General features: G+C 67.5%; 52 protein-coding genes, 1 tRNA gene and 1 riboswitch (2 of these 54 only partly in view). Of the genes, 34 read left to right on the top strand and 19 right to left on the bottom strand.

The window, feature by feature from the left end:
- The 3 genes in view from sp36 to NA12_RS22010 are tightly spaced (at most 9 nt apart) and all read left to right on the top strand, a layout consistent with a single transcriptional unit that may run on beyond the window.
- Window positions 1–117: the 3' portion of a Sp36 family protein gene (gene sp36, locus NA12_RS33760; protein WP_101464811.1), read on the top strand. It extends 45 nt beyond the left edge of the window; 117 of the gene's 162 nt are visible here — the last part of the coding sequence; the start codon falls outside the window, past its left edge; its stop codon occupies window positions 115–117.
- 2 nt (window positions 118–119) lie between these two features.
- Entirely contained in the window at window positions 120–593 is a 474-nt protein-coding gene (locus NA12_RS22015; protein ID WP_067454405.1) for a RidA family protein, read from the top strand.
- Window positions 594–602: 9 nt separating this feature from the next.
- Window positions 603–1,397, top strand: a complete 795-nt coding sequence (locus tag NA12_RS22010; protein ID WP_067454402.1) for an MBL fold metallo-hydrolase — start codon at window positions 603–605, stop codon at window positions 1,395–1,397.
- 167 nt (window positions 1,398–1,564) lie between these two features.
- Here NA12_RS22010 and NA12_RS22005 read toward each other — a convergent pair whose 3' ends face one another.
- A complete protein-coding gene (locus NA12_RS22005; protein WP_067454400.1) occupies window positions 1,565–2,239 on the bottom strand; it encodes a Crp/Fnr family transcriptional regulator in 675 nt (224 codons plus the stop codon).
- A gap of 134 nt (window positions 2,240–2,373) precedes the next feature.
- Window positions 2,374–2,616: a hypothetical protein gene (locus NA12_RS22000; RefSeq protein ID WP_056821920.1), complete on the bottom strand. Its 243-nt coding sequence runs from the start codon at window positions 2,614–2,616 to the stop codon at window positions 2,374–2,376.
- 245 nt (window positions 2,617–2,861) lie between these two features.
- Between NA12_RS22000 and nth the strand changes: the two genes are divergently transcribed.
- From nth to NA12_RS21980, 4 genes are read left to right on the top strand one after another with little or no spacing between them, the layout of a single operon-like run.
- Window positions 2,862–3,542 carry an endonuclease III gene (gene nth, locus NA12_RS21995; protein ID WP_084473009.1) on the top strand — a complete coding sequence of 227 codons (681 nt, stop codon included), beginning with the start codon at window positions 2,862–2,864 and terminating at the stop codon, window positions 3,540–3,542.
- Entirely contained in the window at window positions 3,539–4,189 is a 651-nt protein-coding gene (locus NA12_RS21990; protein WP_243654800.1) for a TlpA family protein disulfide reductase, read from the top strand. Before nth ends, NA12_RS21990 begins: the two co-directional genes overlap by 4 nt.
- Before the next feature lie 40 nt (window positions 4,190–4,229).
- A complete protein-coding gene (locus NA12_RS21985; RefSeq protein ID WP_243654801.1) occupies window positions 4,230–4,958 on the top strand; it encodes an NUDIX hydrolase in 729 nt (242 codons plus the stop codon).
- A complete protein-coding gene (locus NA12_RS21980; protein WP_067454398.1) occupies window positions 4,955–6,148 on the top strand; it encodes a MarP family serine protease in 1,194 nt (397 codons plus the stop codon). The genes NA12_RS21985 and NA12_RS21980 overlap by 4 nt, the downstream gene beginning before the upstream one ends.
- 26 nt (window positions 6,149–6,174) lie before the next feature.
- Here NA12_RS21980 and NA12_RS21975 read toward each other — a convergent pair whose 3' ends face one another.
- From NA12_RS21975 to acs, 4 genes are all read right to left on the bottom strand, one after another.
- Window positions 6,175–7,161, bottom strand: coding sequence for an alpha/beta fold hydrolase (locus NA12_RS21975; protein ID WP_067454395.1), 987 nt, complete (start codon window positions 7,159–7,161; stop codon window positions 6,175–6,177).
- Window positions 7,162–7,216: 55 nt separating this feature from the next.
- The gene (locus tag NA12_RS21970) at window positions 7,217–7,744 is read right to left on the bottom strand and encodes a phage holin family protein (protein ID WP_067454389.1); all 528 of its coding nucleotides are present in this window, start codon (window positions 7,742–7,744) and stop codon (window positions 7,217–7,219) included.
- Window positions 7,741–8,970, bottom strand: coding sequence for a Na+/H+ antiporter NhaA (gene nhaA, locus NA12_RS21965; RefSeq protein ID WP_067454386.1), 1,230 nt, complete (start codon window positions 8,968–8,970; stop codon window positions 7,741–7,743). The genes NA12_RS21970 and nhaA overlap by 4 nt, the downstream gene beginning before the upstream one ends.
- A gap of 146 nt (window positions 8,971–9,116) precedes the next feature.
- Window positions 9,117–11,075: an acetate--CoA ligase gene (gene acs / locus NA12_RS21960; protein ID WP_067454384.1), complete on the bottom strand. Its 1,959-nt coding sequence runs from the start codon at window positions 11,073–11,075 to the stop codon at window positions 9,117–9,119.
- Between the two features lie 144 nt (window positions 11,076–11,219).
- On the opposite strand from acs, the gene NA12_RS21955 reads away from it, so the two are divergent.
- The 6 genes from NA12_RS21955 (at window position 11,220) to NA12_RS21935 (ending at window position 18,413) form a co-directional block, all read left to right on the top strand.
- On the top strand, window positions 11,220–12,974 hold the full coding sequence (locus NA12_RS21955; RefSeq protein ID WP_084472990.1) for a peptide ABC transporter substrate-binding protein: 1,755 nt from the start codon (window positions 11,220–11,222) through the stop codon (window positions 12,972–12,974).
- A 63-nt stretch (window positions 12,975–13,037) separates the two neighbouring features.
- Window positions 13,038–13,964 carry an ABC transporter permease gene (locus tag NA12_RS21950; RefSeq protein ID WP_067454377.1) on the top strand — a complete coding sequence of 309 codons (927 nt, stop codon included), beginning with the start codon at window positions 13,038–13,040 and terminating at the stop codon, window positions 13,962–13,964.
- Window positions 13,957–14,886 (top strand): ABC transporter permease, encoded by a 930-nt coding sequence (locus NA12_RS21945; RefSeq protein WP_067454373.1) that lies wholly within the window; start codon window positions 13,957–13,959, stop codon window positions 14,884–14,886. The genes NA12_RS21950 and NA12_RS21945 overlap by 8 nt, the downstream gene beginning before the upstream one ends.
- Complete coding sequence (locus NA12_RS21940; RefSeq protein ID WP_067454370.1) at window positions 14,883–16,574, top strand: ABC transporter ATP-binding protein; 1,692 nt, start codon at window positions 14,883–14,885, stop codon at window positions 16,572–16,574. The genes NA12_RS21945 and NA12_RS21940 overlap by 4 nt, the downstream gene beginning before the upstream one ends.
- A 918-nt stretch (window positions 16,575–17,492) precedes the next feature.
- Window positions 17,493–17,657: a hypothetical protein gene (locus NA12_RS33755; RefSeq protein ID WP_157106405.1), complete on the top strand. Its 165-nt coding sequence runs from the start codon at window positions 17,493–17,495 to the stop codon at window positions 17,655–17,657.
- Between the two features lie 9 nt (window positions 17,658–17,666).
- Complete coding sequence (locus NA12_RS21935; RefSeq protein ID WP_067454363.1) at window positions 17,667–18,413, top strand: Fic family protein; 747 nt, start codon at window positions 17,667–17,669, stop codon at window positions 18,411–18,413.
- Between the two features lie 426 nt (window positions 18,414–18,839).
- On the opposite strand, the gene NA12_RS21930 is transcribed toward NA12_RS21935, so the two are convergent.
- On the bottom strand, window positions 18,840–19,700 hold the full coding sequence (locus NA12_RS21930; RefSeq protein WP_371856012.1) for an HAD-IB family hydrolase: 861 nt from the start codon (window positions 19,698–19,700) through the stop codon (window positions 18,840–18,842).
- A gap of 348 nt (window positions 19,701–20,048) precedes the next feature.
- Here NA12_RS21930 and ssd point away from each other — a divergent pair, with 348 nt between their 5' ends.
- The 7 genes from ssd to NA12_RS21895 all read left to right on the top strand — a co-directional run bounded on the left by ssd (window position 20,049) and on the right by NA12_RS21895 (window position 25,402).
- Complete coding sequence (gene ssd, locus NA12_RS21925; protein WP_084472989.1) at window positions 20,049–21,200, top strand: septum site-determining protein Ssd; 1,152 nt, start codon at window positions 20,049–20,051, stop codon at window positions 21,198–21,200.
- A gap of 70 nt (window positions 21,201–21,270) precedes the next feature.
- On the top strand, window positions 21,271–22,452 hold the full coding sequence (locus NA12_RS21920; protein ID WP_067454357.1) for a TadA family conjugal transfer-associated ATPase: 1,182 nt from the start codon (window positions 21,271–21,273) through the stop codon (window positions 22,450–22,452).
- A gap of 334 nt (window positions 22,453–22,786) precedes the next feature.
- Window positions 22,787–23,455 (top strand): type II secretion system F family protein, encoded by a 669-nt coding sequence (locus NA12_RS21915; protein WP_307188358.1) that lies wholly within the window; start codon window positions 22,787–22,789, stop codon window positions 23,453–23,455.
- Between the two features lie 260 nt (window positions 23,456–23,715).
- Window positions 23,716–24,336: a type II secretion system F family protein gene (locus tag NA12_RS21910; RefSeq protein WP_067454353.1), complete on the top strand. Its 621-nt coding sequence runs from the start codon at window positions 23,716–23,718 to the stop codon at window positions 24,334–24,336.
- Window positions 24,337–24,408: 72 nt separating this feature from the next.
- Window positions 24,409–24,618 carry a DUF4244 domain-containing protein gene (locus tag NA12_RS21905; RefSeq protein WP_067454348.1) on the top strand — a complete coding sequence of 70 codons (210 nt, stop codon included), beginning with the start codon at window positions 24,409–24,411 and terminating at the stop codon, window positions 24,616–24,618.
- Window positions 24,619–24,659: 41 nt separating this feature from the next.
- A complete protein-coding gene (locus NA12_RS21900) occupies window positions 24,660–24,974 on the top strand; it encodes a TadE family type IV pilus minor pilin (protein ID WP_067454345.1) in 315 nt (104 codons plus the stop codon).
- Window positions 24,971–25,402, top strand: a complete 432-nt coding sequence (locus NA12_RS21895; protein WP_371856011.1) for an Rv3654c family TadE-like protein — start codon at window positions 24,971–24,973, stop codon at window positions 25,400–25,402. Before NA12_RS21900 ends, NA12_RS21895 begins: the two co-directional genes overlap by 4 nt.
- A 297-nt stretch (window positions 25,403–25,699) precedes the next feature.
- On the opposite strand, the gene NA12_RS21890 is transcribed toward NA12_RS21895, so the two are convergent.
- Entirely contained in the window at window positions 25,700–28,051 is a 2,352-nt protein-coding gene (locus NA12_RS21890; protein WP_067454335.1) for a DEAD/DEAH box helicase, read from the bottom strand.
- Window positions 28,052–28,525: 474 nt separating this feature from the next.
- Here NA12_RS21890 and NA12_RS21885 point away from each other — a divergent pair, with 474 nt between their 5' ends.
- The 4 genes from NA12_RS21885 to NA12_RS21870 all read left to right on the top strand — a co-directional run bounded on the left by NA12_RS21885 (window position 28,526) and on the right by NA12_RS21870 (window position 33,306).
- Entirely contained in the window at window positions 28,526–28,732 is a 207-nt protein-coding gene (locus NA12_RS21885; RefSeq protein WP_019044597.1) for a cold-shock protein, read from the top strand.
- 237 nt (window positions 28,733–28,969) lie between these two features.
- The gene (gene topA, locus NA12_RS21880; RefSeq protein ID WP_067454332.1) at window positions 28,970–31,906 is read left to right on the top strand and encodes a type I DNA topoisomerase; all 2,937 of its coding nucleotides are present in this window, start codon (window positions 28,970–28,972) and stop codon (window positions 31,904–31,906) included.
- A 66-nt stretch (window positions 31,907–31,972) separates the two neighbouring features.
- Window positions 31,973–33,172, top strand: a complete 1,200-nt coding sequence (locus tag NA12_RS21875) for a DNA polymerase III subunit delta' (protein ID WP_067454329.1) — start codon at window positions 31,973–31,975, stop codon at window positions 33,170–33,172.
- Window positions 33,173–33,230: 58 nt separating this feature from the next.
- Window positions 33,231–33,306: transfer RNA gene (locus NA12_RS21870), tRNA-Thr, on the top strand.
- A 285-nt stretch (window positions 33,307–33,591) separates the two neighbouring features.
- Here the strand turns inward: NA12_RS21870 and NA12_RS33750 are convergent.
- Both NA12_RS33750 and NA12_RS21865 read right to left on the bottom strand, forming a co-directional pair.
- Entirely contained in the window at window positions 33,592–33,732 is a 141-nt protein-coding gene (locus tag NA12_RS33750) for a hypothetical protein (RefSeq protein WP_157106404.1), read from the bottom strand.
- 347 nt (window positions 33,733–34,079) lie between these two features.
- Window positions 34,080–35,168 carry an alpha/beta fold hydrolase gene (locus NA12_RS21865; RefSeq protein ID WP_067454327.1) on the bottom strand — a complete coding sequence of 363 codons (1,089 nt, stop codon included), beginning with the start codon at window positions 35,166–35,168 and terminating at the stop codon, window positions 34,080–34,082.
- A 214-nt stretch (window positions 35,169–35,382) separates the two neighbouring features.
- On the opposite strand from NA12_RS21865, the gene NA12_RS33745 reads away from it, so the two are divergent.
- Window positions 35,383–35,847, top strand: coding sequence for a DUF2752 domain-containing protein (locus NA12_RS33745; RefSeq protein WP_243654802.1), 465 nt, complete (start codon window positions 35,383–35,385; stop codon window positions 35,845–35,847).
- Between the two features lie 38 nt (window positions 35,848–35,885).
- Window positions 35,886–36,071, top strand: coding sequence for a hypothetical protein (locus NA12_RS21855; RefSeq protein ID WP_067454324.1), 186 nt, complete (start codon window positions 35,886–35,888; stop codon window positions 36,069–36,071).
- Here the strand turns inward: NA12_RS21855 and NA12_RS21850 are convergent.
- The 6 genes from NA12_RS21850 to NA12_RS21825 form a co-directional block, all read right to left on the bottom strand.
- Window positions 36,056–37,411: a M1 family metallopeptidase gene (locus tag NA12_RS21850; RefSeq protein ID WP_067454322.1), complete on the bottom strand. Its 1,356-nt coding sequence runs from the start codon at window positions 37,409–37,411 to the stop codon at window positions 36,056–36,058. The two genes, NA12_RS21855 and NA12_RS21850, sit on opposite strands and share 16 nt — an antisense overlap.
- A complete protein-coding gene (locus NA12_RS21845) occupies window positions 37,411–41,322 on the bottom strand; it encodes a Pls/PosA family non-ribosomal peptide synthetase (RefSeq protein WP_067454319.1) in 3,912 nt (1,303 codons plus the stop codon). Before NA12_RS21845 ends, NA12_RS21850 begins: the two co-directional genes overlap by 1 nt.
- A 156-nt stretch (window positions 41,323–41,478) precedes the next feature.
- Complete coding sequence (locus tag NA12_RS21840) at window positions 41,479–41,913, bottom strand: MarR family winged helix-turn-helix transcriptional regulator (protein WP_067454317.1); 435 nt, start codon at window positions 41,911–41,913, stop codon at window positions 41,479–41,481.
- A 109-nt stretch (window positions 41,914–42,022) separates the two neighbouring features.
- A complete protein-coding gene (locus tag NA12_RS21835) occupies window positions 42,023–43,288 on the bottom strand; it encodes a DUF6615 family protein (protein WP_067454314.1) in 1,266 nt (421 codons plus the stop codon).
- Window positions 43,281–45,476 (bottom strand): S8 family peptidase, encoded by a 2,196-nt coding sequence (locus NA12_RS21830; protein ID WP_067454311.1) that lies wholly within the window; start codon window positions 45,474–45,476, stop codon window positions 43,281–43,283. Before NA12_RS21830 ends, NA12_RS21835 begins: the two co-directional genes overlap by 8 nt.
- Window positions 45,477–45,499: 23 nt before the next feature.
- On the bottom strand, window positions 45,500–46,630 hold the full coding sequence (locus NA12_RS21825) for an AAA family ATPase (protein ID WP_067454309.1): 1,131 nt from the start codon (window positions 46,628–46,630) through the stop codon (window positions 45,500–45,502).
- Window positions 46,631–46,945: 315 nt separating this feature from the next.
- Window positions 46,946–47,060: riboswitch (SAM riboswitch) on the top strand.
- A gap of 41 nt (window positions 47,061–47,101) precedes the next feature.
- Here NA12_RS21825 and NA12_RS21820 point away from each other — a divergent pair.
- Both NA12_RS21820 and NA12_RS34970 read left to right on the top strand, forming a co-directional pair.
- Entirely contained in the window at window positions 47,102–48,418 is a 1,317-nt protein-coding gene (locus NA12_RS21820; RefSeq protein WP_067454305.1) for an aminotransferase class V-fold PLP-dependent enzyme, read from the top strand.
- 212 nt (window positions 48,419–48,630) lie between these two features.
- Window positions 48,631–49,182, top strand: a complete 552-nt coding sequence (locus NA12_RS34970) for an excalibur calcium-binding domain-containing protein (RefSeq protein WP_165914769.1) — start codon at window positions 48,631–48,633, stop codon at window positions 49,180–49,182.
- Window positions 49,183–49,247: 65 nt separating this feature from the next.
- Here NA12_RS34970 and NA12_RS21815 read toward each other — a convergent pair whose 3' ends face one another.
- Window positions 49,248–49,715, bottom strand: coding sequence for a flavin reductase family protein (locus tag NA12_RS21815; protein WP_243654846.1), 468 nt, complete (start codon window positions 49,713–49,715; stop codon window positions 49,248–49,250).
- A 177-nt stretch (window positions 49,716–49,892) separates the two neighbouring features.
- On the opposite strand from NA12_RS21815, the gene NA12_RS21810 reads away from it, so the two are divergent.
- Window positions 49,893–51,035 carry a Fic family protein gene (locus NA12_RS21810; protein WP_067454300.1) on the top strand — a complete coding sequence of 381 codons (1,143 nt, stop codon included), beginning with the start codon at window positions 49,893–49,895 and terminating at the stop codon, window positions 51,033–51,035.
- 2 nt (window positions 51,036–51,037) lie between these two features.
- Here the strand turns inward: NA12_RS21810 and NA12_RS21805 are convergent, their stop codons facing one another.
- Window positions 51,038–51,514, bottom strand: coding sequence for a YbaK/EbsC family protein (locus NA12_RS21805; protein WP_067454299.1), 477 nt, complete (start codon window positions 51,512–51,514; stop codon window positions 51,038–51,040).
- 242 nt (window positions 51,515–51,756) lie between these two features.
- Between NA12_RS21805 and NA12_RS21800 the strand changes: the two genes are divergently transcribed.
- The 4 genes from NA12_RS21800 (at window position 51,757) to NA12_RS21785 (ending at window position 55,253) form a co-directional block, all read left to right on the top strand.
- Window positions 51,757–52,578 carry a crotonase/enoyl-CoA hydratase family protein gene (locus NA12_RS21800; RefSeq protein WP_067454298.1) on the top strand — a complete coding sequence of 274 codons (822 nt, stop codon included), beginning with the start codon at window positions 51,757–51,759 and terminating at the stop codon, window positions 52,576–52,578.
- Window positions 52,579–52,665: 87 nt separating this feature from the next.
- Window positions 52,666–53,157 (top strand): MarR family winged helix-turn-helix transcriptional regulator, encoded by a 492-nt coding sequence (locus NA12_RS21795; RefSeq protein WP_067454295.1) that lies wholly within the window; start codon window positions 52,666–52,668, stop codon window positions 53,155–53,157.
- The gene (locus tag NA12_RS21790; protein ID WP_067454294.1) at window positions 53,154–54,917 is read left to right on the top strand and encodes an MDR family MFS transporter; all 1,764 of its coding nucleotides are present in this window, start codon (window positions 53,154–53,156) and stop codon (window positions 54,915–54,917) included. Before NA12_RS21795 ends, NA12_RS21790 begins: the two co-directional genes overlap by 4 nt.
- A gap of 108 nt (window positions 54,918–55,025) precedes the next feature.
- Window positions 55,026–55,253 (top strand): hypothetical protein, encoded by a 228-nt coding sequence (locus tag NA12_RS21785; RefSeq protein ID WP_067454293.1) that lies wholly within the window; start codon window positions 55,026–55,028, stop codon window positions 55,251–55,253.
- Window positions 55,254–55,318: 65 nt separating this feature from the next.
- Here the strand turns inward: NA12_RS21785 and NA12_RS21780 are convergent, their stop codons facing one another.
- Window positions 55,319–55,807 (bottom strand): inorganic diphosphatase, encoded by a 489-nt coding sequence (locus tag NA12_RS21780; RefSeq protein WP_062991391.1) that lies wholly within the window; start codon window positions 55,805–55,807, stop codon window positions 55,319–55,321.
- Between the two features lie 254 nt (window positions 55,808–56,061).
- Between NA12_RS21780 and dacB the strand changes: the two genes are divergently transcribed.
- A protein-coding gene (gene dacB, locus NA12_RS21775; protein ID WP_084473004.1) for a D-alanyl-D-alanine carboxypeptidase/D-alanyl-D-alanine endopeptidase crosses the window boundary here: on the top strand, window positions 56,062–57,314 show its 5' portion. Its footprint extends 112 nt past the window's final position; the window shows 1,253 of its 1,365 coding nt (coding positions 1–1,253); the start codon lies at window positions 56,062–56,064; its stop codon lies beyond the right edge, outside the window.

The raw sequence follows: 57,314 nt of genomic DNA, 5'->3' as shown, positions 1-57,314 counted from the left end.
ACGCACGCGACGAAGCAGATCCTCGACCAGTGGGGGTCCGACGGCTGGGAGCTGGTCTCGGTGCTGCCCGGACCGACCGGCGAACAGCACGTCGCCTACCTGAAGCGGCAGAAGTAGTCGTGGCCACCGCGTGGAAGGACGCGCTCGATCGGCTCGGCGTCACGCTGCCGCCGGTCGCCGCTCCTGTCGCGGCCTACATCCCCGCCGTGCGCACCGGTTCGCTGGTGTACACCTCCGGGCAGCTGCCCTTCGTCGACGGTGAACTGTCGGCGGTCGGCAAGGTCGGGGCCGAGGTGGATGTCGAGCAGGCCAAGGAAGCGGCTCGGCTGTGCGCGTTGAACGCGCTCGCGGCCGTGCACGATCTGGTCGGGCTCGACCAGGTGGCGCGGATCGTGAAGGTCGTCGGATTCGTCGCCTCGGCGCCCGGATTCAGCGACCAGCCGATCGTGATCAACGGCGCGTCGGAGTTCCTCGGTGAGGTGTTCGGCGAGGCGGGGGTGCACGCGCGCTCGGCTGTCGGGGTCTCGGAACTGCCCAAGAACACGCCGGTCGAGGTGGAATTGATCGTCGAACTGGACCAAGAAGTCGGATAGGTAGCCGTCATGGCACTGCAACATCCCGCGTACCGCCAGGTCAGGCCGGTCACCGCGACGGCATCGGTACTGCTGGCCGACAACCCCGGCCAGATGACGCTCGATGGCACCAACACCTGGCTGCTGCGCGGCCCGGACAGTGATTCCTATGTGATCGTCGACCCGGGACCCAAGGACAAGAAACACACCGCCGATATCGTCGCGGCGACCGGCGGCCGGATCGCCATGACCCTGATCACCCATCACCACCACGATCACACCGGCGGCATCGATCACCTGGTGAAAGCCACCGGGACGCCGGTGCGATCGGTGGATCCGGCGTACCTGCGTGGTGCGGTTCAGCCCCTGGTCGACGGTGAGGTGATCGAGGCAGCCGGCCTGCGGATCACGGTGCTCGCGACGCAGGGGCACACCACCGATTCGGTGAGCCTGCTGCTCGATGACGCGGTGCTCACCGGTGACACTGTCCTCGGGCGCGGCACCACCGTGCTCGAATCCGCGCCGGGCGCGCTGGCGAATTTCCTCACGTCGTTGGAAAAGCTACGTGAGCTGGGCGCGGGTAAGGCTTTGCTGCCCGCGCACGGGCCCGATCACCCCGATACGGCACCGGTGGCGCAGTACTACCTCGACCACCGGCGTGAGCGGCTCGAACAGGTGCGGGCCGCGCTGGTGGAACTGGGTTCCGACGCGGGCGCGCTCGCGGTGGTCCGCAAGGTATACGCCGACGTGGACAAACGGCTGTGGCCGGCGGCGCGCAGTTCCGTGCAGGCGCAGCTGGAGTATCTGCGGGCCGAACAGAGCTGAAAATCACTCGATCGCCGACGCGTTTGCCGCGTCGGCGATCGAGTGATTTCGGGCGACAACGGCCGATGCCCGCCACTACGAAACCGTGAGGGTGGTGGACGAGGCCCTCTCCTCGTGAGCCCACACCTCGACGGTCCCGTCATGGCGGAACGGCGGATGTCCCTATGTCAGCGAGCGCGACGTGCCAGCCGCTCGGAATCCGAGATCAGCACGCTCTTGCCCTCGAGGCGCAGCCACCCGCGATGAGCGAAGTCGGCGAGCGCCTTGTTGACGGTTTCCCGGGAAGCACCGACCAGCTGGGCGATCTCTTCCTGGGTCAGGTCGTGGGTCACGCGCAGCGCGCCCGCTTCCTGGGTGCCGAAGCGCTGTGCGAGCTGCAGCAGCGCCTTGGCGACGCGACCTGGCACGTCGGTGAAGATCAGGTCGGCGAGGTTGTTGTTGGTGCGGCGAAGGCGTCGTGCCAGCACGCGCAGCAGCTGCTCAGCGATCTCGGGGCGCTGATCGATCCACGCCTTGAGTGCGTCGCGATCCATCGTCACGGCGCGGACCTCGGTAACCGTGGTCGCGGTCGAGGTACGCGGGCCCGGGTCGAAGATCGACAGTTCACCGAACATGTCGGACGGACCCATGATGGTCAGCAGGTTTTCCCTGCCGTCCGGGGACCGTCGGCCGATCTTCACCTTGCCCGTCGTGATGATGTACAGCCGATCGCCGGGTTCGCCCTCGTTGAAGATGACGTGGCCGCGCGGAAAATCTACCGGCTGCAGCTGCTTGGCGAGCGCGGCCACCGCGGTGGGCTCGACGCCTTGGAAGATGCCTGCTCTGGCGAGGGCCTCGTCCACGAATGTGCTCCTTATGGGATATGGCTTGCGAACCTGGTCGAGCGAATCGACCAACCGCGCAGTCTACGCGGCATTCTGACACCGCAGTGACAGACACCACGTAAAGAGTAGATTGCGCGAAGGGAATCGATCGTTTAGCTCGCCCGCGCCACATCCAGTTCGGAGGTGCGGGAACGGCGCTTGCGCACGCGCGCCACGGCGGCGGGCAGGCCGAGTTTCGTCAGCTCTTTCACTTCGGCGTTGCTTGCGTTGTCCAGGTACTGCTGAACCTCTTCGTCGGGTTCGAGAAGCTTTCGGAGCCGATTCTCGACCCGCTCCATCCCCAGCGCGAACAGCATCAACAGCACTGGGAAGAGCACCACAGCGAGTCCTTGCATGACTGGCAGTAAACACGGTCCAGGTCTCAGATGGAACACAGCGGGCAATCTGGCCGGGCAATGTTGTCGTAGTGGTTCCGTATGGTGAAGCGGTGCCCGTTTCCCCTGCCCCCGCCGCCGCCGGCGATGCCGACCCGGCAGCGGATTCGGCGGCCGTACCCACCGGAATCTCGACCGCCCGCAAGCGCAAGAACCGTGCGATAGCTGCGGAAACGCGGATCGGACTGGTCCGGCGCGCCCGCCGGATGAACCGCACACTGGCCGCGGCTTTCCCCGACGCGCACTGCGAACTCGACTTCACCACTCCGCTGGAACTGGCCGTCGCGACGATCCTGTCCGCCCAGTGCACCGACGTCCGGGTGAACCTCACCACTCCCACGCTGTTCGCGAAGTACCGCAGTGCCAACGACTACGCGCAGGCCAACCGGGTGGAGCTGGAGGAATTCATCAGACCCACCGGCTTCTACCGGAACAAGACCAGTTCGCTGATCGGCCTCGGTCAGGCGCTGGTCGAAAAATACGATGGTGATTTACCTCACACTCTGGACGAATTGGTGAAATTGCCCGGGATCGGGCGCAAGACGGCCAACGTCATTCTCGGCAACGCGTTCGACGTGCCGGGCATCACCGTCGACACCCACTTCGGCCGGTTGGTGCGCCGATGGAAGTGGACCGACGAGGAGGATCCGGTCAAGGTCGAGCACGCGGTGGGCGCGCTGTTCGAGCGCAAGGACTGGACGATGCTCTCGCACCGGGTGATCTTCGAGGGCCGTCGGGTGTGTCATGCGCGCAAACCGGCCTGCGGTGCGTGCGTGCTCGCCGACGATTGCCCGTCGTTCGGGCTCGGTCCGACCGATCCGGCGGTGGCCGCGAAATTGGTGAAGGGCCCGGAGCGCGATCACCTGCTGAACATGGTCGGCCTGTGAGCGAAGGCTCGCTGCTGCGGCGGCCCGGGTTGCGCTGGGCGCTCGCTGCGGTGATCTTGGTCGTCGCGGCCACGGTTGCGCTGTGGCCGCGTGAGGGGTCCGAGACCAGCGGGATCGTTTCGCAGACATCGCGGCAGACCTCGGGCGTGTCGGCCGAGGAACGCGCGGCAGCGGGATCACAACCCTGTCCGTCGCCCGCGTCGGCATCGGCGACCGGGTCGGGACCGCTGGCCGGTCTCTCGGTGAGCTGCCTGGCCGATGGCAAGCCCATCGATCTCGCCGCGGCGCTCGCGGGCAAGCCCGCGCTGCTCAATCTGTGGGCCTATTGGTGCGGACCCTGCGCTACCGAACTACCGCACCTGCAGGAATTCGCGCAGCGGGCGGGCTCGGCACTCACGGTCATGACCGTGCACAGCGACCCCGACGAGGCGAAGGCACTGTCCCGGTTGACCGGTCTCGGCATCACTCTGCCCGGCGTCGAGGATCCGCAGGCAGCCGTGCGCAGCGCGGTCGGGGCACCCGCGGTGCTGCCGGTCTCGGTGCTCGTGCGAGCCGACGGCACCATCGCGAGCGTGGAGGTGCGTACGTTTGCCGACGTGGCCGACATCGCGGATACGGTATCCGCGAAACTCGGGGTCACGGTATGACAGAGGACGTAATGGTGGCGTGCGGATCGAAGGCGATGGCGTGAACGAAGTAGCGAGGCTCGACGATTCCGGCATTCCCTCGTGGTTGCGCACCGCGATCAGATCCGGCGGCCCCGATGCCGACGACACGCTCGCTACCTCCCGTGCCCTGCGCCGGGCCATGTCGATCACCGGCAGGCCGCGCCAGGCGGCGGTCCTCGTGCTGTTCGGTGGCGCGCTCGAGGCCGACGAGGCGGCGCCCGGTGGCCTGCCCGCCGACGCCGATGTCCTGCTCACCCAGCGCGCCTCGACCATGCGTCAGCACCGCGGCCAGATCGCGTTCCCCGGCGGAGCCGAGGATCCCGGCGACGACGGTTCGGTCGGCACCGCCCTGCGCGAAGCCGCCGAGGAGACGGGACTCGATCCAGCGGGTGTCCAGCCGTTCGCGCTGCTGCCGAAGCTGTTCGTTCCACCGTCGAAATTCGACGTGACCCCGGTGCTCGGCTACTGGCGGGCACCCAGCGCGGTCCGCGTCGTCGATCAGGGCGAAACCGAGCGTGTCGTGCGTGTGCCGCTCGCTGAATTGCTCGATCCGGCGCACAGATTCATGGTGCGTGGCAGTCTCGGCTACCAGAGTCCCGCGTTCCAGGTCGACGGCATGCTGGTGTGGGGACTTACCGGCGGTATCCTCGCCGGCATCATCAAATCCGCCGGGTGGGAACGAGACTGGGATCGGGGCGACGTGCGTGACCTGGAGACCTCGCTGGCTGCGGTCGGAATGACCCTGTGAGCGCCTCGGTCTGGCTCGACATCGTGGTGGTTCTGATCGCGCTGGTCGCGGCGTCCACCGGCTGGCGGCAGGGCGCGGTGGCGTCGGCGCTGGCGTTCTTCGGCGTCGCGCTGGGCGCGGTCGCGGGCATTCTGATCGCGCCACACATCCTCGAGCACCTCAGTGAGGGCCGCAGCCGGGTCCTCGGCGGCATTCTGCTGATCGTGCTGCTGGTGATCGTGGGTGAGGTCGCGGGCATGGTGCTCGGCCGGGCCGCGCGCACCAGCATCCGGCAGCCGTTCGCCCGCAGTGTGGACAGTGTCGTCGGCGCGATGTTGCAGGCAGTGACGGTGTTGGTCGCGGCCTGGCTGCTGGCTTTGCCGCTGGCCACCGCGTCCCAGCCCGCTGTCGCCGCCGCGATCAACGGGTCGAAGGTGCTCGCCGACGTCAACGCGGTCGCGCCCGACTGGTTGCGCAAGGTTCCCAACGAATTCTCCAAGCTGCTCGACACTTCGGGCTTGCCCGATGTGATCGGGCCGTTCGGCCGGGCGCCGATCGCCGCCGTCGAGCCGCCCGATCCGTCGGTGCTGGCAAGTCCGGTGGCGGCGTCGCTGCAGCAGAGCGTGCTGCGTATCCGCGGTACCGCGCCCAGTTGCCAGCGGGCGCTAGAGGGTTCGGGCTTCATCGTCGCGCCGGAACGTGTGATGACCAACGCCCACGTCGTCGCAGGCACCAACACCGTGGCGGTCGATACGGCACGCGGGCCCCTGGACGCCACCGTGGTCCTCTTCGACCCGTCCAAGGACATCGCGGTCCTCGCGGTCCCCGGTCTGACCGCGCCCGCGCTGCCCCAGGCGCCCGAGCCCGCGAAGTCGGGCGAGAGCGCGATCGTGCTCGGTTACCCCGGTGGGGGCCCGTACACGGCCAGTGCCGCCCGGGTGCGTGAGACCCTCGACCTCACCGGCCCCACCATCCACCGCGACGGCACCGTCGAACGCGAGGTGTACACCGTGCGCGGCCAGGTCCGCGCGGGCAACTCCGGCGGCCCGCTGGTCGACGCGGAGGGCCAGCTCCTCGGCGTGGTCTTCGGCGCCGCGGTCACCGACGACGACACCGGCTACGTCCTCACCCTGCATGAGGTCGCGTCCGAACTGGCCGCGTCCGCCCCGAGTCGCACTCCGGTGAACACGGGCGCCTGCGTACTGAGCTGACCGGCTTCGAGTACCCGCGCGGTGAGCTACGGAGAAACCAGGTCGTCGTGCGGCGACCCGTTGACACCGTTCTGCTCGCGCCAGTGCGCCGTCAGTACCTCGTTGACCTTGCTCGGGTTCTCCTGGTGCGCGTAATGCCCCGCGCGCGGGATCGACACCAGCGTCCGCTGGGGCGACAACGACCTCCCACGCTGGAACGTGGCGTCGAGCAGGTACGCGTCGTGCTCGCCACGCAGCATCAGCACCGGGATATCGATCGGGGTCCGCATCGTGGCCATGAACCGCTTACCGTCCGGCCGCCACTGACTGCGAAACGCCCAGCGCTGATACTCCAGCGCGCTGTGCGCGGCGCCGGGGATCCGGATGGCGTGCCGCAAGCGGGCCGCCGTCTCGACGAATTCCGCGCTGCGTGACCAGGATTCACCGACCCGATCGTGCAGCAACCGCTCCACCTCGGCGCCGCCGCGTCGGGTGAGCAGGTTCTCGGGGTAGCGCGGTAGCTGATACCGCAGGAAATCGGGCAGCCAGGTGGCCCGTTGCGCCGGATCACGCAGGACAGCGCTCTTGAGCGCTGCGGGATGCGGCGAGCTGACCAGCGCGATCGAGCGGACCAGCCGAGGATGCAGCACAGCGGTGGCCCAGCAGACCAGTCCGCCCTCGGCGTGGCCGACGAGTGTCGCCTCGGTGTGCCCGAGCGCCCTGATCAGGCCGGCGATGTCGCCGGCGAGGGTCCAGCCGTCGTAGCCACGTGGTGGTTTGTCGGTATCGCCGTAGCCGCGCAGGTCGACGGCGACGGTGCGATACCCGTGGCCGGCGAGCGCGGTCAGCTGATGCCGCCACGACCACCAGAAATCGGCGAAACCGTGCAGCAGCAGCACCAGGGGCGCCTCGGAGCGGTCCGGACCGTCGGCTTCGACGATATGGAAGCGGATACCGTTGGCGTGCACGTCCCGGTGGGTCCACGGTCCGTCGAAACGAACGCTGGAGGGATCCGGGAATGAGTTGGACGACACGCCGATCGAGCCTAGTGGGCGGGCCGGGCCGGTGCGACCGAGCCCACCCGGCGCGTCATCGGTTACTCGACTTGTCCAGCGAAGTGGCGCCTGTACCACGAGATCCGATGGCCGCGTGCGCGTCGGCCGCGTCGCGGTGGGCGAACGCCGCGGGCAGCACCTCAGCGGTCTGCTTGAGCGAGCCGATCGTCTTCTCCGGTGCGCGCACCTTGCGTACCTTGAGCCAGCCGAACAGGGCCAGCAGGACGGTGGTGAGCACCATCACCAGGAACACGATCAGGAACGCGGCCCAGCGCCACAGCCACATATCGAGCAGTTCGGCGACGAAGAAGAAAAAGAAGAACGAGCTGAACAGCAGCACCACCAGCGCGAGGATGAAGAAGACGCTGCCGGTGAGACCCTTCTTGATCTCACCGGTGACCTCTGCCTTGGCCAGCGCCACCTCGGCGCGCACCAGTGTCGACATCTGTTCGGTGGCATCGCGCACGAGGCTGCCGATGCTCGCCGATCCGGGCGGATTGGCGTCGGTCAACGGGATCGAAGTGACCGTCCGACCGTCATTTCCGCCTTGGGTGTAACTCACTTCGTCGACCCTTCTCCCTGTGGTAACTGGTCTGCATCGCGGCGCGCCTGGTGCACACGTCCTCGGCGCAACAGTAGCGCCGATCCGATCAGCGATGCTGCCATCGAGGTCACCAGAACGGCGGCCTTGGCAAGATCGACAGCATCGTCGCCGACGTCGGCGAGCGCGAGTTCCGCCACGAGAAGGCTAACGGTGAACCCGATCGCGCCGAGTACCGACAGGGCGAACATGTCGCGATACTCCAGTCCGGCTGGGCGTTTCGCCCAGCCGAGCTTGATAACGAGCCAGCTCACACCGAAGATCCCGGTCGTTTTGCCGAGCAGGAGACCGAGGATGATCGCCAGCGAGAGCCGGTCGGTGAACAGCGATCCGAACACCGCGCTGTCGAGCGGCACACCGGAGGCGAACAGTGCGAACAGCGGTACGCAGAATCCGGCCGAAATCGGTTGCACCACATGTTCGAGATGGGTCGCGGGCGCGATCGACTCGCCGGGATCCTTGCGCACCCTGGTGAGCAACCCGAGCGCGACACCGGCCAGCGTGGGGTGGATACCGGCCTCGTGGAGCGCGTACCAGCAGACCAACGCGACCGGAAGGTAGAACAGCGGCGTGTGCAGTCGCAGTTTCTGCGCCAGCGCCCACGCACCGCAGCACGCCAGGGCGGCGGCCAGCCACAGCAGCGACAGCGAGGCGGTGAACAGCACCGCGATGAGGATGATGGCGAGCAGGTCGTCGACCACGGCCAGACTCAGCAGGAACACCCGCGCGCTGGTCGGGATCCGCGAGCCGGTCATCGCGAGGATCGCGAGCGCGAAGGCGATATCGGTGGCGACGGGAATGGCCCAGCCCTTGTCCATGCCGGGCACGCCGTGGCCCACTACCGACGCGATCACGGCCGGGGTGATCACACCGCCCACCGCGGCGATGATCGGCAGCGCGGCCCGTTTCGGGTCGCGTAGCTCGCCGACGGCGAACTCGCGTTTGAGTTCGAGTCCGGCGACGAAGAAGAAGATCGCGAGCAACCCGTCCTTCGACCAGTCGGCGAGGGTGAGGTCGAGGTGCAGCGCGGGGATGTCGAGGTGGGCGTCGACCATGGTCTGATAGCTCGCGCCCCACGGCGAGTTCACCCAGATCAGGGCCACCGCGGCGGCCACAAGGAGCAGTGCGCCGCCGACCGTTTCGGTGCGCAGATAACGGGTGAGCTCGGAGCGGACGCGCGTGATCAAGGGCAAGCCTTCCGGCAGGGGTCGACTGGCTGCGGTCGCTCACCGACTGGGATTCACGACCGCACGCCGACCAGACTTCCCGGCACACCTCTACGAAATCCTAACGGAACCGGCCGGTGACATCGGATGCCACCGGCCGGTGCGCGTCAGTTGCTCCCGGTGCGGATGGCCTCGAAAACGCCCGGATCGACCAGCGTGGAAGTGTCGCCGAGTTCGCGGCCCTCGGCGACATCGCGCAGCAGCCTGCGCATGATCTTGCCGCTGCGTGTCTTGGGCAGCTCGGGCACGATATGGATCTCGCGTGGCCGCGCGATCGGGCTGATCTCCTTGGACACCTGTGCCTTCAACTCGGCGACGAGCTCGGGCCCCGCCGACGCCGCGGCCTCGCCGGTCAAGATCGTGAACGCGACGATCCCTTGCCCGGTGGTCGCGTCGGACGCGCCGACCACCGCGGCCTCGGCGACGGCCGGATGCCCGACCAGCGCGGACTCGACCTCGGCGGTGGAGATGCGGTGTCCGGAGACGTTCATGACGTCGTCGACGCGGCCGAGGACCCACAGGTCGCCGTCGGCGTCGAGCTTGGCGCCGTCGCCCGCGAAGTACCACCCCTGCTCGGCGTAGCGCTCCCAGTAGGTGGACCGGTAGCGATCCATATCGCCCCAGATGCCGCGCAGCATCGACGGCCACGGCTTGTCCAGCACGAGGTATCCGTTGGCCTCGGTCTCGCCCAGCTGCACCGGCTTGCCCTCTTCATCGACGACCGTCGCGGAGATGCCGGGTAGCGGGCCCATCGCGGCGCCGGGTTTGGCCGCGGTGACGCCGGGCAGTGGTGCGATCATGATGGCGCCGGTCTCGGTCTGCCACCAGGTGTCGACGATGGGTGTGTTGCTGGCGCCGAACACTTCTCGGTACCAGCGCCAGGCTTCGGGGTTGATGGGTTCGCCGACGGAGCCGAGCAGGCGCAGGGTGCTGAGGTCGTGTGCGTCGGGGATCTCGCGGCCCCATTTCATGAAGGTGCGGATCAGGGTGGGTGCGGTGTAGTAGATGGTGACGCCGTATTTTTCGATGATCTGGAAGTGTCGGTGTTCGTCGGGGGAGTTGGGGGTGCCTTCGTAGACGACCTGGGTGGCGCGGTTGGCGAGGGGTCCGTAGACGATGTAGCTGTGTCCGGTGACCCAGCCGATGTCGGCGGTGCACCAGTAGATGTCGTTGCCGGGTTTGTGGTCGAAGACGTTGTGGTGGGTGTAGGCGGTTTGGGTCAGGTAGCCGCCGGTGGTGTGCAGGATGCCTTTGGGTTTTCCGGTGGTGCCGGAGGTGTAGAGGATGAACAGTGGGTGCTCGGCGGGGAAGGGCTGTGCCTCGTGTGTCGGCGAAGCGGCGGAGACGGTTTCGTGCCACCAGAGGTCACGCCCGTCGGTCCACGGAACCTCCGTGCCGACCCGGCGCACCACCAGCACGTGCTCCACCGACGACGGCACGTCGCCCTTGGCCGCCAGCGCCTCGTCGACGGCTTCCTTGAGCGGTGCGGGCTTGCCGCGCCGCCACTGACCGTCGGTGGTGATGATCAACCTGGCTTCGGCGTCGTCGACCCGCTGACGCAGCGCGCTCGGCGAGAATCCCGCGAACACCACCGAGTGGGTGAGTCCGAGCCGCGCGCACGCCAGCATCGACACGATCGCCTCGGGCACCATCGGCATGTAGACGGCGACGCGATCGCCTGCCTCCAGGCCGAGCTCGGTCAGGTAGTTCGCCGCCCGCGAGACCTCTTCCAGCAGTTCGCGGTAGGTGATGTCGCGCGAGTCGCCGGGTTCGCCCTCCCAGTGGATGGCGACCTGGTCGCCGTGCCCGTCGATGACGTGGCGGTCGACGCAGTTGTAGGCGACGTTGAGTTCGCCGTCGCCGAACCAGCGCGCGACCGGCGCGTCGGTCCAGTCGAGGACCTCGGTGAAGGGTGTGTGCCAGTGCAGCCGGTTGGCCTGCTCGGCCCAGAAGCCTTCGCGGTCGGTCTCACCACGGTCGTAGAGCGTGGCGTCCGCGTTGGCGGCGGCGGCGAATTCCGCACTGGGCGGAAACGAGTCCTGTTGTCCTGCAGCGGTTTCGGTCACGTCGTTTCAGCCTCACATGCCTGGTGCGGTCGGGTCGGTCGCCGGGGTGCGGCCCGGCTGTCTAGACAGTAGCCAACAGACCCACGCCGGAGTGCCCCGTTGTCGCGACGATGTTTCGCGCCGGTCAATAGGGCGGTACATCCGATGGCTTCGCCGGACAGACCGGACGGTCGCGAGTTATCGTTTTTACTCAATGGCTCAGCTGAGCGTTCACGATTTAGTTCATATTTTTCTGCCGAGGGCGAGGGGATCGGCACCGACCTCCGACCGTTAGCCACGGAATTGAACCGGGAGAGATCGTTGAGATTTATCAGAGCGACCGCGTTGATCGCGGCGGGACTGGCGGCCACAAGCCTCGGTCTCACCGCGTGCTCGTCCGACGACAGCGCCGATTCGAGCATTGTCACCACCAACGCGGGCGAGCCGCAGAATCCGTTGGTGCCCAGCAATACCAACGAGAACATGGGCGGCCGTGTTGTCGACCGTTTGTTCGCCGGGCTGAAATACTATGATGCCAACGGTGAGGCCCACGACGAGGTAGCCGAGAAGATCGAGACGGCAGATCGAAAGTCGTACCGGATCACCATCAAGCCGAATTGGAAATTCACCGACGGCTCGACGGTGACCGCGAAATCATTTGTCGACGCCTGGAACTACGGCGCACTCGCCGACAACGCGCAGCTGCAAAGTTATGTGTACAGCCCGATTGTCGGATTCGACGAGGTGAGTGCCGAGAATCCCGCGGTCAAGACGATGTCGGGGTTGCGAGTCGTCGACGACCGCACCTTCACCATCGAGTTGAAGTCACCGTCGATCGACTTCGAGAGCGCGCTCGGCTACGCGCCTTTCTATCCGCTGCCCGACGCCGCTTTCAAGGATATGAAGGCATTCGGTGAGAAGCCGATCGGTAACGGCCCCTACGCCTTCGGCTCGTGGGAACACAATGTCAAGATCGATCTCACGCCCAACCCGGACTATCCCGGTGGCCGCCCGGCCAAGAACAAGGGCCTGCGATTCGTGATGTACCAGTCCTACGACACCGCGTACGCGGATCTGCAGGCCGGAAATCTCGACACGCTCGACACCATTCCCGACAGCGCGATCACCACGTACCGCAGCGACCTCGGCGACCGCGCGATCACCAAGCCGACCGCGCAGAACCAGCACATCGGCATCCAGACCACCGTGCCGCACTTCGGTGGCGAGGAGGGCATTCTGCGTCGCAAGGCCATCTCGATGGCGATCAACCGCCCGCAGATCATCGACAAGATCTTCAATGGCACCCGCACGCCCTCGCGTGACTTCACCGCCGCGACCCTGCCCGGATACGACGCGAAACTGCCGGGTTCGGAGGTGTTCGATTACAACCCCGACCAGGCGAAGAAGCTCTGGGCGCAGGCCGACGCGATTTCGCCGTGGTCGGGTCGGTACCAGATCACCTATAACAGCGACGGCGGTCACCAGGCCTGGATCGAAGCTGTCGCCAACAGCGTGAAGAACACCCTCGGCATCGACGCGGTCGCCAACCCGATGCCGACGTTCAAGAACATCCGTGACGCGGTGAACGCCGAGACGATCGGGACCGCGTTCCGCTACGGCTGGCAGGGCGACTACCCGACGATGATGCAGTTCCTCGGTTCGCAGTACTACAGCTTCTCCGAGACCAACAACGTCAACTACAACAACCCCGAGGTGGACCGGCTGTTCGACGCCGCCCTCGCCGCCCCGACACAGGCGGAGTCCTACAAGCTGATCGCGCAGGCGCAGACGATCATGATCAAGGAGATGGCCGACATCCCGGTGTTCGACTACGTCGCCAATGCGGGCCGTTCGGATCGGGTCACCAAGGCCGAGCTCGCCTGGAACGGCCTGTTCGACTTCGAGAACATCGAGAAATAGAACTCGACAGCTGGGCCGGGCTACTGCGAAGTGGCTCGGCCCCGGTCGTTTTCGGAGGAAACGATGGCTTGGTACGTGGTTCGGCGTCTGCTCCAGATGATCCCGGTATTCCTGGGCGCGACGCTGCTCATCTACGCGATGGTATTCCTGATTCCGGGTGACCCGATCAAGGCGCTCGCCGGCGAGAAACAGCTGACACCCGCCGCCGAGGCGGTACTGCGCGCCCGATACCACCTCGATCAGCCTTTCATCGTGCAGTATCTGCATTACTTGAAAGGAATTCTCACTTTAGATTTCGGCACTTCTTTCTCGGGGCGACCGGTCCGAGAGGAACTCCAACGTGCCTTCCCGATCACGATCCGGCTCGCCTTCCTCGCTGTGTTCATCGAGGGCTTGTTCGGCATCGTGTTCGGCATGATCGCCGGGCTGCGCAAGGGCAAGCTCTTCGATTCGACCATGCTCATCGCGAGCCTGGTGATCATCGCGCTTCCGGTGTTCGTCGTCGGTTATCTCGCGCAATTCTTTTTCGGTGTGAAATGGGGGATCGCTCCGGTGACGGTCACCGGTAAAGCCGGCCTGAGCGAGTTGATCGTGCCCGCGTTCGTGCTCGGGTCGCTGTCGTTCGCCTACGTGCTGCGTTTGACCAGAAACTCCGTGGCGGAGAACAAGTCCGCAGATTTCGTTCGCACGGCGACAGCGAAGGGACTCGGTCGCCGTCGCGTGGTGACAGTGCATATTCTGCGGAATTCGATGATCCCGGTCGTCACCTTTCTCGGGGCCGATTTCGGTGCGCTGATGGCGGGCGCGATCGTCACCGAGGGCATCTTCAACATTCCCGGCGTCGGCGGCACCATGTACCAGGCGATCATCCGCGGCGAGCCGCCCACCGTGGTGTCGTTCGTGACGGTGCTGGTGGTGGTGTTCCTGATCGTCAACCTCGTGATCGACCTGCTCTACGCCGCACTGGACCCGAGGATCCGCTATGCATGACAAGCAACAGCATTTCGTGGCCCCCGCCGACGAGGTGGAGGTGCTCGCCACCGACCGAGTCGTGGACCGGGGCGCTCCGACCAGCATCTGGGGTGACGCGTGGCGGCGGCTGCGCCGAAACCCGGTGTTCGGGGTCTCGGTGGTGTTGATCGTGATCGTCCTGCTCGTGGTGGTGTGGCCCGCACTGTTCACCAGCCAGGATCCGCGGTTGTGCCTGGGTGAGTTCGGCATGGACGGCCCTCGCGAAGGTCATCCGTTCGGATTCGACAAGCAGGGCTGCGATATCTACGCGCGCACCATCTACGGCGCGCGCGCGTCGGTGAGCGTCGGCATCGCATCGGCGATGCTGTTCCTGCTGGTAGGCGGCATCCTCGGCGCGATCTCCGGTTTCTACGGTGGGCTGCTCGATACGATCGTCTCGCGTATTGCCGAGATCTTCTACGCCATTCCGATGGTGCTGGCCGCGATCGTGCTGCTGCAACTGCTGCGGCCCGCCGGGATCATGACGGTCGTCGCGATCCTGGTGGCCTTCACCTGGCCGCAGGCCGCGCGCATCACCCGTGGCGCGGTGATCGAAGCCAAGAACAGCGAGTACGTCACGGCGGCGAAGGCGCTGGGCGTGTCACGCCTGGGCACACTGATGAAGCACGTGCTGCCCAATTCGGCGAGCCCGCTGATCGTGGTCGCCACGATCTGGCTGGGCGTCTTCATCGTCACCGAGGCGACGCTGTCCTATCTCGGTGTCGGTCTGCCGCCGAGCATCGTGTCCTGGGGCGCCGACATCGACCGCGCCAAGACCGAGATCCGCACCTCGCCGATCCTGTTCTATCCGGCGACGGCGCTGGCCATTACTGTCCTGAGCTTCATCATGCTCGGTGACGCGGTGCGCGACGCGCTCGATCCGAAGGAGCGCACCCGATGAGCCTCGACAAGTCCGCACCGCAGCCGCTGCTCGACATTCGGGACCTGGACGTCGGTTTCACCGCCGACGGCAAGCAGATCCCCGCCGTTCGCGGAGTGAACCTCACCGTCTACCCCGGACAAACCGTCGCCATCGTCGGCGAATCCGGCTCCGGCAAGTCGACGACCGCGCACGCCATCATCAACCTGCTGCCTGGCACCGGGAAGGTGACCGGCGGTTCGATCCTGTTCGACGGCAAGGACCTGACAAAGGCGTCGGAGAAGGAGATCGTCGCGATCCGCGGCAACGGTATCGGCTTGGTCCCCCAGGACCCCATGTCGAACTTGAACCCGGTGTGGAAGATCGGCTTCCAGATCCGGGAAACCCTGGTGGCCAACGGTATCGCTACCGGCGACGCGGCCCGCGAGCGCGCGGTGGAACTGCTGGCCGAGGCCGGAATGTCCGACGCCGAACGCCGCGTGAACCAGTACCCGCACGAATTCTCCGGCGGGATGCGTCAGCGCGCGCTCATCGCGATCGGTCTGTCGTGCAGGCCGAAACTCCTGATCGCCGACGAGCCGACGTCGGCGCTCGACGTCACGGTACAACGCCAGATCCTCGGACATCTCGAACAGCTCACCACCGAGTTGGGGACCGCGGTGCTGCTGATCACCCACGACCTCGGCCTCGCCGCCGAACGGGCCGAGCACCTGGTGGTGATGTATCGCGGCAAAGTGGTGGAATCCGGTCCCGCACTGCGGATTCTGCGTGACCCGCAGCACGCGTACACCAAGAAGCTGGTGAACTCGGCGCCGTCGCTGGCGGCATCGCGGATGTCGTCGTCGCGGCAGCGGTCCGAGGTGCGCGCGCAGGCGGTCGAGGTGGCTGAGAAAACTGTCGCGGACCGGGCCGGCGACACCGTGCTCGATGTGCGAAACCTGTCCAAGGCGTTCAAGATCCGTGGCAAACGGCCGTGGCAGTCCACGGACTTCGTGGCCGTCGACGACGTGAGTTTCACCGTCCGTGGGGGAACCACCACCGCGATCGTCGGCGAGTCGGGATCCGGCAAGTCGACCATCGCGCAAATGGTGCTCGGCCTGCTCGAACCAACCTCGGGCACAGTTGATTTCGACGGTAAGGAGGTCGCGAAGCTGGACCGCAAGGGCGCGTTCGCATTCCGGCGGCGGGTGCAGCCGATCTTCCAGAATCCCTACGGTTCGCTCGACCCGATGTACTCGATCTTCCGCACGATCGAGGAACCGCTGCGGGTACACAAGATCGGCACCAAGGCCGAACGCGAAGCGGTGGTGCGTGACCTGCTCGACAAGGTGTCGCTGCCCGCGTCGGTGCTGCGGCGCTATCCCAACGAATTGTCGGGCGGGCAACGTCAGCGGGTGGCGATCGCTCGGGCGCTGGCCCTCTCGCCCGAGATGGTGGTGTGCGACGAGGCGGTTTCGGCGCTGGATGTGCTGGTTCAGGCGCAGATCCTCACGTTGCTCAATGATCTCCAGGCCGAGTTGGGGCTGACGTATCTGTTCATCACGCATGACCTGGCTGTTGTTCGGCAGATCGCGGACAATGTTCTCGTTATGCGGGAGGGGAAGGTGGTTGAGGCGGCCACTACCGACGAGGTGTTCGCGTCACCGCGTGAGGGGTATACGCGGGCGTTGCTCGAGGCTATTCCGGGGCGGGCGTTGTTCGCGGGGTAGCGGTGGTGGCCCGGGCGGGAGTTGCTCGCTTACAGGTGTTCGGTAGTCCCAGGACGGTTTGACGCTGTGTTTGTTGGCGCGCTGGCGCGCGCGTGTCCGCGGCCCTGAATGGCCCGCCGGTTAGCCGCCGGGGCTTGCTCCTTCGTCGCGTGCGCCCCGGCGGCTAACCGGCGGGCCGGCCGCGGACCGGCCACTTCGTGGCCGTCCCTCCCTAGGGGTCGGGAGTGCGGTGGGTGGGTTGGGAGGGTTGTTGAAGACGGGACAGGCTGGGTTGTTGGAGGTGGGGAACCGTTGGGTGTGGCGGTTGTTGGAGGTGGGCACGGTTGGGTGTGCGGGTCTTTTGAGGGCGGGCACCGCCCTGGGTGCATCGGTTTTGAAGGTGGGGCACAGGCTGGGTGTGCGGGGTAATTGGGGGTGTTGAAGGTGGGATGGGCTGGGTGTGGGCAGTGGTGGGGTGTTGAGGCTAGGGATTGCTGGGTGTGGGCAGACGATCCGGCCGGGGCGCCGGTGGCGAAGGGCTCCGGTCCTCCCGCGGCGGGTAATACGGCTTTGACTGCGGTGTTGTACACAGCCCGCACAGTGGTGCGGCGCGCCGAGCGATCCGCGTCAGTGGTGGGGTGTTGAGGCCAGGGATTGCTCGGTGTGGGCAGTGGTGGGGCGTTCGAGGTAGGCATGGGCTGGGTGTGGGGAATGGCCGGGGTGTTCGCGGTGGGGAGGGTTTGTGGCGGGGGTGGTGAGTTCGTGGCTGCTGATTCGGGGGGTGTCGGCAACTTGCGCGGTGTGCTGATCGGTGCGGTGGGGCGATCCGGTAGTACCGGTGCGGGGGTTGGGTTCTTGAATTCTTTCGTGTGCGCAGGTCATCGGCGTAGTTTGGAGTCGTCCGGGGTGGAGCGGTATTGATCGCGGGGGTGGAGACCGGTGGATCGAATCGATGCTGAACGGCTGGCCGAGCGGGAAGCGCGGCGGCGCAGGGCGGTGACGCCGGGGGCCAAGCGGCTCGCTGAGGTGCCGTGGCCGGATCGTGGCTGGCCGACCGTGCGCGGGTTGTATGTGACGGTGGGGGGCGCACTGTACGAGCGGTAACCTCCATGCGTGACTGATCCGCTCCAGCCCCTGGTCGACCTGCCCGGCGTGCGCGAAGCCGCCGACAAGGCGCGTGACGCGCTCGCGGCCGTGCACCGGCACAAGTCGAACCGGCGCGGCTGGGCGACCACCGCCGCCGAGGCCGCTGTGCGGGCCGCCCGCTCCTCGGCGGCCATCGAAGGCGCGAGCACCGACCTGCCCGCCGACGGTCGGGTCAGCGACCCGGTGCTGGCCGGCGCGTTGCGGGTGGGGCAGGCGCTCGACGGCGACGCGCTCACCAATCTCGTCGGCACCTGGCGGCGCGCGCCACTGCAGGCGCTGGCCAGGCTGCACCTGCTCGCCGCCGCCGATCTGGTGACCAACGAGCAGGAACTCGGTCGTCCGCGCTCAACCCCCGGCGTCGCCGAACGGCTCGACATGCTCGCGCAAACTGTGCAGTCGAGCAAGGCACCCGCTCCGGTGATCGCGGCGATCGTGCACGGCGAGCTGCTGTCGCTGCGGCCGTTCGGCACCGGCGACGGTGTCGTCGCGCGCGCCGCCTCGCGGCTGGTCGCGGTGTCCAGCGGGCTCGATCCGCACAGCCTCGGCGTGCCCGAGGTGTTCTGGTTGCGCCGCCGCCAGGCCTACCTCGACGCGGCCGCCGGATTCGGGATGGGCACCGCGGAGGGCGTGGGCGGCTGGGTGCTGTTCTGCGCGGGCGCGCTGGAAGACGGAGCCCGCGAGGCGAACTCGATCGCCGACGCGGCCGCGTCGTAGGCCGCGACGCTGACACATCAAAACGGGCGGCGTTGCCGATTGCTCGACCTCACCGCCCGCTAGCACGGAACACCCGGTTACCAAGCGTGCAGGGTGGGTTGTGTTGGGCGGCCTCGGCGATCATCCCAACCCCGCCGGTTCATCCCCGCAACCTGTGCGAGGCGTTCGCCGACGTCGGCTCGAATTTCGCAGGCCCACAACGCTTTCGGCCTTGTCGCGGCGCGCTCCGCGTGGGTGCCTGGTGTCCGTGCTGGGAAGGGTGGGATGGGGGGCGAAACCTTCTCCACCGGCTCCGTCTTGGCCTTCCGTCCTTCCGTGACTCCATTCTTACACTGTGATGGCATTCACATCAAGAGTTTCTAAGGCATTACCGAATCCCCATGAATGCGGCGTGTCGCTCGGAGATTCGTGCTGGACGATGGTCGGTCAGCGACGTTTGCGCAGCAGTCGATAGCTGATCGCGCCGGCGATGATCGCGCTCAGTCCCACGGCTGCCGTCGCGGCGACGGTGGTGGTGGACGGCGTCGGGAAGCGCGACCACAGCGACACCGGGTTGGAGAACGTGAGCACCGGCCAGCCGCGGCTCGCCGCCTCCTTGCGCAGCGCGCGGTCGGGGTTCACCGCGGTCGGATGGCCCACGGTGCTCAGCATCGGCACATCGGTCACCGAGTCGGAGTAGGCGTAGCACCGCGAGAGGTCGTAGCCCTGCTCGGCGGCGAGCTTCTCGATGGCGGCGACCTTGCCCTCGCCGTAGCAGTAGAACTCGATATCGCCGGTGTACTTGCCGTCCTCGACGACCATCCGGGTGGCCTCGGTGTGTGAGGCGCCGAGCACCTCCGCTATCGGTCCGACGATCTCCTCGCCGGAGGCCGAGACGATCACCACATCGTGGCCGCGGATCTTGTGATCGGCGATCAGATCAGCGGCCTCGGCGTAGATCAATGGGTCGACCAGATCGTGAAGTGTCTCGGCCACAATGGTTTTCACCTGCTCCACATCCCAGCCGGCGCACATGTTGGCCAGGTTTGCCCGCATCCGTTCCATCTGGTCGTGATCGGCGCCGGAAAGCAGGAACAAAAAGTGCGCGTAGCTGCTCTCCAACACGGCTCTGCGGTTGATCAAACCCTGCGCGTAGAAGGGTTTGCTGAAGACGAACGCGCTCGACTTCGCGATCACCGTCTTGTCGAGATCGAAGAACGCGGCAACCCGCCCGCCCGGCACCGGAGCTCGGCCCGCTGTGCCGAGACTCGGTTCCGTGGGCGGGGTCTGGTCGCGTTCTGACGTCACGTCATCAGAATAGGCACGACCTGCGCGCACCGCCGTATCGACTGTCCACACCATGGAAAAGGGTTTGCCCTGGGGACGCCGGGCGGCGCGAATCGCCGAAGAATGTCGGCGAATGCTACTTGCGCCCGCGGCAGGGGATGGGTGTAGTATTGCTGACACCTGGACTTAGTCCAGGCGCGTTCAGCCCGACCCCCCGGGGCTGAACCCGACGGCCCCAGCCTCCTCCCCCCCGGCTGGGGCCGTCCTCTATTTTCAGGACGATCGCAAAAGTTCTCCACACCCCCGAGTTATCCACAATCGGTGTTTTCGGGGTGTCGATCGACTCGCCGCTCGGCAACGCTGAGTCGCATGAAACCAGTCCCGATGCGCAGTGGTCCGCCACCGATCGCGCCCGCACTCGTGCTCGTGCGCGACGAACGGCTGCGTGCGGAGGTACGTCGAGTCGCGGCGGCCGCCGAGCGCGTCACCGATGAACGGGTGATGCCGGTCGGTAGGCATGCGTGGGCGGGGGCAGGCATGGTGATCCTCGATACCGCCGCCGCTGTTGCCGCCGCGGGCGGCGGATTCCCGCGGCGGGCGGGTGTCGTCGTGGTCACCGAGGGGGAACCCGCCGTGCCCGACTGGCAAGCGGCCACCGCGGTGGGTGCCGAACGAGTTGTCGCGTTGCCCTCCGGCGCTGTCACGCTGGTCGAACAGTTCGCCGAACATGCCGAATCCCGCACGGGTGAAGGGATAGTCGTCGCGGTGGTCGGCGCGGGTGGCGGTGCCGGGGCGTCCACGCTCGCCGCGGCGACCGCCCTGCGTGGGGCCGCGCGGCGGGTGCGTCGCGACACGGTGTTGATCGACGGTGCCCCGCTCGACGGTGGGATAGATCTGGTGTTGGGCATGGAGAACGTACCGGGGTTGCGATGGCCGGATCTGATCATCGAAGACGGCCGGGTATCCGCTGCGGCGCTGCACAATGCGTTGCCCGCTGGGGCTCCCGGTTTGGCGGTGCTGTCGTGCGGTCGAGCGCGGCCCGCCGGCGGCGCGAGCGGAGGGCGATCACGGGCCGGTGCGGATTCCGCGGCACCAGCGTTCGTCGGACTGGCTCCGGCGGCGGTGCGCGCTGTCATCGAATCAGGCAGGGATGCGGGCGATCTCGTCGTCTGTGATGTGTCGTGTGAACGTGGGCCGGCTGCCGACGCCATGCTCGACGCCGCCGATCTGGTGGTCCTCGTCGTCGCGGCCAGGCTGCGCTCCATCGCCGCGGCCGAAGTCGTGTCGGCCTACCTGGGAGAGCGAAACCCCAACCGCGGCTTGGTCGTCCGTGGTCCGGCGCCCGGTGGACTGCGCGGAGCGGAAGTGGCCGAACTGCTCGGATTGCCCCTTCTCGCCGCGGTTCGCGGGCAAGCCGGCCTCGCCTACCGCCTCGAACGCGGTGGCCTGAGCGTCCGCAGCCGAGGCCCCCTGCGCGATGCCGCCGACGCCGTCCTCTCGATGGTCGGGGCCGATCTATGACCACCTCCGTCATCGCCGGATACGCGAGCGTGCCTTCAGCGGACCTCCGGATGGACGGAGCCGGCGCGAGATGACCTCCTTTGTCACCGTCGACCTCCTCGAACGCGTCCGCGAGCGGCTCGCCGAACATCAGGGCGTCCCTGATGCCGCCCAACTGGCGGCCGCGATCCGGACCGAAGCGGGCGGCGTGCTCGCCGACACCGATCTGCTCCGGGCCCTGCGCCTGTTGCAGACCGAGATGACCGGGGCGGGGCTGTTGGAGCCGTTGCTGCACGATCCTCGGGTCGCTGATGTGCTCGTCACCGGGCCGGACGCGGTGTGGGTCGACCGTGGTCGCGGGCTGGAGCTGACCGATGTTCGCTTTGCTGACGAAGCCGCTGTCCGCCGCCTAGCCCAGCGCTTGGCCCTCGCCGCGGGCCGCCGCCTCGACGACGCTCAACCCTGGGTCGACGGCAAACTCGCCGGAACCGAAGCCACCCTGGGCGATGCGTTCGGCGTGCGACTCCACGCGGTGCTCGCCCCTGTCGCCCACGACGGCACCTGCCTATCGCTGCGGATCCTCCGCCCCGCGACCCAGGGCCTGGACGCACTGGCGGCCGCCGGCTCGATTCCGCCGGACGCGCACCGCCTACTCGGCGACATCGTCCGCGCTCGTCTCGCGTTCCTGGTCGTCGGTGGTACCGGAGCGGGAAAGACTACTTTGCTCTCGGCCCTGCTCGCCGCCGTCGACCCGGCCGAGCGAATTGTCTGCGTGGAGGACGCCGCCGAGCTGGCCCCGGTCCATCCGCATGTTGTTCGCCTGGTCGCCAGGACCGCCAATGTCGAGGGCGTAGGCGCCGTTACGGTGCGCGACCTGGTCCGCCAGGCGTTGCGGATGCGCCCGGATCGCATCGTCGTCGGCGAGGTTCGCGGTGCCGAGGTCGTCGATCTGCTGACGGCTCTGAACACCGGTCACGACGGCGGCGCGGGGACGGTCCACGCCAACTCGCCCCAGGAAGTCCCTGCCCGGTTGGAGGCACTGGCGGCACTCGGTGGAATGGACCGGGCAGCGCTGCACAGCCAACTGGCTGCCGCTGTCCAGGTAGTCCTGCACGTTCGCCGCCGTTCCGACGGCACCCGCGCCCTCCACGAAATCGGTGTGCTGCACCGTGATTCCGAGGGCGTGCACATCACACCGGCCTGGCGGGCGGACAGTCACCCGACTCCCGCGGTCGACGATCTCCGCCGACTACTCGAGGTACGACTCGGATGAGAGAACTCGTCGCGTATGTGGTTGTTGTACTGCGTGATTCGCGTCTGAACATGCGAAGTGACCTGTCGCGCAGATATTTTCATCGACTCGGATGGCCTCTCGATCGATGGCCTGCAGTCGGCGATTCCGGGCGGCGTTCGCCGCGGGCAAGGCTCGGAGCCACCGACGAGTGGCTCGACCGAGGTACGGGTTTCGGCGGGAAGGAGGCGGGCTCATGGGTGGTGCGTTGCTCTGTTGTGCGATCGCGGTGCTGCTGTTGCCCGAGGCAGGCGATCAACGGCGGTTCACCCGACTTTTCGCGCCGAGCGAGGGCGGCGAGCGAAGGCGTGTGCCTGTGGAGTGGTGTGCAGGAATCGCGTTGGGCTGCGCGGCATTCGTGTTCGGGCTCGGCGTCGGTTCGGCGGCTCTCATGCTGGGGGCCACTGTGGCGGTGCGCACACGGCGTGGTCGAAGTGACCGCGAACGGCGGCGCGAATGTGGTTACCTCTTGGCCGGTCTCGAAGCCGTGGTCGGCGAGCTACGTGTCGGCGCCCACCCGAGCGCGGCGGCGGAATCCGCCGCAGGCGAGTCGCGTGGCGAAGCGGCACGCGTCCTGGCGATCAGCGCCGGCCGCAGCCGACTCGGTGGCTCCGGTGCCGATGGCTGGCTGCAGCCGGATTCGATTGTGGCCGAGGAACTGTCGAGGGTCGCCGCGGCCTGGCGGGTCGCCGAGGAGCACGGCCTGGCTCTCGCGGAACTACTGGCCGCCGCCAGGTCCGATCTACTCGGGCGCATCCGCTTCCGGGACCGCACCGAAGCCGCCCTCGCAGGTGCCCGAGCATCGGCCACAGTTCTGGCCGGCTTACCGCTGGTGGGGATCGGGCTGGGTCAACTGATGGGCGCCTCCCCGCTAGCCATCCTGTTCACGAAACCGGCCGGTGAACTACTTCTCCCACTGGGCGCCGCTCTCGCCTGCTGTGGATTGCTGTGGACAGATGTCATCACCCGCAAGAGCACGGCCTGATCCGCACGAGACGACGTCGAACGGCGGCAGTGGGGGGAGCTGGTGCGGATGCCCTGTGGACAGTTGTGCGCGCCGCGCGCATCAGCCTGACCCGGATCGTGCCACCGACCGCCGACGGACGTAGCTGCCGATCCCATGCCTGTGGACCGGTGTGATCACCGAACACGACCACGAACTGACCGTGGTATCCCGCCTGGGCAGCGCGGACGCGTGTGGATGGGTGTGGATCGAACTTCGAGGAGGGATTTGCCGTGCAGTGGATGGATGGTGCTGTTTCGCCGGGGGCGTTGTTGATCGCAGCGGTGGCGATCGTGTTGTTGCCGGGCCGGGTTGCTGTCAGTCGGCGAGTGCGTTCGCTCGGGCCTCCGACGGCCGACACCTCCGGTGAGACAGGCGATACCGCGAAGGTCGACCCGCTCGGGTCCGCGTCCGCGTTCGATCTTCTGGCCGCGTGTCTGCGCGCGGGACTGCCGATGGCCGCGGCCGCGCGCGCGGGCGCACCGACCGCGCCGCCGGTTCTTCGGGCTGCCCTGCTCAGGGCCGCTGATCTTCTCGCGCTCGGCGCGGACGCGGCGACGGCTTGGGAACGGGCGGCCGCGGACGCCGTGGGGTCGGCGGGCGCCGACGACGTCGAGTCACTCGCCAGGATGGCGCGTCGTTCGGCGCGCTCCGGTGCTTCGCTGGCCGCGGCGGTCGGCGAACTCGCAACGCAACGCCGCGAAGCCGTGGAGGACGCCGCTGTCGCGCGCGCCGAACGCGCGGGTGTGCTGATCGGCGGCCCGCTCGGACTGTGCTTCCTGCCAGCCTTCGTCTGCCTCGGCATCGTCCCGGTCGTTATCGGCCTGGCCGACCGCGTGCTCGGCGGCGGTGGGCTGCTGTGACCGACCGCGACGAAACCACCGAAACTTCACCGCGCGGACCAGCCGCGCGGTGCAACCAGAGAGGGGATCACGATGACGTTCGCACACACGGTGTACCTGGGGGCCCGCGCCCGACTACTGCGTCTGCTGCGCGAGGACGACGGCATGTCCACAGCGGAGTACGCGATCGGCACCATTGCCGCGGCGGCCTTCGGGGCCGTGCTCTATGGGGTGGTCACCGGGGACAGCATCGTCAACGCGCTGACCAGCATCATCGACAAGGCGCTCAACACCAGCGTGTAAGTCGTCGCGGCACAATCACTCTCGGCGCCGATACGGGTGCGGTGACGGTCGAGGCCGCCATCGCCCTCGCGGCCTTGGTGTGCGCGGTGGCCCTGTGCGTCGGTGCGCTGCTCGCAGGAGCCACTCAGGTCCGTTGCACCGACGCGGCCCGCGAGACCGCCCGCCTCGCTGCCCGGGGTGACACCTCGCGCGCGATCGCCGCGGGCAGAGCGGTCGCCCCACCCGGCGCGATGGTCGAACTCCGCACCGAAGGCGACCGTGTGGTCGCTACCGTCGCCGCGAACACACCTCTGCTTCCCGGCCTTCGTCTTCGTGCCGAAGCGGTGGCGCTCACCGAGCCGGGAGTGGATCCGTGACGGCGACGCGGGATACGCCCACGACGAGCGCGACACCGTGCGGGTCGACGGGCCGAAGGTCGTCGTGGCGTGGGTTGGCGAGGGATGAGGGTGGGGCGACGGCGTTCGTGTGTGTGGCGTTGGCAGGACTGATCTGCCTGACGTTGATGGTGAGCCAGGTGGGTGCGGTGGTGGTCGCTCGGCATCGGGCGCAGGGGGCCGCTGATCTGGGCGCGCTGGCCGCGGCGGGTGCACTGGCACAGGGCGCGGAGCTGGGATGCGCGGAAGCCGACGAGATAGCCCGGCGGATGGAGGTTCGAGTGCGACGGTGCTCGGTCGCGCAGTGGGATGTTGTTGTCGATGTGGAGGCGAATGTAACCGCGGGAGTGTTCGGCGTGCGTACTGTGCGGGCCTCGGCACGGGCGGGTCCGGTAGAAGAGAAAGAGTGACGCGGAAGTGTTATCACTGTGCGGTGGTTGTTCTGTACCGAGCCAATTCTGAATTAACCGGAATCGCCTTTGCGCTATTTCCTGCGCATTGTTTGATTCAGGCGAGAAAAAAATGAAAAAAACGATGTAGTCGCGCCGGCGAGGCTGTTGGCTATGCGCCAGTTAATAGAAGAGTGGTCCTTTTTATTCGGATGTCGGGCAACCGTGGGCATATCGTCGCTGGTCAACACGAATTCGGACGGTTGACCAACATTTGTGGCGGGAGGTGTATCGCTGATCACTCGGTGGGCGACCGCATCATGAATCCGAGGGTCGGTCGCCGTGTGCTCGCAGCTCGCCGAGAACGGCGGCCAGCAAGCGTGTGGCAGCCGCCTTGTCCAGCGGATTGTTGCCGTTGCCGCACTTGGGCGACTGCACGCACGAGGGGCAGCCGTCGTGGCACGCGCAGCTGTGGATCACGCTCAATGTGGCGGTCAACCAGCCCGTGAGCTGGGCGAATCCGCGCTCGGCGAACCCGGCGCCGCCGGGCTGACCGTCGTAGACGAACACCGTCGGCGCACCTGTATCGGGATGTTCGGCGATGGAGACACCGCCGATGTCCCACCGGTCGCAGCCTGCTACCAGGGGCAACATGCCGATGGCCGCGTGTTCGGCGGCGTGCAACGCGCCGGGCAGCTGTTCGTCGGAGATGTTCGCGGCGGCGAGCAGTCGGGGCGTGACGGTGTACAGAACAGCCTTGGTGTGCAGCGTGTGCGCGGGCAGATCGAGTTCCACCTGGTCGAGCACCTCGCCGGTCACCAGGGTCCGCAGGTAGCCGACGACCTGGTTGGTGACCGCGACCTGCACGGATGCCGCCGTGACCGCGCCGAGCACACGCTCCTCGATCACCCCCTCGACGGTGATCGAGGTGATCTGCCGGGAACTGGTGGTGAACCCGGGATCCACCTCGTTGACGAATGCGACGCCACCCTCCAGATCCAGTTCGTCGACGAGGTAGGTCTCGCCCTGGTGCAGGTAAACGGCCCCGGTATGCAGCGTGGCGGGGGCCCGGCCCGCGTCAGCGGTGCCGAGCAGTCGGCCGGTCTCGGCGTCGACGATCGCGACCGGTGCGCCGAGGCCACCGCGTACATCCACGTCGTCGTGGGGGTGGGTGTGCGCGGTGATATGCCAGCGGGCAACCGTGCCGCGAGTACCCGGTCTGCGCCGGATCAGGCCCTGCTCAGCCAGGTCGGCAAGCACTTCGTCGGCCCTGAGCTCGCTCACCTCCTCGTCGGTGAGCGGCAGCTCCATCGCGGCGCACAGCAGCTGGGGGCCGAGGATATAGGGGTTGTACGGGTCGGTGATGGTGGCCTCGATCGGCCGGTCGAGCAGCGCTTGTGGGTGATGCACCAGGTAGGTATCGAGGGGGTCGTCGGTGGCCACGAGCACCACCAGCGAACCCTGGGTCCGCCTGCCCGCCCGCCCGGCCTGCTGCCAGAAGGAGGCGACCGTCCCGGGGAAGCCGGCGATGACCACGGCATCGAGGCCCGCGATATCGACGCCTAGTTCGAGTGCGTTGGTACTTGCGGCGCCGAGCAGGGTCCCCTGCGACAGCGACTGTTCGAGCTCACGCCGGTCCTCGGCCAGATACCCCGCCCGATAGGCGGCGACCCGTTCCTGCAGCTCGGGTGCGGTTTCCGCGAGTATCCGACGGGCATCGAGGGCGATCAGTTCGGCACCGCGTCGGGAGCGAACGAAGGTCAGCGTCCTGGCACCCTCGGCCACCAGCGCCGCCATGATCTTGGCCGCCTCGCTGGTCGCGGTGCGTCGCACCGGCGCTCCGTTCTCGCCGGTCTGGACCGCGCTCAGCGGCGGTTCCCACAGCGCGACAGTGCGGGCTCCCCGCGGTGACCCGTCTTCGGTGACCGCGACCACCGGCGCCCCGATCAGCCTGCTCGCCGACGCGGCGGGGTCGGCGCTGGTCGCCGAGCACAGGATGAACACCGGGTCAGCGCCGTAGAACCGCGCGAGCCGACGCAGCCTGCGCAACACCAGCGCGACATGTGAACCGAACACTCCTCTATACGCATGGCATTCGTCGACCACCACATAGCGCAGGTTGCGCAGCACCCGTATCCAGCGCTGATGGGAACGCAGAATCCCGACGTGCAGCATGTCGGGATTGGTGAATATCCAGCGGGCGTTGGCCCGCACCCACTGCCTGACCTCGGCCGGAGTGTCGCCGTCATAGCTCGCCGGATGCGCCTCGCGCAGCGGATTGTCGTGGATCAGGCTGCCGACCGCGCGGAGTTGATCGGCGCCGAGCGCCTTGGTGGGGGACAGGTACAGCGCGGTGGCGCGGGGGTCGTCGTGCAGTGCGGTGAGTACCGGCAACTGGTAGCCGAGCGACTTCCCGGAGGCGGTTCCCGTGCTCACCACGACGTGGTTCCCGGTCGCCGCGAGGTCGGCCGTGCGGGTCTGGTGCTCCCACGGTAGCGCGATGTCCTGCGCTTCCAGGGCCGTGACCAGGTCCGATGGAACCCATTCCGGCCATACGGTGGTGCGTTCGCGCCGTGCGGGCAGTTCGGCCACGTGGGTCAACGGGTCGCCGCCGGCAGCCGCCTCGGTCAGGACACGATTCAGCAACGATCGCCCATAGCCCGTGCTCATTTCGTGCTCTCGAACCTCGGTCCGGTCTGCCGGATTCATCTGGTCCTCCTCTCTCGCGACACGAGAAGTGTGAAACGTGTGTGTGCGACAACCACTACCAGGGATTTCGTAACCCAGTAGCGATCTGGGTCACAGCAGGTTTGCTGGAAGCTCACTCGGTTATCAAGAAGCAAACAGACCGAAAGTACGGATACACCCAATCTCTCCCTTACCTGCACATTCGCAAGATCAGGAATTTTGCAAATAGTCGGTAACTCGACTGTTGAATTACGCAGAGACATGGTTCACTGGGTCTCGGTCGCAAGCTTCTGTGTTCGAGGGACGGATCCAAGGTCCAAACCATCAGCAGGATCGTTGTTGCGAACGCCGTGCTCAGGATTTCCTTGCAGGGGGACCAACGGTACAGCGGTCGGAACGGGCCCGGTGGACGAACCCAGTTGTCCGCCGTTTCCGGTAGAAAGAGAAGGAAACAGAATGGCACAGGGAACTGTGAAGTGGTTCAACGCGGAGAAGGGGTTCGGCTTCATCGCGCCCGAGGACGGCTCAGCTGACGTCTTCGTCCACTACTCGGAGATCCAGGGCACGGGCTTCCGTACCCTCGAGGAAAACCAGAAGGTCGAGTTCGAGGTCGGCCAGGGCACCAAGGGCCCGCAGGCCACCGGCGTTCGCGCGCTCTCCTGAGCTGCGAAACACAACAACGCCTCGTCCCCCTCCTCCGCATGCGGAGGAGGGGGACGAGCCATTTCCGGGTACCATCGCCCAAGACAGCGCCCGCGTCGTGAAACGCAGCAAATGTCTCTACCCCAGGTGCGCAGGGTATAAACGTCACTGGTGGTGATGTCCGAACGTCGCCGTCTGCCCCAGCCGCGCACCGAGCGGACCTCCCGACGCGCGGATCTAGAAGGAAGGTGTTCGCCGGTGGCAACACGAGACCGCAGTTCAGCCGATCAGGGCCGACCCCTGCGTCGTCTCGTGATCGTCGAGTCGCCGACCAAGGCCCGCAAGATCGCGCCCTATCTGGGTCGCAACTACACCGTCGAGGCCTCGGTGGGGCATATTCGCGACTTGCCGCGCGGTGCCGCCGACGTGCCGGCCAAATACAAAGGGCAAGCGTGGGCTCGTCTCGGCGTCGACGTCGATCACGACTTCGAGCCGATCTATGTGGTGAACCCGGATAAGAAGGCCAAGGTCGCCGAGCTCAAGAGCTTGCTGGCCGACGCCGACGAGCTCTACCTCGCCACCGACCCCGACCGCGAGGGCGAGGCCATCGCCTGGCACCTGCTCGAAACGCTCAAGCCGAAGGTCCCGGTTCGCCGGATGGTCTTCCACGAGATCACCGAGCCCGCCATTCTCGCCGCCGCCGCCGACACGCGCGAACTGGACAACGATCTGGTCGACGCGCAGGAAACCCGCCGCATCCTGGACCGCCTCTATGGCTATGAGGTCTCCCCGGTGCTGTGGAAGAAGGTCATGCCACGGCTGTCCGCCGGGCGCGTGCAGTCCGTCGCCACCCGGGTGATCGTGCAGCGTGAGCGTGAGCGCATCGCGTTCCGCTCGGCCGGGTACTGGGATATCGCCGCCAAGCTCGACGCCGGCCCGGACGAGAAGTCCGACTCGACCAATCCGCGCACGTTCGGCGCGCGGCTGGTGCAGGTCAAGGGCGATCGCGTCGCCTCCGGCCGCGACTTCGGTTCCGATGGTCAGCTCAAGTCGGCCACCGGCGTCATCGTGCTCGACGAGGCGTACGCCCGCAGGCTGGCCGAAGCGCTCGACGGCGCCGCGCTCGAGGTCAGCTCCGCCGAGGCCAAGCCGTACACACGCAAGCCGTATCCGCCGTTCATGACCTCCACGTTGCAGCAGGAAGCGGGCCGCAAACTGCGGTTCACCTCCGAGCGCACGATGCGGGTCGCGCAGCGGTTGTACGAGAACGGCTACATCACCTACATGCGTACCGACTCCACGACGCTGTCGGAGTCGGCGATCGCGGCGGCTCGCTCGCAGGCGACCCAGCTCTACGGCGCGGAGTACGTCTCGCCGTCGCCGCGCCAGTACACCCGCAAGGTCAAGAACGCGCAGGAGGCGCACGAGGCGATCCGTCCCTCGGGTGACACCTTCATGACGCCCGGTCAGCTGGCCTCGAAGGTCGACAACGACGAGTTCAAGCTCTACGAGATGATCTGGCAGCGCACGGTCGCCTCGCAGATGGTCGACGCGCGCGGCACCACGCTGACCCTGCGCATCACCGGCACCGCGCGGACCGGCGAAGAGTGCGTGTTCTCCTCCTCGGGTCGCACCATTACCTTCGCCGGGTTCCTCAAGGCCTACGTCGAGAGTGTGGACGAGGAGGCGGGCGGCCAGTCCGACGATGCCGAGTCCCGTTTGCCCGCACTGGAACAGGGCCAGAGCGTCACCGCTGTCGAGCTCACCCCCGACGGTCACAGCACCAACCCGCCCGCCCGCTACACCGAAGCCTCGCTGATCAAGACATTGGAAGACCTCGGCATCGGCCGTCCGTCGACCTACTCCTCGATCATCAAGACGATCCTCGATCGCGGGTACGTGTACAAACGCGGTAGCGCGCTGGCCCCGGCGTGGGTGGCGTTCGCGGTGGTCGGTCTGCTCGAGGCCTACTTCGGTCGACTCGTCGATTTCGACTTCACCGCCGCGATGGAGGACGACCTCGACGCCATCGCCGGTGGTCGCGAGCAGCGCGGAAACTGGTTGTCCAGCTTCTACTTCGGTGGCGAGTCCGGTGCCGACGGTTCGGTTGCGCGATCGGGTGGCCTCAAGAAGATGGTCTCCGTGCAGCTCGATGACATCGATGCGCGCGAAGTGAACTCGATCAAGATGTTCGTCGACGAAGAGGGCCGCGATGTCGTGGTTCGCGTCGGCCGTTTCGGTCCGTATCTCGAGCGGATGATCGTCAATCCCGATGACCCCGAAGGGGATCGGATCTCGCAGCGGGCGAACCTGCCCGACGATCTGCCGCCGGACGAGCTCACTCCCGAGGTCGCCGAGAAGCTGTTCTCGACGCCGCAGGAGGGCCGTTCGCTCGGGGTCGACCCGGTGTCGGGGAACGAAATCGTCGCCAAGGAAGGCCGTTTCGGCCCGTACGTCACCGAGGTGCTGCCGGAACCACCCGCGCCCGAACCGGACGCGGCGCCCGCGAAGAAGACCAAGAAGGCCGCGGAGGTCAAGCCGCGTACCGGTTCGCTGTTCAAGTCGATGGACCTGGCCGAGATCACCCTCGACGACGCGCTGATGTTGCTCTCGCTGCCTCGCGTGGTCGGCAACGATCCCACCTCGGGCGAGGAGATCACCGCGCAGAACGGCCGCTATGGCCCATACCTGAAGAAGGGCACGGATTCTCGCTCGCTGGCCACGGAGGAGCAGCTGTTCTCGGTCACGCTCGACGAGGCGCTGAAGCTCTACGCCGAACCCAAGCGTCGCGGGCGTCAGGCCTCGGCCGCGGCCCCGCTGCGTGAACTGGGCAATGACTCGGCCACCGACAAGCCGATGGTGATCAAGGACGGTCGTTTCGGTCCGTACGTCACCGACGGTGAGACCAACGCGAGCCTGCGCAAGGGCGACGAGGTCGAGTCGATCACCGACGAGCGCGCTTCCGAACTGCTGGCCGATCGCCGGGCGCGTGGGCCGGTGAAGAAGGCGGCGAAGAAGACGACCGCGAAGAAGGCTGCCAAGAAGGCACCCGCCAAGAAGGCGGCGACCAAGTCGACCGCCACGAAGACGGCGACCAAGACCGCGGCCAAGAAGACGACCGCGAAGAAAACCGCCGCCAAGAAGGCTCCGGCCAAGAAGGCTGTCGCGAAATCCGCTGGGACAGAAGAGGCTTGATCCCCCGCTTGCGCGCCCGCCCGGTCTCGGCGAAACCTGTCGGACCGCGCGGTTAGGGTGTAGCCCGTGGCAGGTGTCTTCGATCGACTGGTCGGCCAGGATGTGGTCGAGAGCGAGCTGGCCGCTGCCGCGACAGCGGCGCGGGCGGGCGCGGTCACCGGCGCGATGACGCACTCGTGGCTGTTCACCGGGCCGCCGGGTTCGGGAAGGTCGGTCGCGGCGCTGTGTTTCGCGGCGGCGCTGCAGTGCACCGATCCCGATACCGTCGGGTGCGGGCAGTGCCATGCCTGCACCACCACGATGGCAGGCACCCACGGTGACGTGCGGCGCATCATTCCCGAGGGCCTGAGCATCAGCACCAAGGAGATGCGGGCGATCGTGCAGATCGCGGCTCGTCGCCCGAGTACCGGTCGCTGGCAGGTCGTGGTCGTCGAGGACGCCGACCGTCTCACCGAAGGTGCCGCTAACGCCCTGCTCAAGGTGGTCGAGGAACCACCGGACCGCACCGTTTTCCTGCTGTGCGCCCCCACCGTCGACCCCGAGGACATCTCCGTCACCCTGCGCTCGCGGTGCAGGCACGTCCACCTCGTGACGCCGACTGTTCCCGCTATCGCCCAGGTGCTGCGCGAGCGCGACCAGCTAGACGAGAAAACCGCCGACTGGGCGGCTTCGGTGAGCGGCGGCCACGTCGGCCGGGCCCGCAGGCTCGCTACCGACGAAGACGCCCGCCAACGACGTAAGCGCGCCCTGGCCCTGGTCACCGCCACCGAGCGTCCCGGTGCCGCCTATCTGGCCGCCGACGAATTGGTGAAGTCCGCGGACGACGAAGCGAAACTGATGAGCGCCGACCGCGACGACCGCGAACGCGAAGAACTCGCCACCGCCCTCGGCGCGGGCGGCACCGGAAAGGGGTCCGCCTCCGCCACCCGCGGTTCGGCAGGCGTCCTCAAAGACCTCGAACGCCGTCAGAAGTCCCGCGCCACCCGCACCGGCCGCGACGCACTCGACCGCGCCCTCATCGACATCGCCGGCATGTACCGAGACGCCCTGGCAATGCGCTTCGCAGGCCGCGGCGTCCCCATCACCCTCACCCACCCCGACATGACCGACGAGATCACCGACCTCGCCACGAGTGTCCGCCCCGAAGGACTCCTGCGCAGCATCGACGCCGTCCTGGCCTGCCGCGAAGCCCTCGACCTCAACGTGAAACCCCGCTTCGCCATAGCCGCGATGGTCGCCACCCTCATCACCGCCCGCACCACCTGACCACCCGTTTTCGCGTTCTACCCCTTCCCGCGATAGACTCGCGTCGCCGAATTGGCACGCCGCCTTAGCTCAGTCGGTAGAGCGCTTCACTCGTAATGAAAAGGTCGGGGGTTCGATTCCCCCAGGCGGCTCCAGCTCAGAGGCCCTTTCCGGTTCGCCGGGGAGGGCTTCTGTTGTTTCCGTGTTCAACAGTGTGCCAACCGGCGCGAAGACCCACCCGCGGCTCACTCGTACAGGGCGGCCCCGCCGCCTTCAACTGGTCCGCGTGCGTGTTCGAGTGGACCGGTACGTGGTTTGCCGCGATCATCAAGGCGCACCGCCTGGCCGTGCTCGGCGGCAGCGCCGATGTTGACCGTGCGGGCACCTGTTGCGGTATCTGGTTGCTGTCCAGGTCAATTCGCCGCGCCGTAGCCGCGAGGTCACGCCGAGTCGACTTGATCCCGGTGCTGGTCGACGAGGTGCTGGTAGGTCGACGGGTCGATGTCCTCTCCGAACGCCCGCTGCATGAATGCCGTGATCTCGATGGATGGACCGTCGGTGTAGCAGGGAATGTGGTTCACCCCGCGGACGCGGTGAGCACTCTCCTCGATAGCCCGTGCGATCGGGGGGTCCCTCGCTGTCGCCGGAATCGGGCGCAGTCTCGTCCGGCCCCAGGCTCACCACGATCTGCCAGACCGAGCGATCATCGTCGTCATCTATGCGCAGACCCGCTGCCATCTACCTCTTCCACGTCTTTCTGTGTTGCAGTGCTCGGCTTTCCATCCGCGCTCCGCAGCCGCTTGGGCTTCGGCGTCCTTCACCGCGTCGACCTGAGGCAACGAGAAAGGCCCCCGACAGGTCGGGGGCCTTGTTCGCGGTTACTCCTGAGCCGATCGCCGTTGATCGGTCCCAGGAGAACTGGCTCGGGTCAGCGGGCGGCGACGTTGCCGCTGGTGGCCCGAGAGTTTGTGGAATCGCGCAGGATCTGGTGCAGCACGGTGTTGAAGGCGTCGGTGTCTTCGACGTTGCCGAGGTGACCGTGCGGCAGTACGTGGAAGTCGGCCAGGTGGCCGGTGCGGCGCAGGGTGTCGACGATCGGGCGCGAGAGGCGCTGGGGGAGCAGTCGGTCCTTGGCGCCGGCGATCACGGTGGTCGGGACGTTCAGGTTGGCGGTGCCCGCCGACAGGTCCATGTCGGCCATCGCGGCAGCGTGGCGACCGCGCGCGGTCGGACGGCAGGAGCGGATGATGCCCATCGCGAAGTCGACCTCGTCGGCGGTGGCCTCGGGGGTGAGGATGCGGGTGCGCAGCACCTGCTGGGTGAGCCAGCCGCCGGGGATCGGCAGCGGCGAGAACAGCAGCGACTCGCTGACCTGCTGGGGCATCCGCACCGGCGCGCCGAGCAGGGTGACCGGGTACTGCGCGAGGGTGAGCTGCTTGTTCAGCAGCGGCAGCATGTCGGTTTCGCCGCGGATCCCGGCATTGGCGGTGTTGGCGAGCAGCACGGCGGACGCGCGTCGCGAAACCTGCTCGGGATGATGCTTGGCCCAGGCCTGGATGGTGAGCCCGCCCATGCTGTGCCCGGCCAGGACCGCCAACTCGTCGTCACGCAGCGTCGCGTCGAGAACGGCGGACAGGTCGTCGGCGAGGGTGTGTTCGCTGACGGTGGAGGTGCCGAGGGTGGAGGCGCCGTGGCCGCGCTGGTCGTAGCTGACCACGCGGTACTCGCCGGCGAAGGCGTTGATCTGCGGGTACCAGTATTCGATACTGCAGGCCCAGCCATGGATGAGGACCAGGGTGGGGGCGGTATCGGGACCGTAGACGTGGACTCGCAGTTGCGCGCCGTCCGCGGTGTGCACCGGGACGACCCGGTGCTCGGCGGTGGGGGCGTTGAATTTCGCGGTAGCGAAACTGCGGGTACGCAACCCGGCACGGAACTGTGCGGTCAGGGCTCCGGTCTCGAGGTGAGAGACCATGGTTCGCGCTGCCGCGAGCGTCATCATCGACTTCGCAAGCATGTCGGCACTCCTTTGTGTCGTAGGCCACCGTACCGTGCAAGCCGGGGTGCTAGCTAGTGTTAGCGGGTCGCAGTGTCCCACTTGTTGCGAAGTGGGTCGCCGAGCATGGCGGCATTGTGAAATCGCCCGAAATCAGCGAAAAATTACATCGGAAGGCCGCTATCGGGTAACGGTCGCGCTGGCGGCGACGGGCGGCCGCCGCTACCGTAGTGGAGTGGACAAAACGCACGTCACGGCCGAGTTTTCCGGCGCGGACCCGAACCGGACCGCCGCGCGCTCGACCTGGCAGCGGATGGCCCCGCCACTGATCGCCGCCGGTCTCGGCATCGGCACCATGGCCGTACTGCATTTCCGTGACCCGCACGTCGAGGGTTCGTACGGGCTGTGCCCGGTGTCCGCGCTGTTCGGGGTGTACTGCCCGGGGTGCGGCGGCATGCGCGCGATGCACAATCTCACCGATGGCAACATCGTCGACTCGCTGCACAGCAATCTGCTGGCCCTGCCGCTTACGGTCGCTTTCGCGGTCTTCGTCATCGACTGGATCCTGCGCGCGCGCCGCGGACAACGATGGCGCCTGCCGAGTCTGCGGGCGGTGACGGTGTGGTCCTTCTTCGGCCTGCTCGCCTTCTATACCGTGCTCCGCAACACGCCATGGGGAACGTGGCTCACCCCCGTCTGACGCTGGTTCTCCGACCGATTACCGGGCACCCTGGAACTATGGGCGATTCACTGAAAGACCGAGTCCGGCAGAAATTGCAGCGCCAGCTCACCGAGGACGGACCCGACCCCGAGCAGGACGACGCCAGGATCATCTCGGTGGCCGACGACCTCGAAGCCCTCGAACTGGTGCAGGCCGACGATCCGCTCATCGAGGAATTGGCCCAGCGCTACCTGGTGTTCTGATGCGCCTGCCCGCCCAGCGGCGGTAATTGCGGCAGCGGCTTGGTCCCGAGCCAGATCGCGAACAACCCGCGTAGCGGCGCCACACTGTAGTGACCGGCCAGGTCGACGAATTCCTCCGTGGTCACAGAGGAATGCCGGTACCGCGCGGTCCACTCCCTGATCAATTCGAAGAACAGGTGGTCGCGTAGCTCCAGTCGTAGTGCGTGCAGTGTGAGCGCTCCACGCTTGTAGACCCGGTCGTCGAACATGTCCTTGGGTCCGGGATCGCCGATGACGATGTCCTGGGGCTGACGCGCCAGATTCGCGCGCGCGGCCCGAGCCAGTTGGTCGGCGGTCGGCCCACCGGCCGCTTCCGACCAGATCCATTCCGCGTAGCAGGCGAAGCCCTCGTGCAGCCAGATGTCCTGCCATCGTTTCAGCGTCAGGCTGTTGCCGAACCACTGATGCGCGAGTTCGTGTGCGACAAGACGTTCCGAGCCGCGCTTGCCGTCGCAATGGTTGGCGCCGAAGATCGACAGGCCCTGCGCCTCGATCGGGATGTCGAGTTCGTCATCGGTGACGACCACGGTGTAGTCGTCGAACGGGTACGGCCCGAACTTCTCGGTGAACAGCGCCATCATCTGCGGCTGTCGCGCGAAGTCGTGGTCGAAGGTCACCCGCAGGCGCGGGGGGACCACGGCGTGCATCGGTACCGGTTCGCCGACGGCCCCGACCCGGTAGCGGCGGTAGTTGCCGATCTGGATCGTCGCCAGATAGCTCGCCATCGGCTCGGCCATCTCGTACACCCAGGTGGTCTGGCTGGCCTTGGCCTGTTTGCTGACCAGAGTGCCGTTCGCCAAGGCGTAGAACGGGCTGTCGGTGGTGATCGAAATCCGGTAGGACGCTTTGGAACTCGGATGGTCGTCGCACGGAAACCAGGAGGCGGCGCCGTTGGGCTGGCTCGCGACCAGCGCCCCCTCGGTGAGCTCTTCCCACCCGACCTCGCCCCACTGCCCGCGCACCGGCTTGGGGGTGCCCGAGTAGAGGACGGTGATCTCGAGAACGCCACCGGCGGGGATCTTCTGCTGCGGTGTGAGCGCCAGTTTGCCCTGCTGGTGGACGAACTTCACCGCCTTCGACCCGTTGACGAGCACCTTCGACACCATCAGCGCCTGCGACATATCGAGGGTGAACCAGGGCCGCGCCGTCGTGGTGACCGCGATGATCACCGCGCGTCCGGCGAGCCGATTGCTGGCCGGCTTATAGCCGAGTTCGAGCTCGTATCGGGACACGCGGTAGCCGCGATTGCCGTTCTGCGGTAGGTAGGCGTCGATGGGATCCTCGTAGAACTTGCTCCGCATCAGGAGGCACCGCGCTGCCTCGACTCCCGCGCCATAGCGGGAACGGTCCAGTGCGAGATGGGATTGCCCCACCAGCGAGTCGACGGCGGAACCACGTCGCCGCGCATGACGAGCGAAGCCGGACCGATGGTGGCACCCGCCCCGATGTGTGCGGCGGGCAGGGCGACGCAGTGCGGGCCGAGGGTGGCGCCCGCGTCGAGCGTCACCGTGTCCATGGACATGATGCGGTCGTGGAACAGGTGTGTTTGCACCACGCAGCCGCGTTCCACGGTCGCGCCGTCACCGAGTGTCACCAGGTCCGCCTCCGGTAGCCAATAGGACTCGCACCATACCCCGCGCCCGATCTTGGCACCGAGTCCGCGCAGCCACAGATTCATGACGGGAGTACCCGTGGCGGCCCGTGCGAACCAGGGCGCGGCGACGGTCTCGACGAAGGCGTCGGAGACCTCGTTGCGCCACACGAACGAGCTCCACAGCGGATACTCCACCGCGCGGATTCGCCCGACGATCAACCACTTGGCGGCCACCGCGATGGCGCCGGCGAGCGCGCCCGCGCCCATCAGGACCAGGCCCGAAGCGAGAGCGGCGACCAGATAATCGGTGTGCTGGGCGATCAACGCCAGAACGAGCAGCACACCGAGGCCGATCGCGAAGGTCACCATCACCGGGATCAACCGGCAGGTCTCCACGAAGGCCCGGGCCAGTTTCAGCCGCAGCGGCGGATCGAAGGTGCGTGAGGTGTCGCTGGATTCGGTCGCGCGACGCAGCCGCACCGGCGGGCTGCCCAGCCACGACGAGCCCGCCTTGGCCTTGTTCGGCGCGGCCGAGAGCACCGCGACCAGACCGTTCTTCGGCACCCGGCGCCCGGGCGCGGTCATCCCCGAATTACCGAGGAAGGCGCGCTTGCCGACCTTGGATTCGCCGATGCGCAGCCAGCCGCCACCGAGTTCGTAGCTGCCGATCATGGTGTCGTCGGCCAGGAACGCGCCGTCGGAGATCACAGTGAACTTGGGCAGCATCAGCACGGTCGACGCCTCGACGTTCTTACCGATCTTGGCGCCGAGCAGCCGCAACCAGACCGGGGTGAGCAGGCTGGCGTAGAGCGGGAACAGGAAGGTGCGGGCGGAATCGAGCAACCGTTCGGTGGCCCACACCTGCCAGCCGGTCCGGCTGCGCACGGGGTGGTAGCCCTCACGCAGACCGATGCTGAGCAGGCGTACCGCGACCACCGTTGCCACGGCGTACACCGCGAGACTGAGCAGCGTGGCCAGCGGCAGGATGGCGAAGCCGCGCAGGGCGGCGGCGCCGATGGTGGTCTCCTCGCGGATCCACCAGGCGATGAACGTGCCACCGACGGCGAGGCCGAAGACGGGCATCGCGGCCAGCACCATCGACGAGATTCCGAAAACGATCAACCAGTGCCTGGCGGGTTCCGGCGCGTGGTCGGGCCAGCGGCGCGGGGCCTTACCGGTTTTGGCGGCGGGCGAACCGGCCCATTCCTGTTCGCCCTTGACCTTGCCCGAGACGGCGGAGCCGGGAGCGATCTCGGCCTTCTTGCCGATCTTGGTGCCGGGCAACAGGATCGAGCGGGCGCCGATCACCGCGCCGTCGCCGATGGTGATGCCGCCGATGTGCACGATGTCGCCGTCGACCCAGTAGCCGGACAGGTCGACCTCGGGTTCCACGCTGGCGCCGTCGCCGAGTTCGAGCATGCCGGTGACCGGGGGCAGGCTGTGTAGGTCGACGCCCTTGCCGATCTTGGCGCCGAGTGCGCGGGCGAACGGGACCATCAGCGGCGCGCCGGACAGGCTTTCGGCGCCGCTGGCCTCGGACAGGCGCACGGCGGCCCACAGTCGTAGGTGCACGGCCGAGCCGCGCGGGTAGGACCCCGGGCGCAATCCGGCGAGCAGGACCCGGGCGCCGACCACGCAGATCGCCATCCGGCCGATCGGCGAGATGAACAGCACGAACGCCAGCAGAATCCACCACCAGGACACGCGCGGCAGCCACGGCAGCGAACCCGACCAGTCCGCGATGCCGGACACGACGGTGAGCCAGGTGACCCACTGCAACCCGGTGAGGGTGGTGAGCGGAACGGTCGCCAGCACCTGCGCGATCTGCGCGCGCACCGGTGTCGGCGCCACGACGCGCGCGTCGACCGCCGCGACCGGCGCGCTGCCGTCGAGGAGTTCGACCAGCGAACCGAGCCGCGGGTGGTCGTAGAGATCGGCGACGGTGACATGCGGGTACCGCTCACGCAAGGCGCCGACGAGCTGCGCCGCCGAGAGCGAACCGCCGCCCAGATCGAAGAATTCCGCGTCGAGGTCGGTGGCCTCGGCGCCGAGGATCGCGTCCCAGAGGCCGGCCACCCAGGCCGCCGTGCCCGACAAACCGGTCTCGGCGGACTCGTCGGTGCTGGGCAGCGGCCACGGCAGCGCGTCGCGGTCGACCTTGCCCGAGGTGCGCGTGGGCAGGTCGGCGACGATCGCCAGGCGCGGCACCAGCGGGGCCGGAAGTTGTTCGGCCAGAATATCTCTGGCCTTCTTCACGTCGAAGTCGGGACCGGCGCCGGTGAGGTAGCCGACGAGTATCTTGTTGCCCGCCTTGGTGGTTCGGATCGCGGCTGCGGCGCCGCTGACGCCGGGCAGGTGCTGGAGCGCGTTGTCGAGTTCGCCGAGTTCGATCCGCCTGCCGCCGATCTTGATCTGATCGTCGGCGCGGCCGAGGAAGATCAGGCCGTCACGGTCGTTGCGCACCAGATCGCCACTGCGATAAGCGCGTTCCCACCCGAGCGAGGGCAGCGGCGCGTACTTCTCGGCGTCCTTGGCCGGATCGAGGTAGCGGGCCAGGCCGACGCCGCCGATCACGAGTTCGCCGGTCTCACCCTCGGCCACCGGGTTGCCCTGCGGGTCGATGACGGTCAGATCCCAGCCGTCCAGCGGGAGGCCGATGCGCACGGGCATCTCGCCGGTGAGCAGCGCCGCGCACGCGACGACCGTCGCCTCGGTGGGACCGTAGGTATTCCACACTTCGCGCTCGGGACCGGCCAGGCGTTCGGCCAGCTCCGGGGGCACGGCTTCGCCGCCGAAGATCAGCATTCGCACCGATTCCAGCGCTTCGGCGGGCCAGGTCGCGGCCAGCGTCGGCACCGTGGAGACGATGCTGATCTCACGGCGCATCAGCCATGGGCCGAGGTCGGCGCCGGTGCGCACCAGATCGCGGGGGGCGGGCACCAGGCAGGCGCCGTTGCGCCAGGCCAGCCACATCTCCTCGCAGGAGGCATCGAAGGCCACCGACAGACCGGCCAGGACCCGGTCGCCGGGGCCGATCGGGGCCTTCTGTAGGAAGAGCCGGGCCTCGGCGTCGACGAAGGCGGCGGCGTTGCGGTGGGTGACCGCGACACCCTTCGGGGTGCCGGTGGAGCCGGAGGTGAAGATGATCCACGCGTCGTCGGCGGGGGTGGGCTGGGTGTCCCAGTCGTGGTCGCCGGTGGCGGTGGTGGCCGACTCGATGCCGTCGCCGGTGGCGATCGCGCTCACCCTCGCCTCGCCGAAGACGAGTCTGGCTCGCTCCTGCGGGTCGTCGGCGTCGACGGGCACATAGGCGGCGCCGCAGTAGAGCACGGCCAGAATCGTCACGTACAGCGCGGCGGAGCCCGAGGGCATCCGGACGCCGACGCGGTCACCCGGTCGCACGCCCGCCTCGATGAGCTCGGCCATCCTGGCCTCGATCGTGGTGATCAGCTCCAGGTAGCTGAGCACGACGGTGCCGTCGTCGATGGCCGGTGCGTCAGGGTGGGCGAGGGCGGTGCTGGTCAGGATGTCGACCAGGGTGCGTGGCGGCGCGGCGAGATCCGCGCGCGCGAGCGGGTCGCGCAGGACCGCCGGTACCTCAGTGTGTGGCTCGAGCATCGTGCTCAGTCCACCTCTCATCGGTTGACCCCCATCGGTGGTGTCTGTTGTCTCATGAGCGGGTTACCGGAGGGCAAACAGGCTGGTGACCAGATGCCAACGGTACTAGGCGCGGGTGTCGGCGGGCGGTAGCGCGGGGCGTGCCGTCCGAGCTGTTCACGACGGCGATTCCGGCAGTTCGCCCAGCGCCGTCACGACCAGCTGATGCAGCGTCCGCTGTTGGTCTTCGTCGAGGCTGCCGAGCACCCGCGCGGTCGCCTCGGCGATCAGCTTGTCGGTGCGTTTGCACTGTTTGCGCCCGGCCTCGGTGATCCGCAGCCGGTATTTGCGGCGATCCTTGCCATCGCGGGTGCGTTCTACCAGGTCGGCGCGTTCCAGCGCGTCGATGAGGCGAACCACTTCACTGCGGTCGATGCCGAGCGCGTCGCCCACCTTCTTCTGCGTCAGGTCGGCGTTCTCCTCGATGAAGGTGAGCACCCAGTGATCGCGCAGCGGGACGCCGATCTCGGCGTGCAGCGCCTTGGTGAGCCGTCCGAGCGCGTACACCGGGTAGCGCGGCAGACCGCGGACGGAGTTCGTGTTCGTGGACATGAGAGGGAACTCTAGCAAATAGTGGAGGTACCCAATCATCTCGGGTGTCCATCATGGGATACTCAGATGGTTGGAAACTGGGTGTGATCAGGCAACTCGGGGCAATCGGTCAGGGATAACCGACGACATTGCGCGCGCGTGTCGAGCGCGCGGACTGATAGGCCTCGGCACGACGCCGGACCTGAGCGTGGATATTCGACGCGGGATCCACATCGGCGAGTTCGAACGAGATCTTGCCGCCGTGGTCGTGGTGGATGACCAGGGAATCGTCGAGGACGCGGTACACCGCGCGAACGTCACCGTCGGCCCAGGCCGCGACGAAGCGCACCGCGACAGCGCGGTGCAGCGCGAGTCGCCAGTATTTGCGAGTTCGCTCGCGCAATCGATCGGCATCGACGCCGTCGAACCAGCTGGGCTCCAGCGTGGACGAGGCGCCGACCGGCGTCGTCGACTGCGCCCAACGGTCGGCGGCGCTCAGATCGACCCACAGGATCTCGCCGTCGCCGACCTGATGGCCCGCGCGGGTCACGCGGCGTGACGGCGGCCGCCGGGGCGGTTTGGCGCGGGTGCCGATGATGGTGACGGCGGGCGTGGCGGGCAGCCTCGTTTCCGGGTCGACGGGCTGGTAGTCGGGATTGTCCTCGCGGACGAAGCCGAGGAGCCGGTCGAAGGCGGACAGGCCGGGGGCCGGGGCGCAACCGTCCAGGCACAGCAGCGTGCGACCGAGGGCGAAGACGAGATCCGCCGCGATCGAGCCCCGCTTCTGCTCGTCGAACGCGCGGGTGAGGACCTGCGCGGGGACGATCACGATCGACGTGTCCGAGGGACTGGTGTGCTCGGCGCAGCGGGTGAGGTGACCCACGTGCGCCGACTCGGACTCGGCGTAGAACAGGTAGTACGCGGTGGCGCCGAAATGCGCTGCGGCGTCACGCAGATCGGCGCGCTGGGCGGTAGGCAGGGCGGCCGATTTGATCGGCTCACCGCGTCGGGCCCGCTTGGCCTGGATGAGGAGCCGTACTTCGCTCGCACCCGAGGGGTCGCGCACGCTGTAGATGAAATCCGCGCCGACCCCGCGCCTGCCGCGAGCCCGGTTGCCGCCTTCCTCCGGTCGGGTCAGCAGCCGGAGCCCGCCCACTCCCGTCGTCTGCGTAGCCGACCCCCACGACGTGCACCGGCGCGGCGGCACGCAATCGGGGCACGGCGCGTCGATGCGATAGTCGACCCCGGTGAGGTGGCCGAGCAGGAGCTCGGTGAACGTCTCCTCCTGCCACGGAAACAGCCGCGCGCCCAGGTGTTGTAGCCGGTACACACTCTGCGAACTCAGCCGCCGCGCCGCGATCGGGTCGACGAAGATCTCCGCCGGGAACTCAGACATCGAGCGGGATATCGATCGCCGGGCGCAGTGCCTCGAGCTGGGTGACGTACGCGCTGAGTACCCGCTCGTACAGATCGTCGACCTTGGCGTGGCGCACCGTGATCACCATCGCGTAGCGGATCGGCTGTACGTTGGCGCCCGCGTGACCGGATTCCCTGGCGTTGTGGTGGATATCGAAGACCGGGTTGCGCAGGCTGTTGACGCGCTTGCTGCGCTCGGCGTGTAGGACGGTGTCCCACTTGCGCGAGTCGCGGCGCGGTACAGCCTCGGGATCGAGTTCGGTGGTGCGGAAGAACGGGGCCGAATCCGGGTGGATTCTGGACGGTTCGGCGAACCGCTCGTCGTGCGGACGGAACGTGACGTCGAGGCCGCTGCGGGTGTAGCTGCCGGGGTCGGCGGGGTCGACCGGCGTGGCGTAGACCAGGGTCGCTCGAATGCGGACCATGCCGGCGGGCAGCGCCGCGGGGAGCGGAATCAGGGCGCGCAGGTACTTCGCGGGGGTGAGCTCGCCCTGGTAGAGCACCCTGGCCTCGCCGTCGCCGCAGAGCACCAGGTCGGCGAGGGTCGCCGCGATGCGTCCGTGCCCGGAATCGGAATCCGGTGAGCTGGTGCGTCTTTCGGCCGTGTGTACGAGCAGTGCCTTCAGGTCGAGCGCACCGAGTTTCGGGCCGAACAGAGTGCGCGCGCCCAGCGCGGCGCGCAGTGCCATCGGGGCAGCGAAGCTGGTGCCCGAGTCGGGAACGGCGGTGCCGTCGGGTCCGACGACGTGGAACGGTTCGTGATCGCTGCCGCCGAAGGCGAGCAGGTCGGGTTTCACGGTGCCGGGGGATCGGCCGGGTCCGATCGCGGAGTACGGCGCGCGGTTCCACTGTGCTCCCGCCCGATCCGACGAACCGACGGCCAGCGCGTTGACGCTGTCGGCCGGAACCTGCACGCGCGCATTACCACTGGGCCGGTCTGCCTCGCCGTTGTTGCCGACCGCGATGGTGGCCAGCGTGGTGCCGTCGCTGAGGTAGTCGTCCCAGAACGCGGTCCAGGCATGTACCTCGTCGTCCTCGATGGGCAGTTCGGGGCCGATGCTGACATTGACGAACTCGTATTTGCGTTGGCGCAGAACGGTATCGATGCGCTCGATGGCCGAGTACAGCTCGCATTGGTCGTCGTCGGTGTTCTCGTCGAGCACCTGATAGTGGTCGACATAGCCGTAGGGGACCGGGACCGGCGCGACGGGGTCGATGCTGCCGAACAGCAGCGCCGAGGTGACGCGGTGGCCGTGGTCGAGGTAGTTGCGGTGGGGCGCGGCACTGTCGGCGAAGGTGTGGGTGTCCACCCAGCGGGTCAGCGGGGTGTGCGCGGGGATGCCGCCGTCGAAGACCGCGATGGTGAGCTCCCGGTCGGTCGGCTCGGCCGTCGGCAGGACCGGACGAAACGTCGACAGTGTTGTCCTGGTGGCGGTGTCGCGCCCCAACTGGGTGCGCATGCGCGGCATGCGGCGGATCACCCTGGTGAACGAGTAGCCGGCGAGCGCGGCGATGGCGGCGTGGGTTCCGATGACGGGGACGAAGGCCAGGCCGCCGTTGTCGAGCCTGCGGTCGATGGCCACGTCGAGATCGAGATCGCGGGAGAAATCGAGCAGGCCGGCCAGCGCGATATCGCGATCGGAGTGCAGCACCAGTTCGGCGACTGTCTCCGAATTACGCGATGCCGCAGCGAGTCTGAGTCTGTCGTCGGCGTCGTTGAGCCGGAATTCCGCCAGGCTGACGATGCCGTTCTCGGCGCCGCCCAGTGGTGCGTCGGCATTGATCCGCGCGGTGAGCAACTGCAGATTGACGCGGGTGGTCGCCAGGAACAGCAGTGTGCTCGGCCGTGGTTTGCCGTGCTCGGGCGCGATCGCTACCGGCCTGCTGCCCAGTGGATCCAACTGCATCGACGTGAGAAGCCTTGTGGGATAACCACTTTTGGGCAGGTACTGCGGATGGAGAGTTACCGCGGTGACCGTCTCGTCCTCCGGGCAGGCGGTCTTGGGCAGCGCGTCCGCACGTGAGGTGGCCGCGCTCAGCATCGGCGCGAGTCGGGCCCGCGCCTGCTCCACCGTGTACGGGGGCTGCGGCGAGCCACCGGATCTGCCGGCGGAGATGGGCGCGGTGAGTCGCTCACCGAAGCCGATCAGAAATCGCGGTCCCGCCACTCGTGATCCCCCCAGCCGGCACGCTATTCCCGTCGATGCGTGAAACCACGAATGGTGTCGCGCGACACCCCCGTCAGCGCGCTGATCTGGCGCTGAGACAAGCCTGACACGCCGGTCAGCGTCTGTGCCAGCTGTAACCGATCCGTTTTGGGAAATTCAGCTACCAGTCGCGCGGAATGCTCGGCCATGAGTCCGGGCAGTAGCTGGTCCTCGAGCACGCATCGCCTGCGCAATCGCAGCATCGTGCGCTCGATGTCGTTGAACGACAAGCCCTTCGACGCGAGCGCGACCGCGTCCACCGCGCCGTCGGGCAGCGGCTGCCCGGCGAACCGGCGGATCGCCTCGCAGCGCTGCTCCGCCTCGGGCAGCGCGAACTCCACGCTCACATCGAAGCGTCGCCACACGGCCGGATCCAGCAGATCCGCGTGGTTGGTCGCGCCGATGACCAGGCCCGCCCCGGTCGGCCAGTCGTCGATCTGCTGGAGCAGCACCGTCACCAGCCGCTTCAATTCGCCCACGTCGCGATCGTCGTCGCGACGTTTGGCGATGGCGTCGAGTTCGTCGAGCAGCAGCACGCACGGCCGCTGCTTGGCGTAGTCGATGGCATGGCGCAGGTTGGTGCCGGTCTTGCCGAGCAGGCTGCTCATGATGGTCGCCAAGTCCAGAACCACCAGCGGCAAGGACAATTGGTGGGCCAGCCACGCCGCGGCCATCGTCTTGCCGACCCCGGGCGGACCGACGAACAGCAGGCTGCGGGCCGGGGTGAGATCGGCGGCGGCCAGCCGGTCGGCCTGCTTGCGCTCGTCGACGATCTGGGTGAGCACGTCGTAGGTTTCGGGGCCCAGGATCGGCACTTCGACGGTGGAGCCGGGGTGGATCACCCGCAGCAGCGGCAGTCTGCTGTCCCCGTCGACCGGAATCGGCGTATCGACTTCGGCGCGTAGGGGATTGGCGCGCGTGGGGTTCTGGCGCAGCAGCGCGACCAGCGCGTCGGCGAGGTCGGGACTGGCGTGCCGGTGTCGCCGCGCGGCCCGGCGCACGAACATCGCGACATCCTGCTCGCGCCCGGCCAGCGCCAACCTGGCCAGGTGGACGAATTCATCGGGCAGATCAGCGCTCACGTCCGCCGAAGTGGAGCTCAGGGCGTGTGACATGGTCTTCTTCCGATCAATTGCGTGGACTGTTATTGCTTCATTCGATCGTACGGCGTCCATCACGGGCAAAGTTCACCCCTTGTGTACCGGTTTGACATCGGACCCCACCCGCAGCGCCACATTGATCTGCCAGGCCCTCGGCGCAGCAATTCCTTTGGTCGGATGCTAGTTCCGCGACGTCAGGTCATCGGCGATTCCCGTCGCTTCGGGCGTGCCTCGCCAGTGCGGCGCCCGATAGGTCCTCGCCGCACTGGCGAGCGGTGTTTTTCGGAGGGTGGTTGACAGGTCCGGCTGTCGTCTGTCAGTCTCGTTGCAGGTCACGAGTACCAGCGTTCAGCCCCGGCTTGCTGGTCGGCAACCCTCCTCCGCGGTGGGGTGCTCCGGGTGACGACCAGGCTGACGTCCGACTTGGGCGCGGCAAGCGCGGGCCACCTCTTCAAGAGCGGGTCCCTGAGCCGACGGGATTTCGTCATGACTGCTGTAGTCGACCCCACCTGTGCCATCGCGGACGTGTCCGGCGCCGACCTGCGGGTTCCGCTCGTTCAGGGCGGAACCAGCACCTACGCCAACTTCGACTACGCGGCGAGCGCGCCGGCGTTGAAGCAGGTCACCGACCGGATTTCACAGCTGCTGCCGTTCTACGCCAGCGTGCACCGCGGTGCGGGGTACGCCTCGCGGATCTCCACCGAGTGCTACGAGGCTTCGCGTGGGTCGGTTGCCCGGTTCCTCGACGCCGACGACGACCAGGTCGTCGTGTTCACGCGCAACACCACCGATTCGCTGAACCTGCTGGCCGGGTGCGTGCCGGGGGAGACCGTGGTCCTCGATATCGAGCATCACGCCAACTTCCTGCCGTGGGCCGCGCGCGGTCGTCGGGTCGTCCGGGCCGCCGCCACTGTCGAGGAGACGATTCAGCGGGTCGTCGCCGAGTTGTGCAGCAAGCCCGCCGCGCTGCTCGCGGTGACCGGGGCGTCCAATGTCACCGGTGAGGTGCTGCCGCTGGAGCGCCTCGCGACCATCGCTCATCAGTGTGGTGCGCGCATTCTCGTCGACGCCGCCCAGCTGGCGCCGCATCGCCGGATCTCCCTGCGCGAGAACGGGATCGACTACCTCGCGTTCTCCGGGCACAAGCTGTACGCGCCGTTCGGTTCCGGGGTGCTCGTGGGTCGGCGGGACTGGCTGGACGCGGGCGAGCCCTACCTCGCCGGTGGTGGCGCGGTGCGCAGTGTCGGTGTGACAGAGGTCGAATGGGCGTGCGCGCCGCAGCGGCACGAGGCCGGTTCGCCGAATGTGTTGGGCGCGGCCGCTATCGCCGCGGCCTGCGATGCGCTCGCCGCCATCGACCCTGGTGAACTCGTCGCGCACGAGCGTTTCCTGGCGGACCGGCTGCGTGCCGGCCTGTCCGCGCTGTCCGGCGTCGGCCTGGTCAACATCTGGTCCGACAGCCCCGACTGTGTGGGCATCGTCGCCTTCACCATCGCCGGATTCGCCCCTGGCGAAGTCGCCGCCTACCTCTCCGCCGAACACGCCATCGGCGTCCGCGATGGTCGCTTCTGCGCCCACCCGCTCCTCGCGAGCCTCGGCCTCGACGCGGCCCTGCGCGCCAGCATCGGCCTCGGCACCACCGCCGCCGACGTCGACCGCCTGATCAGCGCGGTCGCCACCCTGGTCGCCGACGGCCCCACCTGGAACTACGCCGCCACCGACGGCCACTGGAACCCCACCCCCGAAACCCGCCCCCTCAGCGCCTCTTCACCCGAAGGCGCTGCCCCCTGCCTGATCGGCTGAACTCGTCACAGACGAGATCCGCCGAACGTCGGCCGTCGAGACTCGCTCTCGGCGGCCGATATTCGTTCCGCTATCGCGTGACACCCGCCAGGGAATTCAGCCGGAGATTTTCTCTGAAACTCCTACGTTCAGAGTGGATTCCTGCTGGGTAACACGGGTCGAACCCGTCGCGATGAAGCCCCCGAGTTTGTCCGACAATCAAAGGGGACCCAGTGACTCGACCTACCCAGCCGCCCGACCCGTGGGCTCGCCCGCCCCGGCAGCCCGAAAAGAAACGGCGTTGGCCGTTGCTGGCCGGGATCGGGGTCGCTGGTGTGCTCGGTCTCTCGGTGGTCGCCGGTCTCAGTGACGACAAACCTGCTCCGACCGTGCGGACATCGCCCACCTCGACCATCCGCCCACTCGAATCATCAACCACGACAAAGCCGTCGACGACCACCGCGATCCCGACAACTACGGCGCCCGCCGTGCTGTCACTCGCCCCGACCACTGTGATCGATCTCCCGCCGACGCCCATAGCGCCTACCACCACGGTCGCGCCACCGCCTCCGCCGCCGGTTATCGTCCCCGTGCCAACCACGACGGTCGACCTCCCCGCCCCCCGGGTGGCACCCGTACCGGAGCCCCAACCGCCCGCGCCCGCCAGCGCCTATTACCAGAATTGCGCCGCTGCCAGAGCGGCAGGCGCAGCCCCGCTGTACAGGGGCGACCCCGGCTATCGCTCCGCCCTGGACCGCGACGGCGACGGCGTGGCCTGCGAATAGGGACGATCACGTATCCATCGAACGAATGATGTCCCCGACGCGGACGTGCGATATCGACGCTCAGGTCAGGTGTCGAGGGGGGTGGGGCGGTGGTATTTGCCGTTGTAATAGAGCAGTGGGGCGGCGGAGGGGGATTCCTCGGTTTGGTCGTGGACTCGGGTGACCAGGCCTACCGCGAGAGTGTGATCGCCTAGATCGATGAGGGTGTGCAGGGTGGTGCGCAGCCAGATGGGGGTGCCGTGCAGGACCGGTTCGCCGGTGTCGAGGGTTGTCCAGAGCGAACGGTCGGTGAAGCGGTCGGCGGCGGTGCGGGAGAAGCGGTGGGCCAGGTGGTGCTGGTGTTCGCCGAGGAAGTGGATCACCACCGAGTCCGCGACGCGCAGGGCGTCGATGCTCGAGGAGGTATGCGCGATATTGAACGACACCAGCGGCGGCTCCAGTGACAGCGAGGCGAACGACGTGGCGGTGAAACCCACCGGTCCGGTCGCCGCGCCCAGCGTCACCACGGTGACACCGGACGGATAGTGCCGCATCGAGGCCCGATACTGCTCAGCGGTGATCCCGCTCAAATCGTCGGGAACGACCAGCCCGGTCTCGGAAGAAGGTTGCACATCGCCCACCGCCCCCAACATACGCCCGCTCTGTCCTTTTGATCCGACTCACCAGCGACCACTGTTGACGTAATGATTACGTCATTGGATCATTGAGGGATGCTGTTTCCCACGCCGAACCTCTCGCCGGGCGATGAGGCAGTGCTCGCTGAGGTCGACCAGATGCGAGAGTCCCTCCATTTTGAACTGCAAAGCGTTCCCGCAGTCTGGGTAGGTGGGTTGCGCAAATTCCTGACCGCCGATGCGGTGTCGGCTTCCAATTCGATCGAGGGATTCAAGGTCTCGACGGTTGATGTGGAGGACCTGCTCGCGGGCGAGCGTGACGTCGAGGTCTCTGAGGAGAATCGTGCCGAGACCTCGGCATATGCGCGGATGATGACCTATATTCAGACGCTGCACGACGTCGAGGACTTCGAATACAGCGCCGGATTTCTCAATTCTCTGCACTGGATGTTGCAGGGGCACCGACACACACCGCGCAAGCCCGCGGGGCAGTGGCGGCGCGGCCCTGTCTATGTCACCGACGCCCGCGACCCGAGTATCGCCGCCTACACCGCGCCTGCCGTCGAACAGGTTCCTGACCTCATGAGTGAGTTGGTCGATTGGCTGAACACGCCGACGACGACACATCCACTGATTTCCGCCGCGATGGCACATCTGCACCTGGTGTCGATTCATCCATGGGCTGACGGCAACGGCCGGATGTCGCGGTCGCTACAGACATTGATGATCGCTCGTGAACGTGTTATCGCACCGGAGTTCTCCTCCATCGAAGCGTGGCTCGGGCGGCCTGGCAATACCTGGGAGTACTACCGGGTGCTCGGTAGACGGGGCAGTGTTTACCGGCCGGACCAGGATGTCTCCGAGTGGGTCCGGTTCAGTCTCACCGCCTATCACCAGCAGGCGCAGACCGTACATGCGAGAGCTGAGCGTTCACGGCGCGTGTGGGATGGTGCGACCGATTATCTGCGTGCGCAGGGTTGCGACGAACGCATCGTGTCCGCACTGCACGACGTGGCGATGTCCGGTCGGGTGCGCCGGACCAGGTATGAACAGGCCGAAGGGCTCAATACTCAACAGGCACAGCGTGATCTACGCGAGATGGTACGTCGCGAAGTGCTTGTTCCAGTGGGCCGGACTCGTGCCAGGTACTACGCGGCAGGCGCCGCGTTCCCCGATCGGGTACTCGAGACCGCGCGCACACCAGCGACTTTGATCGATCCATACGCCGGTCAGTCCTAGGTTCAGTCGATTTCGATGGGCAGGCCCGCGGTGATGCGGATGATTTCGCGGAAGTTGGTGCGGAACACCGTGTTCGGGTGGCCGCCCGCCGCCCAGACTTCGGGGTGGGCGGCGAGGGCGGTGTCCACCCAGGTGGGGAGGTTGGTGGGGTGGCCGAGAGGGGCGGTGCCGTCGATGGGTTGGCCGGTGATGCGTTCGACCAGGGCCGTGGGGGCGGGGGTGAGGGTGCCCTCGAGGCGTGTGCCGGTGCGGGCGAGGTCGACGCGGTGGTGGTCGGCGACCAGGAGCAGGACGGGGTCGTCGTCCAGGAGGAAGACCTGGGCGGTGAGGATCGCGGTGGGGTGAGCGCCCAAGGCGCGGGCGGCAGCGACCGCGGTGGGAGTCGGCGTCTCCGGGCAGACGATGACACCGTGGTGGCCGCGGGCGATGAGAGTTTCGGCGACCCGGCATGCGACCGGCGGCAATGACGACCTGCGCATACCAACCAGGTTAGGTCGATTGCCGGAAATATGCTGTGTTACTTGGAGTTCTGGCTGTGTTCGTTGGAGCGCTGGCGCGCTCGAGGTTCGCGGCCCCTGGTGTCCCGTCGATCAGGTGCCGTTGCTTGCTCCTTCGTCGCGTACGCAACGGCACCTGATCGACGGGACGGCCGCGAACCTGGCCGGGCCCTCCCTGTGGGGCGGGGGTGGTGGCATGTTGGCGTGGTGGCAATAATCGGGGGATGAGTGAATGGAAGGCTTTTACCGTCGAGATCGCCGACAACGTGGCGCAGGTCACTTTGATCGGGCCGGGCAAGGGCAATGCGATGGGGCCGGACTTCTGGCGCGAGCTGCCGGAGGTGTTCGCCGAGCTCGACGCTGATCCGCAGGTGCGGGCGGTGGTGATCACCGGGTCGGGTAAGCACTTCTCGTTCGGTCTCGACCTGGCCGCCACCGCGGGCACGCTGGCGCCGGTGCTGGTCGAGGACGCGAAGGCCGCGCCGCGCACGGAGTTCCTCAAGGAGGTCCGCCGGATGCAGGCTTCGGTGACGGCGCTGGCCGAGTGCACCAAGCCGGTGATCGCGGCGGTGTCGGGCTGGTGCATCGGCGGTGGCCTCGACCTGATCGCGGCCGCTGATATTCGTCTGGCCAGCGCGGATGCCAAGTTCAGCCTGCGTGAGGCGAAGGTGGCGATCGTCGCCGACATCGGGTCGCTGCAGCGCCTGCCCGGCATCATCGGCGAGGGTAATTTGCGGGAGCTGGCCTTTACCGCCAAGGACATCGACGCGGCTCGCGCCGAGCGGATGGGTCTGGTGAACGAGGTGTTCGCCGATCAGGAGGCCGTGCTGGCCGCCGCGCACGCGATGGCGCGCGAGATCGCGGGGAACCCGCCGCTGGTGGTGCAGGGCATCAAGGACGTGCTCGAGCAGCGGACCAGCCCGGCGATCGCCGACGGTCTGCGCTACGTGTCGACGTGGAACGCGGCGTTCCTGCCGTCGAAGGACCTCCCCGAGGCGATCGCGGCGGTCTTCGAGAAGCGCGCGCCGCAGTTCAAGGGCGAGTAAAGGCTGTTCAAACGGTTGCCCCGGTAGCCGTTCTGCCTACATACTTGCATCACACAACTAATTGATTGATGCAAGTAAGGGTGAAGTGTGAGTGAGACTGAGCCCGCGATCGACGCGATCGCGATCCAGCTCGTGCGACTGCACCGGCTGCGCGATCGGGCGATGGCCCAGATCAAGGACCGCTCTGGCATCGACCCGGCGGGGTTCATGGTGCTGTTCCGGCTGCTCTGCGACGGGCCGATGCGCTCGGGTGCGCTCGCCGAGGCCGTGAACTCGGACGCCTCGACGGTGAGCAGGCAGGTCGCGCAGCTGGTGGAGCGTGGCCTGGTGGTGCGCGCCGCCGACCCCGACGACGGGCGAGCCACCGTGCTCGCGGTCACCGACTACGGACGCGAGACCGCCGACCGGATCCGGGCCAAGCGCCGCGAGTCCGTCGCCATCGTCACCGAGAACTGGTCCGCCGACGATCGGGCCCTGCTCGCCGGGCTGCTGACGCGGTTCGTCGACGACTACGACGCGGCCCGCCCGTTCCTGGCGACCCAGCCACCCGCACTGCGCACTACGGAGAATGATTCGTGACGACAACCGTTGCCCCGGTGGACTCACCGGCGGGCTTCACCCATCGACAGATTCTGACCATCCTGTCCGGGCTGATCCTCGGCATGCTCCTGGCCGCGCTCGACCAGACGATCGTGTCGACCTCCATCCGCACCATCGCCGACGACCTCGACGGCTACTCGCTGCAGGCCTGGGCCACTACGGCCTATCTGATCACCGCGACGATCAGTACCCCGCTCTACGGCAAGCTCTCGGACATGTTCGGCCGCAAGCCGTTCTTCCTGACCGCGATCGGTCTGTTCATCATCGGTTCGCTGCTGTGCACGTTGGCGACGTCGATGTATCAGCTGGCCGCGTTCCGCGCGTTCCAGGGTTTGGGCGCGGGCGGGCTCATGTCGCTGGCGCTGGCCATCATGGGCGACATCATCGCCCCCCGTGAGCGCGCTCGCTACCAGGGTTACTTCCTCGCTGTGTTCGGCATCTCGAGTGTGCTCGGGCCGGTGCTCGGCGGTCTGCTGGCCGGGCAGGACACCATCCTCGGCATCACCGGCTGGCGCTGGGTTTTCCTGGTGAACGTGCCGCTGGGGCTGCTCGCCCTGGTGGTGGTGACCCGGGTGCTGCATCTGCCGCGTAAGCCGCACGCCACCCATCGCATCGACTTCGCGGGTGCGGTCGTGCTCGCGATCGGACTGGTCCCGTTGCTGATCGTGGCCGAACAGGGACGCGAATGGGGCTGGAGCAGTAGCTCTTCGGTGATCTGTTACGTGATCGGCGTGGTCGGCCTCGCCGGGTTCGTCGCGGTGGAGAAATTCATGGGCGACGCGGCGCTGATCCCGCTGCGTATCTTCGACAACGCCAACTTCGCGCTCGGCGTGGTGATCTCCTTCGTCGTCGGTGCGGCGATGTTCGGCGGCATGCTGCTGCTGCCGCAGTACCTGCAGGTGGTGCGCGGCGCGGGACCGACCGAGGCCGGTCTGCAGATGCTGCCGATGGTGCTCGGCATGATGACCGGCTCGATCCTGTCCGGTCGGCTGATCTCGAAAACCGGTAGCTACCGGGCATTCCCGCTGATCGGCGCGAGCACGCTGACGCTCGGGTTGTTCCTGCTGCACCTGCTCGACGCCGACAGCCCGCTGTGGCTGGCGATGCTGTTCATGGCGGCCACCGGCTTCGGCCTCGGCAACCTCATGCAGCCGCTGACCCTGGCCCTGCAGAACGCGCTGCCGCCCAAGGACATGGGCGTCTCGACCGCGTCGGCGACCTTCTTCCGCCAGATCGGCGGCACCCTCGGCGCGGCGGTGTTCCTGTCGATCCTGTTCTCGCTGCTCACCCCGAGCATCACCACCCAACTGCAGCAGTCGGCCGCGGATCCCGCCTACCAGCAGGCCGTGATCGAGGGCGCCAAGAGCACCAACCCGGCCGACGCCGCGCTGGCCAAGGGTCTACTGGCGCATGACACTTCGGCCGCGAGCGAGGTGCTCCAGGACAGCTCGATCATCCAGCAGCTCGACCCCGAGCTCGCCAAACCCTTCCAGGTGGGCTTCTCCGACTCGATGTCGACGGTGTTCCTCGTCGCGGCCGCGGTGGCGTTGATCGCCCTGCTGCTGGTGCTGTTCTGGAAGGAAGTTCCGCTGCGGATGGCGGGCGGAATCCAGGCCGACGGCGACGCCAAGGCCGCCGACGGGGTGGGTGCGCTGATCGACACCACCGCGCAGTCCACCGCCGCTGCCACCGGGGATCCGAGTGACGGGGACAGCGATGGTCGAGGTCGGGTGGGGTAGGTGAAGTGCCCTAGGGGAGCGCGAACCAACCCCTAGGGGTGGCTGTTCGAACCTGTGCGCCGCAATAACTTCGAGGAAGAAGCCACTGCACGCACAGGAGAAGACAACATGCGCATCAAATCCACTATCGCCGCCGCTCTGCTGGCCCTCGCGACCGTCGCCGGGGTGTCGGCGGTCGGTGCGGGCAACGCTGCCGCGGCGCCGTACGGCACCTACTACGGCACGTACTACGAGCTCTACCAGTGCCGTGCGGCCGGACAGGATCCGTACAGCGGCGGGTACTACTGGGAGTGCACGGAGAGCTGGGACGGCTGGGACCTGTACATCTGGTACTGATCTCGGAACAGGAAACGGGAAGTCCGAAATTCTTCGGACTTCCCGTTTTTCGTGTTCCAGCCAGCTCAGTGGCCGGATTCCTTCAGGCGGGTGAAGGACTCGTCGATGATCTTCTCGGCCTCGGCGCGGCCGAGCCACTCCGAACCCTCGACGTACTTGCCGGGCTCGAGATCCTTGTAGCGCTCGAAGAAGTGCTTGATCGCCGACAGCTCGAACTCCGAGACATCGCCCAGGTCCTGGATGTGGTCCCAGCGCGGGTCGCCCGCGGGGACGCACAGCACCTTGTCGTCGCCGCCTGCCTCGTCGGTCATGCGGTACACGCCGACCGGGCGGGCCTCGACGATCACGCCGGGGAACACCGACTCGGGCAGCAGCACCAGCGCGTCGAGCGGGTCGCCGTCCTCACCGAGGGTGTTCTCGATGAAGCCGTAGTCGGCCGGGTAGCCCATGGAGGTGTACAGGTACCGGTCGAGCTTGACCCGGCCGCTCTCGTGATCGACCTCGTACTTGTTCCGAGAACCCTTGGGAATCTCGATGGTGACGTCGAACTCCACGCCATCTCCTTGCTCGTTCGAGTGCTGGACTGTGCCGAATCGCCAGATCGTTCTGGGGAACCGGTGCGCAACGAGGATAGTGTGGTGTGCTGGTACACCGGTGCGGCAGGCGGCTGTAGTCGCGCAGTCGAGGCGTGTCGGTCGGCGTTGAGGGAGACACTGTCGTGGTCGATACAGGCGGCAATCCGGGATCAGCGGTGCGCGGGCGCCGGAAATCCCGTTGGATCTGGTTGTCGGCAGTGGTGGTCGCGCTGATGGTGATCGCGGGTGGTTTCGCGGCGATCGCGCGGCCGTGGACACCGGAATTCCGGCACGGCGGACTCACCGTGGCGCCCGCGCCGGATACCGGCCAGGTGTTCCCCGAGGTGGCCCCTGCCCGATCGGACGCGCCCGCGCCGACGGTGGCGGGCATCGCCGCGGCGCTCGCCCCGGTGGTCGGCAATCCCGATCTCGGCGCGTTCGCCGGTGAGGTGAGCGATCCGAGCAGCGCGACGGTGCTGTGGAGTAAGGATTCGACCAAGCCGATGATTCCGTCGTCGACGGCGAAGATCATGCTGGTGGCGGCCGCGCTGCTGACCTTGCCCGATGATCAGCGGGTGACCACGAAGGTGCTCGCGGGCGCCCCCGGCGAGCTGGTGCTGGTCGCGGGCGGAGATCCCACGCTCACCACCCGGGCGGCCGGCGGCTACTACACCGGCGGCGCCAGGATCGCGGATCTGGCCGCGCAGGTGCGGGCCTCGGGTCGGCAGGTGAACGCGATCGTGGTCGATACCTCCGCCTACTCGGGGCCGACCATGGCCTCGGGGTGGGACCCGATCGACATCGCGGAAGGGTCCATCGCCCCGATCGAGCCGATCATGCTCGACGGTGGCCGGTTCGATCCAACGGCCGACTATTCCCCGCGCACCGCGAACCCCGCGCTCGACGCCGGGCGGGCGCTGGCGGCGGAGCTGGGCGCCGACCCCGCCGCGGTGCGTGTGGGACCGGCCGCGCAGACCGGCGCGCAGATCGCGAAGGTGGAATCGGCTCCGCTGCGAGTCCGCCTGCACGACATGATGATTCACTCCGACAATGTGCTCGCCGAGACCATCGGACGTGAGCTGGCGGCGGCGTCGGGACAGCCCGCGTCCTTCGCCGGTGCGGTCGCGGCCACCACGGCCGCCCTGTCGACGGCCGGGTTCGACATCGCCGGACTGCGCCTGGCCGACAACAGCGGGCTCTCCATCGACGACCGGGTCACGCCGAAGCTGCTCGATTCGATCATCGCGACCGCGGCGAAGCCGACCGGTGCCGCGGCCGTGGTACCGGCGGGCACCCAGGCCAGGCCCGAGAACGATCCGCGCGCAGCGGCTCTCGCCCCGATGCTGGACTACCTGCCCGTCGCGGGCGGAACCGGCACCCTCGCGCCGCGCTTCGTGACGCAGAACCGGCAGGGTGCGGGGTGGGTGCGCGCCAAGACCGGAACTCTGAGTGTGGCCAGCGCGTTGGTCGGATATGTACTCGACCG

Origin of the sequence: Nocardia alba NBRC 108234 (assembly GCF_001612665.1) — a bacterium.
In the GTDB taxonomy this organism is placed as follows: domain Bacteria; phylum Actinomycetota; class Actinomycetes; order Mycobacteriales; family Mycobacteriaceae; genus Nocardia; species Nocardia alba.
Note: the sequence above shows the minus strand (reverse complement) of the source record. Positions and strands in the feature narration are given on the sequence as shown.

What these genes read in the sequence shown, in the direction of transcription:
- NA12_RS21800 (WP_067454298.1), top strand. Translation starts at nt 51,757, where the DNA reads ATGAGTGAATGGAAGGCTTTTACCGTCGAGATCGCCGACAACGTGGCG.
- NA12_RS21785 (WP_067454293.1), top strand. Translation starts at nt 55,026, where the DNA reads ATGCGCATCAAATCCACTATCGCCGCCGCTCTGCTGGCCCTCGCGACC.
- NA12_RS21910 (WP_067454353.1), top strand. Translation starts at nt 23,716, where the DNA reads ATGGATGGTGCTGTTTCGCCGGGGGCGTTGTTGATCGCAGCGGTGGCG.
- NA12_RS21945 (WP_067454373.1), top strand. Translation starts at nt 13,957, where the DNA reads ATGCATGACAAGCAACAGCATTTCGTGGCCCCCGCCGACGAGGTGGAG.
- NA12_RS21855 (WP_067454324.1), top strand. Translation starts at nt 35,886, where the DNA reads ATGGGCGATTCACTGAAAGACCGAGTCCGGCAGAAATTGCAGCGCCAG.
- NA12_RS21835 (WP_067454314.1), bottom strand. Translation starts at nt 43,288, where the DNA reads ATGTCTGAGTTCCCGGCGGAGATCTTCGTCGACCCGATCGCGGCGCGG.
- NA12_RS21955 (WP_084472990.1), top strand. Translation starts at nt 11,220, where the DNA reads ATGGCTTCGCCGGACAGACCGGACGGTCGCGAGTTATCGTTTTTACTC.
- ssd (WP_084472989.1), top strand. Translation starts at nt 20,049, where the DNA reads ATGAAACCAGTCCCGATGCGCAGTGGTCCGCCACCGATCGCGCCCGCA.
- NA12_RS22010 (WP_067454402.1), top strand. Translation starts at nt 603, where the DNA reads ATGGCACTGCAACATCCCGCGTACCGCCAGGTCAGGCCGGTCACCGCG.
- NA12_RS21920 (WP_067454357.1), top strand. Translation starts at nt 21,271, where the DNA reads ATGACCTCCTTTGTCACCGTCGACCTCCTCGAACGCGTCCGCGAGCGG.
- NA12_RS21905 (WP_067454348.1), top strand. Translation starts at nt 24,409, where the DNA reads ATGACGTTCGCACACACGGTGTACCTGGGGGCCCGCGCCCGACTACTG.
- nth (WP_084473009.1), top strand. Translation starts at nt 2,862, where the DNA reads ATGAACCGCACACTGGCCGCGGCTTTCCCCGACGCGCACTGCGAACTC.
- NA12_RS21815 (WP_243654846.1), bottom strand. Translation starts at nt 49,715, where the DNA reads ATGCGGCACTATCCGTCCGGTGTCACCGTGGTGACGCTGGGCGCGGCG.
- NA12_RS21850 (WP_067454322.1), bottom strand. Translation starts at nt 37,411, where the DNA reads ATGCGGAGCAAGTTCTACGAGGATCCCATCGACGCCTACCTACCGCAG.
- NA12_RS21950 (WP_067454377.1), top strand. Translation starts at nt 13,038, where the DNA reads ATGGCTTGGTACGTGGTTCGGCGTCTGCTCCAGATGATCCCGGTATTC.
- NA12_RS21805 (WP_067454299.1), bottom strand. Translation starts at nt 51,514, where the DNA reads ATGCGCAGGTCGTCATTGCCGCCGGTCGCATGCCGGGTCGCCGAAACT.
- NA12_RS21865 (WP_067454327.1), bottom strand. Translation starts at nt 35,168, where the DNA reads ATGCTTGCGAAGTCGATGATGACGCTCGCGGCAGCGCGAACCATGGTC.
- NA12_RS21885 (WP_019044597.1), top strand. Translation starts at nt 28,526, where the DNA reads ATGGCACAGGGAACTGTGAAGTGGTTCAACGCGGAGAAGGGGTTCGGC.
- NA12_RS21810 (WP_067454300.1), top strand. Translation starts at nt 49,893, where the DNA reads ATGCTGTTTCCCACGCCGAACCTCTCGCCGGGCGATGAGGCAGTGCTC.
- NA12_RS21845 (WP_067454319.1), bottom strand. Translation starts at nt 41,322, where the DNA reads ATGCTCGAGCCACACACTGAGGTACCGGCGGTCCTGCGCGACCCGCTC.
- NA12_RS21820 (WP_067454305.1), top strand. Translation starts at nt 47,102, where the DNA reads ATGACTGCTGTAGTCGACCCCACCTGTGCCATCGCGGACGTGTCCGGC.
- NA12_RS21825 (WP_067454309.1), bottom strand. Translation starts at nt 46,630, where the DNA reads ATGTCACACGCCCTGAGCTCCACTTCGGCGGACGTGAGCGCTGATCTG.
- NA12_RS21940 (WP_067454370.1), top strand. Translation starts at nt 14,883, where the DNA reads ATGAGCCTCGACAAGTCCGCACCGCAGCCGCTGCTCGACATTCGGGAC.
- NA12_RS21890 (WP_067454335.1), bottom strand. Translation starts at nt 28,051, where the DNA reads ATGAGCACGGGCTATGGGCGATCGTTGCTGAATCGTGTCCTGACCGAG.
- NA12_RS22000 (WP_056821920.1), bottom strand. Translation starts at nt 2,616, where the DNA reads ATGCAAGGACTCGCTGTGGTGCTCTTCCCAGTGCTGTTGATGCTGTTC.
- NA12_RS21840 (WP_067454317.1), bottom strand. Translation starts at nt 41,913, where the DNA reads ATGTCCACGAACACGAACTCCGTCCGCGGTCTGCCGCGCTACCCGGTG.